Below are 57,671 nucleotides of genomic sequence, written 5' to 3' on the forward strand. Positions count from 1 at the left end.
ACCTGTAGAAAGAATTGAATTATTGTACCCTTTTAATATTTCAAAACTGCCGAGCCGAATATGCGACATTGTTGAAAGTGATCATTTAGGCGAAGACGTAGTAAATCAATTTACACTAACTTTTAATGATGGAAAAAATTTTGTTATCAGACATGTTTACCCACCTATGACGATGGGAATTAGAGTAGGGTAAATCTTAGGTAGTAATTTAACTATAAGCCTGGTAGTTGTTAATAGGCTCCTTACTTCTGCATATTTTAACTAACCACTTTCTATTATGAGACGTAAGGTATACGTGACATGTTTGATGAATTCAGATATATCTTGTCAAAAATTGAAGTTAAAGAACACGTTGAATGGGGAGCATCAATTGAATTAATTGATTACGATCACAAGGATTATATTGAAGACGTATTGTGTGAAAAGTTCGGTCTTGAATATGAATTCAGTTCTAATAAAGATATTACGGGAGGATATGTTCTATACTTCTGTAAAAGTGCAACTTTTGATCAAGTCAAAAATGCAGTTGCAAAGATAAATAACTACCATGAATTACAAAGCAGAGAATTCAAGGTAGCACCGTATAAGTAATTAAGGCGAGAAGGGAGGTTAGCCGCTGGCAATTTTCGTCCTTCAGTACTCACCTATTTTACAGCTGAGTTAATTAAACTAATAATGGAGACATGGGTATGGAAATTAATAAATCTAATCAATCTATTCTTATTTTTGTAATTCCTTTATTAACTGCGTATTTCGGATCAAAAGTTATATTTCACTTATTTGCTTTTGAGTATCTTGTGTTTACAGATACTTTTGACATTCTAAAGCTACTCATTGATATTAGTGTATTTGGAGTGTTGTTCTATGTTAGTTCACTGGGCGTTGGTTATGTCATCAGAGCTAAAACATAAGTTTTTTTAATCATTAGCTGGTGAATTGCTAGCTGAAAAATCATAGCCAATAAAACCTTAATAGCTTTAAGCTGTAGCAATTTATATGGAAATAATAATGAAAAAATTAATCGCAATTATAGCGTTGTTAGGCTTTGGTTCATTTGCACAAGCAAATGATAGTTTTGTAGTTAATGCCAAATTTTATGATAATAAAAACCTAATTGGCTCACCTGTTTTAGAAGTCAATTCAAATGAAGAGGCATCAGTTTCAGTTGATAATTCGTATAGTTTTGCTCTTACAGTAACGCCAATTGATGATTCTACTGTTAGTCTAGCAACTGACCTGAAGCTAGGTGGAAAGCACATGGCTCCCTCTTTAGTTGTTGAACTAGGCAAAGAAGCAAGTATCAACATTGATGGTAAAGAGCTTTCGGTTGTAGTAAGTAAATCAAGCAGTTAATAAGTTAATAAGTTAATAAGTTAATAAGTTAATAAGTTAAAAATTAGGAATGTAATTAATGAGAAACTCAAGAAATGAGATAGTAAAATACGGAGTATCCTTCGGTACGGCCTTAGCAATTGCTATTTCATGGAGTGCTAATGAGTCTGTGTTATGGGCTATTTTGCACGGTTTTTTATCTTGGTTTTATGTTATTTGGCATGTAATTACGCGATAAGTGTTTTCGCGGGTGCACAGATTGATTATGTAGGCTGCGGTCAATGTTAATAGTCGAGCAATTACCATTTAAAACAATTAAGCTAAAAATACAAAAGGAATAATTAATAATGAAAGGCGCTGGTGGAAGCTCTGGTGGTATTGGGCATTTTTTTATTGGTTTAATTATGATGTGCGGTGGCTTTTATATGCTGCTAAACGCAATTTCGGTAACCTCTAATTTTGGACTAAGTTCAAGCATTTATAGTGTTAATGCTTTAGGTGGCTTTGGCGTTACAGGCGGCATGGTTATGATCCCATTTATTTTTGGTGTGGGTCTGATTTTTTATAATTCTAAAAATATTTTAGGCTGGGTGCTATCTCTTGGCTCGTTAACCGCACTCATATTTGGCGTTATATCGAGTGTTCGATTTAGTATGCGAACTATGACGTCGTTTGATTTGATTGTTATTATAATTTTAGCGTTTGGCGGCTTAGGGCTGTTTTTACGATCGCTCAAATCTATTGATACTTAAATAATTACCACGCTTTGTTTTAAATACAATTTTAATTATAGGCATTTAACATGATGTTCTAATGCTTAAGCTAATACATTAATAATGTAATCCTTCCTATTTACTGCTTAACCAGTAACGTATTTTAAAGAGATTTATGTGAACAACTCAATACAGCTAAAACTAATTGCTACTCACTTATTAGCACAAAGAGAAGAAAACCCAGCGCGTTCAAACTTTCCTAAAGAGTTAGTACTAGACTCGACTGATGATGCGATAGAAGTCCAAAAACTGATGATTTATTTAAATGATCAAACTGTATATGGCTGGAAGTGTATGCTGCCTTTAGATGATGGCTCAATTATATTAGCGCCTCTTTTACATGCACCTATAAAACAAGCTGAAAATTGCCCACTGTATACAACAAATAACAAAGCGCTGATAGAACCAGAAATTGCATTTATTTTACAAAGCGATTTACCAAGTAATAATACTTATACAAATGAAGATGTAGATACTGCATTTGCCAGCGCCCATTTAGCACTTGAGCTTATTCAAAAAAGGTTTGATGAAGTCACTCCAAGTACTCACATTGAAAAGCTGGCCGATGGTCTATCTAACCAAGGTGTATATTTAGGCCCACAAATAGATAAGGCCAAAGCGTATAACGCAACTACTGTAAATATTAACGTTAAGCAAACTGAGCTGGAGCTAAACTTGGCGGGTGTGCATCCTGCAGAACTTGCGCAGCTTCCACTTTATTGGGCGGTTAATTACTTATCAGCAAAGGGAATTAATTTAAAAACTGGGCAAGTGTTTATAACAGGCTCTTATTGTGGTGTTGTTGAGCTTAATACAGATCAGTTAACCACGGTTAGTTACGAAGACTTAGGTGCTTTTAGCGCCACGTTTTTATCAAAGTAAATTTAGCGTTACTTAATAGATAAATCATATTTTAAAATAAGCGCATCTATGTAACGGGTGCGCAAAGTGTGTTGTTTTTCATGATCGGCGCCATGCCCTAACGCTTTGTTTAAAAGCTTCATGGCGGGGTGTAGTTGTGCTCTTTCTTCTTGGTTTAAACTCGCTTTACTGCGCAGTTCTGTAATGTCGTCAACTAATAGTCTGCCAATATCTACCGAGACTATTTCGTCTATTAAACCATTCTGAGTAAGTACACCGTACTTACTGCATAAAAACTGTTGCCAAATTTGCTGTAAGTGCTCGTCTATTTCACAGCCAAATAGCTCTTCGCTAAACGCAAATCCTTGCTGAGCGAGCTTAGTTAGGCTTGCAGTATATTGCTGTGCAAAATAATTAAAAGCGTGGCTTGATGATTCTATTTTTTGTTTTAAAAGACCCAGCCCCCAATTAACACAGCCGCGCGGGTAATAGTCGTCATACTCTTCGCATTCATACAAGCCTGAATATGAGCTGCAGCTAAGTTGGCTTTTAATACAGTAACTTGGTTTTGGGAAAACACTTCGCTCTTGCCAAGCTAAAAGTGTATCTGCATCTATATTTAATGCTTGGCACAGTTCATCGGTGTTATAAAAATGAGTTGCTAAGTAGTCAGATAAACGCATAAAGCCTCTGGTATCGTTAAAAATAAAATACTGTTTATATATACAGCTATTCATTTTGTATTACCAAACTTAATAATACAAGAGATTTTATAATTAAATGTAGGCTTACACCTCCAAAAGTACCCGCAATTATGTTACAAATAGCGCAAGTTTTATAAATAATGATTTTTTATGCGCACCCTAGAGAAAATTAAACAAGCAAGCCTTATTACAGCTATTAAAACGCCATACTTAGCAAACGGTGAAATAGATCTCGCAAAGTACGATGAACTCGTAGAAATACAAATTGCAGCGGGCGTTGATGGCATTGTAGTCGGTGGCACAACAGGCGAAGGCCAGTTAATGAACTGGGAAGAGCATTTAATGCTTATAGCGCACAGTGCAAACAAGTATGGCGACAAACTGGTTATTGTTGGTAATACCGGTAGTAACAACACCCGTGAAGCTATTAAAGCAACTAAGTATGGCTTTGCCAGCGGTATGGATGCAGCACTGCAAATTAACCCGTACTACGGGCGTACGTCAATTGCGGGTGTTAAAGAGCACTTTAAGCGTGTGTTAGATATTGGACCTGCCTTTATTTACAACGTAGCAGGGCGCACAGGTCAAGACCTAACACCTGATATTATTGAGCCACTGGCACAGCACGAGCATTTTATTGGTGTTAAAGAGTGTGGCGGCAATGAACGCATAGCCCATTATGAGCAGCAAGGTATTGCATGTTGGTCGGGTAACGATGACGAAAGCCATGATGCGCGCCACACACATAAAGCGCACGGTGTTATTTCGGTTACATCTAACCTTATTCCTGGTTTGTTCCGTCAGTTAATGGATACTAAAAATGATGAGTTAAATACCTCATTACAACCATTAATGAACTGGTTGTTCTGCGAGCCAAATCCGATTGCTATTAATACCGCCATGATGATGACAGGTGCAGTAAACCCCGTATTTAGATTACCGTACTTACCGCTTAGTGATGAGCAGCAAGCTCAAGGCGAAGTGTTAATTAATGAGTTAAATAATAACGATGTTGTTGGCGGTACAGCTAAGTGTTTAAAGCAGAATGATATAGCTCTACTTTCATAATAATATGAGCAGGCACTGAACAACTCGTTAGTTCAGTGCCTTTTGTTAATGATTATTTACTTCTATTGCTAAAATCGGTAAAATTCCCTCCCTTATATCTTATAAAATATGCAGAGCTGTGAAATTTGTTGTTGAAGAACTCGCTATATGGATAAAGCCCGAACAGCGACAAATAAAAGAGAGTAATTGGTTTGATTCCTCTGTATTAAATCTTAGTTGGGTACCTGCTATGCAGCGACGCCGAATGACTTCCTTTATCAAAATGGCACTCTTTAGTGCTCATCAAGTAAGTACTCAAGGTAACTACGTTAATTTACCGAGTGTTTTTTCTTCTCGCCACGGGGATTTTCACAAAACGTCCAACTTACTTGTTGATGTAGTTAATGATCAGCCACTGTCGCCCACTGGTTTTGGGTTAAGTGTGCATAATGCCGCATCGGGACTTTTTGGGATAATACAGGGTAATACAAGTGCTACAAATGCTATTGCTGCAGGAGCCGAAAGCTTTATTTATGCACTAATAGATGGCTTTGTAAGACTTGCTGATAACGATCAGCAACACATGTTAATAGTTCATACGGATGAGACTCTCCCCGATATTTACGCTCAGTATGCCGATGAACAGCAAATAGCACACTCAATTGGCTTAATAATTAGAGCGCCGCAAAAAGGCGAACCGCATTTTAGTTTAAACAAAGTATTTAACTCGGGCGTGGGGGAAAGCGACTTACCAATGAGTATTCAATGCGCTAAAGCTTTGCATGAGCGCAGCAATACATTACTTGTTCATAATACGCTTGAGCACGATTGGCAGCTTACATACCATGCTTAAAAATGCACAAAGGTTATGTGGATTGGTTTGGCGGATTATTGCTACTGCATTTTGCTTCTCAGTTTTTGGGATTGGTGGTTTAGTATTAGCTTTTATTATTTTTCCTGCTCAGCGCGTATTTCAAAGTGACTCAGTTAAGCAAAAAATCAAGGCTCGAAAAACAGTACATTACAGCTTTAAGTTATTTGTTGGTTTAATGCATTTAACGGGCGTTATTCGATTTCATGTTGAAGATAAAGCAAAAATTGAAGGCTTAAAAGGGCAGCTACTATTGGCAAACCATCCTTCTTTGATTGATGTTGTTGTTTTAATTTCGGTAGTAAAAAATGCTGATTGCGTAGTAAAGGCGCATTTATTTAAAAATCCTTTTATGCGCGGCGTTATTAAAAGCACCGGCTACATAAGTAATGACGATCCACAGGAGCTATTACGAGAGTGTGAGCGCAGTTTGCAAAAGGGTAATAACTTAATTGTATTTCCTGAAGGTACACGGACAGAGCCTCACAAAACATTAAAGTTTAAGCGGGGCGCTGCAAATATTGCAATTAGATGTCATGCGCCCATTACTACTTTTTTAATTAAAATGAAACCAAACACTTTAACCAAAGGTACACCTTGGTATAAGGTCGCGCCATATCAAGCGCATTTTACAATGAGGCTCGCAAGCCAGCAGTTTAATTGTGCAGCGTACGACAACGATATGCCTGCGATGCAATCACGCCAATTGACTAAAGATTTACAACATTACTTTACACAAGAGCTAAAAAATATATGAGCGAATTAAAAGAACAAATAAAACAACTGATTATCTCAAGCCTTGATCTTGAAGACATGACCACTGCTGACATTCAAGATGATGACGCTTTATTTGTAGATGGCCTAGGGCTAGACAGCATAGATGCATTAGAGCTTGGCCTTGCGATAAAAAAACAATTTGATGTGAAAATAGATGCAAACTCAGAGCAAACTAAAGCGCACTTTGCCTCAGTTAATTCTTTAGCAAAATTTATTGAACAAGCACGTTCTTAATATATAAAAGTAGGAAGAAAGATGAAAACCGCTGCTGAAATTTATGATGTATTACACGGCATTTTAGAGAACGAATTTGAAATAGACCCAGAAGATATTAGCTTAGAGGCTAACCTGTACCAAGATCTTGATTTAGACAGCATTGATGCAGTTGACTTAGTTGTGAAATTAAGAGAAATCACAGGTAAAAAAATTGAGCCAGATGCCTTTAAGCTCGTGCGCACAGTGCAAGACATAGTTACCGAAATAGAAAAGTTAGTTAACTAATACTATGTTAAAAGCAGTTTTAACAACGTTAATTATGATTTGTTTGGCTTGCTACCCTCTTATTGTGTATGTAGGCCTTACGCGTTTTAATAGTCAGTTAATTACAGTATTACTGCTATTTATACTCGGGCTTAGACTTTGGTTAAGTAGAGCCTTATTTGATAAAATGCCGTGGTTAAAGCCCGCTACATTTTTAGCAGCCATTACTATTGTGATTTCCAAGGTAATGGATAGCGACTTAGGGCTGCGCTTGTACCCCGTAATCATTAATTTAGTTATGTTAATTGTGTTTGCGTATTCTTTGTATAAAGGGCCTTCTATTATTGAAACTTTTGCGCGTATCACTGAGCCGTCACTTGATGAAAACGGTGTAATTTATACAAAAAAAGTAACGCTAGTGTGGTGTGTGTTTTTTGTATTAAATGGTGGTATTGCTCTATACACCAGTATTTTTAGTAGCCTAGAAGCCTGGGCTTTTTATAATGGTTTTATTGCTTACTTAGCTATGGGCATATTGTTTGCCATAGAATGGCTAGTCAGACAAAAAGTAAAAAGGAACGCCGGTGTTTAATGCTTTTCAAAGTAATGCGATAAGAACGTGCTTTAATCATACTGATAGTGATATTTCGGAGCGTCAGTTTGTTAGTGATATAAACGAAGTTTTAGCTAAACTATCAACGTTAAACGCTAAATCATCAGTTGTTTTATACACCACAGACACTTACAAATTTGCCGTGTACTTATTTGCTTTGGCACTACACGGAAACACAGTGATTTTGCCGCCTAATGGGCAACCTGCAACGTTAAACTCCTTGCTTAAACAAACACCTTTTTTTATTGGTGAGTCTGAATTAGTAGCCGATTTAGAGGCTGATTTTTTAGATATAGGCACCCTAGCCAATCAATCTCACTTTGTATCTATTGAAACAATTAAATGGCCTCAAGAAGGCACAATTGTTTTTTACACGTCGGGCTCGTCGGGTAAAGCCAAGCCAATTGTAAAAACGTGGCAGGTAATAAATAAAGAATTAAGTACATTAATTAATAGCTACGCACTGATTGATAATCCTATTTTTATAGCGAGTGTTTCGCACCAGCATATATACGGCTTATTGTTTAGATTACTGTGGCCATTGCGCGCAGGAAAGGTTGTTAATACAGAACTACTGCACTACCCAGAACATGTAGCTAAAAAGCTCAAGTTATTTAAAAAAGTAGTCTTTGTTTCAAGCCCTGCGCAGTTAAAGCGGTTATGTATTGATAATGTTTTAGTGGATGATAAGTCTCATTTACAATGGATTTTTTCATCAGGTGGACCGCTATTAAACGAAGATGCTGTATCGTTGTTTACGCAATTAAATAAACCAGTCACACAAGTTTTTGGTAGTACCGAAACTGGTGGTATTGCATATCGACAAGTTACTTCACTTGAAAAGGTTAGCCTTTGGCAGCCATTCTCGGGTATTAAGGTACGGGCTTTGGACGATCAGCGTTTAATTTTAAACTCGCCGCTTGTTCGCGATAAAAATTATCCTTTAGATGATAGAGGCGAAGTGCTTAAAAATGGTCAATTTAGATTACTAGGCCGATTCGATCGAATTATAAAGTTAGAAGAAAAACGATTAAGTTTAGATGAGCTAGAACAACATTTGTGTACTAGTGAGTGGGTAAGTGAAGCTAAAGTAATCGCCTTGCCTGGTGAGCGATTAATTGTAGGCGCCATAGTTGTACTTACACCTAAAGGGCAGGTGTTTTTTAATAGTGACGGTAAGTTAGCCACAAATAACTTATTAAAGGCGCATGCATTAGCGCGCTTTGAGCGAATTTGTATTCCTAAAAAGTGGCGTTTTTTAGATCAATTACCATACAACTCACAGGCAAAGTTAAATTTAAAAGCATTGGAGAGTCTTTTTGCAAAAGTTGATTAAAACACAGCCTGATTTACTGTCTTGTGAAAAAGCAGAGCAAAAGTATAAATTAAGCTTACTAGTTCCTCATGATTTAGATTATTTCAAAGGACACTTTACAGATGGCTCAATACTCGCAGGTGTTGTGCAATTAGAGTGGGCTGTGGCTGCAATTTGTAAATATTATAATGTTGAGCAACCTGTTAAAAATGTTGAAGTATTAAAGTTCCAGGTAGTGATTACCCCAGGTATAACAATCGAATTATTGCTTGAGCAAAAAGCAGAGAATAAATACACCTTTTCATATAATTCAAATAAAGGGCAGCATGCATCTGGCCGTGTTGTTTTTGATAGCCTGATAAATGAATAACTTTTGTATTGTTATCCCTAATTATAATCATATTACGGTTATTGATGATGTACTGAGCCAATTATCGCCATTTAATCTTCCTATTATTATGGTTGATGACGCAAGCAATGCCGAAGCTAAAAATGTGTTTAGTAACCTCAATGCAAAATACGCGCAGTTGAGTGTAGTTACCCACGACGATAACCAAGGCAAAGGCGGCGCGGTACAAACAGGTTTAAAGCATGCACATAAGCTAGGTTTTTCGCACGCTATACAGGTTGATGCAGATGGGCAACATGACTTATCTGACATTAAAAAACTAATAGCACTTTCAAACACTCAGCCTAAAGCGCTTATAAGCTGCTGCCCAATATATGACGATTCAGTGCCTAAGCACCGTTATTTAGCACGTTACTTAACGCATGTATGGGTATGGATTGAGACGTTAAGTTTTACAATTGTAGATTCGATGTGTGGCTTTAGAGTGTATCCGCTTGAGCAAAGTACAAAGCTAATTGATGAGGTATCGCTTGGCAAACGTATGGATTTTGACCCCGAAATTTTAGTGCGTTTATATTGGCGCAACGTGTCTTTTGTATTTTTACCTAGCCAAGTAATTTACCCCGAAAATGGGCTTTCTCATTTTCAGCCATTACACGATAACGTGCGTATTTCGTGGTTGCACACTCGCTTATTTTTTGGAATGTTGATTCGCTCTCCGGTGTTAATTTGGCATAAATTAAAGAGGCGTTATGGCAGCTAAGCACTGGTCTAAAATGCAAGAGCGCGGTAATTTTTTAGGTATTCAAATATTGTTATTTGCTCATAAATTACTGGGTAGAAAAGGGCTGTGGATTGTTTTGTTTCCTGTCGTTTTTTATCTTTTTTTAACAGGAAAAGTAGCGCGTGTAGCTTCTAAAGCGTTTTTAAAGCAAGTTAATGTTTACCAAGGCAGGAAGCAACCTGTTACGTTTAAAATGCAATTAACGCACTTTTGTAGTTTTGCAGATAGCGCATTAGATAAAATTGATGCTTGGCTTGGGCGAATAACCCAACGTGATATTAAATACACTAATGAGCATTTATTTGCTGAGCTAGATGAGCAAAACCAAGGGGCTATTTTTATAGGTTCTCACTTGGGTAATTTAGAGGTGTGCAGAGCACTTAGCCAACACCGCAGTAGCAAAAAAATAAATGTACTGGTGTTTACCCATCATGCTGTTGAATTTAATAAAATGCTTAAAAAGATTAACCCAAATGTGTCGGTTAATTTAATACAAGTGACTGATATGGGACCTGACTTAGCTATTTTACTGAAAGAAAAAGTAGAACAAGGAGAAATAATCGTTATTGTTGGCGACAGAACAAGCACAACAACGGCTTCTCGGTCGGTACAGGTACCATTTTTAGGCAAAAAAGCCCCATTTTCACAGGGGCCTTTTATATTAGCCGCGCTGCTTGATTGCCCTGTTTACTTTTTGTTTTGTTTAAAAGATAAAAAAAGCAAAAAGTATCAAGTGATATTTGAGCATTACAGCCAATCATTAAAAATGCCTCGACGAGAGCGACAGCAGGCGCTAACACTTATTATTACTGACTATGCACAGCGTTTGAGTTATTACGCAGCTTTATATCCTTATCAGTGGTTTAATTTTTACGATTTTTGGAAAAGTGATCAGCAGGTAGTGCGCGATCAATCAATGGAGAGCAAGTGTGACTGAACAAAATATACAGCTTTTTGGCAATCAGCGATTATCAATTGAAGATATTGTTCGAGTTGCCTTTAATGAAACACAAGTGCAATTAAATAGCTGTGAAACTTTTAGCGGTAAAATTAATAGCGCTTTGCGTTTTTTAGACACACTTTTAAAAGAAGATGGCGTAATTTACGGCGTTACAACTGGTTACGGTGATTCTGTAACGGTGGCTGTACCCCTTGATTTAGTTGATGAACTACCTCTGCATTTAACTCGTTTTCATGGCTGTGGACTCGGGGATGTATTTAATAAAGTGCAAGGGCGTGCAATTTTAGCGACCCGTTTAACATCACTTTCACAGGGCTACTCTGGTATTAGCTGGGAAATGCTGCACCTACTTAAAGATTACTTAAATAACGATATAGTGCCTGTGATCCCACAAGAAGGGTCAGTAGGTGCCAGTGGCGATTTAACACCGTTATCTTACGTTGCAGGTGCGATGGTAGGCGAGCGTGATGTGTTTTACAAAGACCAAGTACGTAACAGTGCAGAAGTTATGAAAGAAGTTGGCTTAGAACCACTAACACTAAGGCCAAAAGAAGGTCTTGCCGTTATGAATGGCACAGCGGTAATGACTGCATTAGCGTGTTTAGCGTTTGATAGGGCTAATTACTTAGCTAAACTGGCAAGCCGTATTACTGCATTATCAAGCTTAGCGCTTAAAGGAAATAGCCATCATTTTGATGAGATATTATTTTCAGTTAAGCCACATCCTGGGCAGCAACAAATTGCACGTTGGATAAGAGAAGATTTAAACCATCACGATCACCCTCGTAATGCAGACAGACTTCAAGATAGGTATTCAATCCGTTGTGCACCCCATGTTATTGGTGTGCTGCAAGACAGTCTGCCGTTTTTTAGGCACATGATAGAAAACGAGCTTAACTCAGCAAACGATAACCCAATAATTGACGGCCAAGGTGAGCATGTATTGCACGGCGGGCATTTTTACGGAGGCCACATTGCAATGGCAATGGATAGCATGAAAACAGCCGTTGCAAATCTTGCTGATTTAGCCGACAGACAAATCGCGTCTTTGGTTGATACTAAGTACAACAATGGGCTACCTTCAAACTTGTCTGATAGTGCACCAGAGCGCCGTTATATTAATCATGGTTTTAAAGCGGTTCAAATTGGCTGTAGTGCTTACACTGCTGAAGCATTAAAGCTAACCATGCCGGCCAGTGTTTTTTCTCGCTCTACAGAGTGCCATAATCAAGATAAAGTGAGTATGGGGACTATTGCGTCTCGCGATTGTTTACGTATTTTACAACTAACAGAACAAGTGTTAGCAAGTACGTTATTAGCCAGTATTCAAGGTGTTAGATTACGTATTAAGCAAGGCGATCTTGAGTTTTCAACTTTAACGCAAGATATGCAAAACATGTATATCGATATAACTGATTACTTTGAAAACCTTACTGAAGATAGACCAATGGAAGCCGTGCTAAGGCAAACAATAGGGTATATTCAAACTAAACGTTGGGCGTTGTATGAATAGTAAAGGTGCATTATTAACGCATGTGGTAGAAATCGAAATTCCATTTCATGACTGTGACCCAATGAATGTTGTATGGCATGGTAACTACCCACGTTACTTAGAAGTAGCGCGCTGCGAGTTACTGCGTTTATTTGATTATGATTACCCACAAATGCATGAATCGGGCTACGCGTGGCCTATAGTTGATATGCAAATAAAGTATGTTGCTTCAGCGGTATTTACTCAAAAAATTAAAGTAGCGGCTTATTTAAAAGAATACGAGAATAGACTACGGATTGATTACGTAATCACTGACTCGCTAACTAACAAGCGCCTTACTAAAGCCTCAACCACACAAGTTGCAATTGAGGTTAGCTCTAAAGAAATGCAATTTGAATCGCCCGCTATTTTATTTAATAAATTAAAAGCGGTTTTGAATTAAATTTTGATTTTATAGGCGATTTAAATGAATTTATTAAAATGTTTTACATTGAGTGTAGCCATTAGCTTTTTACTGTTTTGCTCTGTAGTAAATTCAGCACCAATTAAAGGTGAGTTTAAGCAATATAAGCAATTTAATGGATTTGCTAAACCTTTTATTTCGTCGGGTGTTTTTTCGTTGATTGATGAAAAGCTCATTTGGCAAGTGAAAATGCCTGTTGAGAGCATGCTCATAATAGAAAACGGCAAAGTGCTTGCACAAAATGCTAATGGTGAGTTAATACCACAACCCGGTAGCGAGCAATTTGTAGGATTACTGAGTGACTTACTCAGCGTAAATATGAGTGCGCTGGAAACTCGTTTTGATATTGCTAAAATGCAAGGTAGCTGCACACAGTTAACACCAAAAGAAACGATGTTACAGCAATTATTTAGTGATTTTATTTTATGTGAAGCTGCTAAGCAAGTGAGCAGTATTGTACTAAATGAGCACTCAGGAAATAAAACAAAAATTGAGTTTACTTATCCCAAATAAAATTATGTTTTTAAATAATGCAGTGGTTAATTAAGGGAATAGTGCAATGACAAAACGAATTACCGTTATTGTTGGGTGGTTTAGCAGTTTAATTTTACTTTTTGCTGCTGCTTTTTGGTTGTCTAAACCAACGTTTAGCGCCGATATGTTTAGCTTATTGCCAAAGTCGCACTCCCAAATTGCACATGCGGAAGATGTCTTTTTTCAGCAAAATGCTAACCGTATTATGTTCTCATTTGCAGGAAATAATAAAAATAAAGCATTTGATGATTTCCAAAAATGGCTTGACGTTAATGCAATTAAAAGCACATTTAACTTTCCGTCCGTTAACGATTTAGCGCAAACATTCTCACCTTTCAAACATGCGTTATTAAGTGATACTTACAAGCAAATATTAAGCGAAAAAACAACGTTTGAACATTATTACCTTGAGCAATTAAATCAGTTAGGCAACCCATTTGTAAGTGCTACCTTAAGCAAAGATACAAGTTTGAGCTTAGCGGCATTTATAGAAGATAACTTAAGACAAAGCCAATTGTTTACGCTTGAACAAGGTCGTTTAACTCGACGTTTAAAAGGCATTGAATACCGTGTTATTTTGGCAAATTTAGCGCCTGAATATTTAGGGGTTAATAAATCAATTGATTTAGCAGATACAATAATTAAACAGATCAATATCCTTAATAAAACCTACCCTGATTTAAGCATTACTTACTCTGGTGTGCTATTTCATACGGCTGAAAATGCTAAACAAGCTAAATACGAGATGAGCCTGTTTGGTGGCATTAGCTTATTAGCCCTTATTGTTATGGTATTTTGGGTATTTAGGCGTTTAAACAGTATTTTATTGGCAAGCTTTACCGTACTAAGTGCACTTATTGGCGGCGCTATCGCTATGGTGTTGCTGTTTAATACTATTCATTTATTAACGCTTGTTTTTGCAGTTACCTTGATTGGTATTGCCATTGATTATGCATTTCATGGTATGACAGACTTAGCCAAAAAAGAGCATGAAAAAGGCTACAGCAGAGGGACACAATCTGCGCTTTTACTATCTCTTATTACTACTACGCTGGGTTATCTCTGCTTACTAGGTGCGCCACTAACGTTATTATCTCAAGTCGGTGTGTTTGTTATTGCGGGTTTGGTGAGTGCTTGGCTATTTACAGTTTTAGTTTTGCCATTGTGGCAATCTACACTCACGTTATCGCCTTCGAGTTTATTGATGAGTCAAAAGCTCATTCAGGTTTTTTTACACTGCAATAGTTTAAAAAAGCCAATACTAATTACGTTATTAGCCCTTATAAGTGCGTTATTTTTAATAAAACCTATTAGCTTTAATGATGATGTAAAGCTATTAAACGCGAGCTCCGAGCATTTAATGCTAAACGAAAAAAAGCATTTGTTATTACTTGGGCAATGGGATAGCCAAATTGTTTTTATGTTTGCAGATAGCGACGAAGCGCTTTTACAAAAACAAGAACAATTTTTAAACCGCTTAACGCAACTAAACCCTAATTTTAAACATAATAGCATTAGCCATTGGTTGCCTAGTTTACAAAAACAGAGGCACAACCAAGTCTTGTTTGAACAGGCTAAAAACGAAGGGACTTTGGATATTGCAGAGCGCGTTACGGGGCAAGCGTTAGCAAGTACAAAAGCACCGTTATTAACTTATAAAACACTCGCCACGAGTACATTTAAACCATTACTGCTTTCTCAAATGGTTGTTGAGCAAGAACAATCGATAACGTGGGTGTCTATTTCGGGTATTTCAGCTGATCAACTAATTAATGAGGTTGAAAAAAACAATGGAATTTACCTTTATAATAAACCTAAACAAATTAGTGCTTTATTAAGTGACTACCGAGAGTATCTACTATTAAGCCTAGTGCTTGCGGGTTTTATTAGTTGGCTGCTTTTTAGTTGGCGATTTACGATTAGGATAGCGCTTCTGCAAGTAACCATTTTATCTGTTGTGGTGTTGGGCATGCTTTGGATATGTAACGCGATTCAAGGTAGTTTGTCGTTATTTAATTTACTCGGTGCGTTACTTGTTATTGCTTTAGCAATTGATTACCTCGTTTTTTATCAAATAAATAAGTTAGAGCCCAAAAATGTACTGGCGATTAGTTTATCTGCAGCGTCATCAATGTGGGTATTTGGCATGCTGAGTGCATCTGATACACCCGCTATCTTTAGCTTTGGGCTGAGTGTAATGGTAGGGATTTTAGCTATTTACTTTTTATCACCACTGAGTGTTGTAAAGCCTCAAAAGGAACAATAATTTGAATAACCTTGAGCAGTACGATGTTGTTGTTATTGGCGCTGGGCCTGCGGGTGCATTGGCTAGTAGCCTTTTAGTACAAAAGGGATGGCGGGTGCTGGTACTTGAACAGCAGGCGTTTCCACGTTTTTCAATTGGTGAAAGCTTACTGCCGCAATGTATGGCGTTCTTAGAAGAGGCGGGCTTAATCGATATACTGCATGACAATGCAGCGACTTTAGGTTTTCAGTTTAAAGATGGCGCTGCTTTTCATCGGGCAGGGCAAAATACGACTATAAACTTTACAGAAAAATTTACTAAAGGCCCAGGCACTACGTATCAAGTGAAAAGAGCTGACTTTGACAAATTATTAGCAGACAAAGCACAAGGACAAGGCGTAGAGATCAGATATAAGCACACCGTGGTTTACTACTGTGATGAGCCAAATGGTGCATCATTAGTGGTACACAACGAGCAGCAACAAGCTTACCGCGTTAATGCCCGATTTGTATTGGACGCAAGTGGCTTTGGGCGTGTATTACCAAAATTGTTAGATTTAGAACTTCCCTCTAGCTTTCCTGTTCGCAGCGCTTATTTTAGTCATTTTAAAGACAATATTAGTGATTCAAGCTTCGATCGTAATAAAATTTTAATTACCGTGCACCCTCAATATTCTGATGTGTGGTATTGGCTTATTCCCTTTAGTGATGGTACTGCGAGTATTGGGGTGGTGGCGCAGTCAGAGCGTTTTAATAACGACGAATCTAGCGATTTACTAAATCAATTTATAGAGCAAGATCCTTATTTAAAAACACTGTTAGCACAACGAGAGTTATTAACTCCAGCAAAAAATATTAAAGGCTACTCGGCAAATGTGAGTAAGTTATATGGTAAGCACTTTGCTTTATTAGGTAATGCGGGGGAATTTTTAGATCCGGTATTTTCATCAGGTGTAACAATTGCACTTAAATCTGCAAATTTAGTTGCTCCACTTGTTGATTGCTATTTAAAAAACGAAGTCGTCGATTTTGACACTCACTACGCACAGCCATTACAAGCTGGAGTTGATTGTTTTAGAACATTTGTAACAGGATGGTACGATACGCGTTTTCAGGATGTAATATTTTACTCTGAGCAAAATACTCAGGTACGAGAAATGATTAGTGCTATTTTAGCGGGCTACGCATGGGATACAAATAACCCATTTGTTGCACAAAGTGAACGCCGTTTAAATGTCTTGGCTCAGTTATGTCAAAATTAATTAAGTATGCGGTGTGTAGTGTATTCATATTTGCTGTATTGAGCGCCTGTACGAGTTTTACAGCATCTAAAAATAGAGTGTATCTATCACCTAATATTCAATTAAATATTAATAGCGTGCCAGCACAAATGTTTGATAAGTCTTGGCAGCATGTTTTGTATATTACAAATCAGCAAAAAACACATACTGTATTTGCCCAATTAGCTATAAATGACAAAGGTGCAATTAAGTTATTGTTAATGACAGTACAAGGCTTTCCAATTATGGAGCTTGAAAAACCTTTAAATGGCCCGGTAAAAACACGAAATATGCTGGCGGTAGAAGGGATAGACCCTCATTATATCTTGGCTGATATTGCATTAGTACATTGGCCAGTAGCATTTTTACAAAAGCAGTTAGAGGGTGCTTTAATAGAGCAGGTTGGCTCTAATCGGGAAGTATTTAACGATGAGGGTACATTTATCACCATTGACTATAGTGGTGAGTCGACAACGTTGAACAATATTTTACATCAGTATCAAATAACATTTAAAAAGGTAGAACAGTGACATATTGGCTGAATGATTTAGGCATTGTGAGCGCGATGGGCATAGGCCAAGATGCAACCACAACAAGCTTAAATAAATATAACCCTGCAACTCCTTTATTAACTTTAAATAAAAGTTTAAGTGCTGAGCAAACTCCGCTTTATGTTGGGCAAGTTCAGTCTATTGCTTTATCAAATAATAAACGTATCAATACATTTATTGATCTAGCTTTAGAGCAGATTAAGCCAACCTTAGATAAACTTTCGCATATTGATAAGTCGCGTATCGCAATTGTAATGGGTACTAGTACATCAGGTATTCATGATGGTGAAAGAGCGCGTAAAAGCTATGAAAGTACAAAACTCTGGCCTGATGACTTTAGTTACAGTGATCAAGAGTTAGCTACACCCGCTCATTACATTGCACATAAAATAGGGGCTCTAGGGCCTTGTTACAGTATTTCTACTGCGTGCACGTCGAGTAGCAAAGCGTTAATTAGCGCCCGAGCTTTGCTAAATGCTGATTTAGCCGATGTGGTAATTTGTGGTGGTGCGGATAGTTTGTGCCAATTAACAATTAATGGCTTTGATTCGCTCGCTTCATTAAGCTTGGGTTTATGCCAGCCTTTTTCTAGCACCAGAGACGGCATTAATATTGGTGAAGGGGCCGCTTTATTTGTAATGACTAAAAATATGCCAATAACAAATAACGGCGTTATGTTACTAGGCAGTGGCGAAAGTTCAGATGCGCATCATATGTCAGCCCCCGATCCTAATGGGGTGGGCGCCCAAGCCTCAATGGAAAAAGCACTAAAAAGTGCAAAGTTATCCTGTGGTGATATTGATTATATTAACGCTCACGGTACGGCTACTGTAAAAAATGACGAAATGGAAGCACTTGCAATTAATCGCGTGTTTGGCAACAATACCCCGCTTAGCTCTAGTAAGCATTTAACAGGGCATACCCTTGGTGCTGCAGGCGCTATTGAAGCCGGTATATGTTGGTTATTATTAAAAGACAGCGGCCAACATATGCTGCCATATAACGTGATTAAAGAAGGCAGTGATTTGGCTGATATAAAAATAATAAAACAAGCGTTTAAGCCCGCTCTTAAATACTGTTTATCTAATTCATTTGCGTTTGGCGGTAATAATGCCAGCTTAATATTGGGAGTTAACGTTGACTAATTACCTTATAGAGCAAGTAGTCCCGCATGATGCGCCAATGATTTTAATAGATAGCCTTTTGACATACAGCGAAGATGAAGCTCAGTGCGGTGTTACTATAACTGAGCAAAGCCCTTTTTTTAGTCCTGCGATTAATGGCGTACCTAGCTATATTGGTGTTGAGTATATGGCGCAGTCTATTGCCGCTTATGCTGGTGCGTTGGCGAATGATGAAAATAAACCTGTAAAAATTGGTTTTTTGATTGGCACGCGAAAATATCAAACTTATCAACCGGGTTTTAAAAACGGCAGTAAGTTGACTATTGAAGTGAAAAAGCTATATCAAGAAGAGTCAGGTTTAAGTGTATTTGAATGCCAAATACTCGCGTGTAAAACTCTACTTTGCCAAGCAAAAATTAATGTATTTCAGCCTGAAAACCCGTTGGAATTTATAAGAGAAAATCAATGACAAAAAGAATTTTAGTTACGGGTTCAAGCCGTGGCATTGGTAAAGCTATTGCGTTAAAACTTGCTGAGCAAGGGTTTGATATTACAGTACATTGCAGAGCAGGTGTTGAGCAAGCTCAAGCAACATGCGATGAAATTAATGCATTAGGTAGAGCCACCAGTTTATTACAATTTGATGTATGTGACAGAGAGCAGGCCAAAACACAAATAATAGAAGATATAGCTCAGCATGGCGCTTATTACGGCGTGGTGTGTAATGCAGGTATTACTAACGATATGGCATTTCCTGCTATGCAAGGGGAAGACTGGGATTGTGTAATACGTACAGGCCTTGATGGGTTTTATAATGTAGTACACCCAACTGTAATGCCTATGGTACAAAGCCGTAAAGGTGGGCGCATAATTACAATGTCGTCTGTATCGGGTATTGCAGGTAACCGAGGGCAAGTAAATTATAGTGCAGCAAAAGCCGGTATTATTGGGGCCACTAAAGCACTTGCATTAGAATTGGCAAAACGCAAAATTACAGTTAATTGTGTGGCACCTGGTTTAATAGAAACCGCGATGACTGATGAATTACCTATTGATGAAATGATGAAAATGATACCCCTAAAGCGCATGGGGAGCGTTAAAGAAGTCGCAGGCACAGTCGCTTTTTTAATGTCTGATGATGCAGCTTACATAACACGCCAAGTGATTTCGGTTAATGGTGGCATGGTTTGATTAAACGCGTTGTTGTAACAGGCATGTCTGTGGTCACTGCATTGGGCGATGATTGGTCTGAATTCAAACAAGCCTTAATTAAAGGCGAAAATGCTGTTGTTACTATGCCAGAGTGGGATATAGCCGACGATCTCAATACTCGTTTAGCCGCGCCAGTTAAACACTTTGAGCGACCAAGTCATTATAAACGTAAACAAATCCGTTCAATGGGGCGAGTGTCACTTATGTCAACTCGTGCTACTGAGTGCGCACTTGAACAAGCCAAACTACTCGAGCACGACAATCTAACAGATGGCTCTACGGGCATAGCATATGGCTCATCTACTGGCTCTACTGCGCCATTACTCGCCTTTGCAAATATGATGGAAACGGGGTCGATGTCAGGTGTAACAGCAACGAGTTACATTAAAATGATGGCGCATACTGCCCCTGTAAATGTGGGTGTGTTTTTTGGTTTAAAAGGGCGTGTTATAACAACAAGCTCTGCTTGTACATCGGGATCTCAAGGAATAGGCTACGCCTATGAAGCGATTAAGTTTGGCCGACAAAAAATAATGGTGGCTGGTGGAGCTGAAGAGTTATGTATTACTGAAGCCGCCGTATTTGATACGCTTTATGCAACATCTACAAAAAATGAAACACCAAAAAAAACACCAAGACCTTTTGATAAAAATCGCGATGGCTTAGTGATAGGCGAAGGCGCGGGTACACTTATTTTAGAAGAATACGAACATGCAAAAGCGCGCGGAGCAACAATATTAGCTGAGGTGGTTGGTTTTGGTTGTAATTCTGATGGGCAGCACGTTACTCAACCAACATCAAAAACAATGCAACTAGCGATAGAAATGGCACTGCAAGATGCCAATCTAGAATCAGAAAAAATTGGTTACGTTAATGCGCATGGTACATCAACAGATAAAGGTGATATTGCCGAGTCTCACGCAACGTTTAAAGCATTGGGCAGCAAACCTATTAGCTCGTTAAAAAGTTATTTGGGGCATACATTAGGTGCTTGTGGTGCAATAGAAGCATGGGCAAGTATTAATATGATGGCTGATAACTGGTTTGCACCAACAATTAATTTAGATAACGTTGATGACGAATGTGCTCAGCTTGATTACATAAGGCATCAAGGGCGTGAGATTAATACCGATTACGTGATGAGTAATAACTTTGCGTTTGGTGGTATTAACACCTCTTTAATATTTAAACGCTATAAAGTAGATTAAACACGTTAAAAGATAAGTTATGACTAACTGTTAGCTCGTTTTTACTGTATAATTTGCGACCCTTGATAATGTGGCCGTAGGTTATACAGCATGAATTTTAAATCTTTTAGTTTCGCTCCTGAAATCATCCAGGCGTTGGACGAACTTAACTATCACACCCTTACGCCCATTCAGCGCGCAGCAATTCCTGCTGTTCGTAAAGGTAAAGACGTTTTAGCCAGTGCACAAACTGGTACCGGTAAAACTGCCGCGTTTGCTTTACCTATCATCCAAAAATTGGTTGAGTCTGAACTCAGCACAACTAATGCACCTCATGCATTAGTACTTGCTCCAACGCGTGAACTTGCAGAACAAATAGCTAATAACTTTAGAGATTTTGCAAAGCATACATCACTTAAAGTCGTTAGTTTATTTGGTGGTGTGAGCACTGCTGGCCAAGCAAACGCTTTAAAAGAAGGTGTTGATATTGTTGTTGCAACACCTGGTCGTTTATTTGACCATATTCGCCTAGGTAACTTAAGCCTTGCAAGTGTTAAGCACCTTGTTCTTGATGAAGCTGACCGTATGCTTGATATGGGCTTTATCGAAGATATGCAAAACGTCATTAAAAGCTGTGCAGAAGAGCGCCAGATTTTACTTTTCTCAGCGACTTTCCCTGCAGCAATTAAACAATTTGCATCTAAAGTATTGAAACAAGCTGAAATAGTACGTGTTGATCAAACTAACAGTACAGCAAGCACCGTTGAGCATGTTGTTTACCCAGTTGAAGAACGTCGTAAGCAAGAGTTACTTTCTGAGCTGATTGGTAAGAAAAACTGGCAACAAGTGCTTGTATTCGTAAACATGAAAGAAACCGCTGATGAGCTTGTTAAAGAGCTTAATCTTGATGGTATTCCGGCAGGCGTTTGCCACGGTGATAAATCTCAAGGTAACCGTCGTCGTGCTTTACGTGAATTTAAAGAAGGCAAAGTGCGCGTATTAGTTGCTACAGAAGTGGCAGCTCGTGGTATTGATATTGATGGTTTACCTCGTGTAATTAATATTGATTTACCATGGCTTGCAGAAGATTACGTTCACCGTATTGGCCGTACAGGTCGTGCTGGTCGCCAAGGTCAAGCAATCTCATTTGTTAGTCGCGAAGAAGAAAACACCTTGTTTGAAATTGAAACGTTAATCGGTCAAAAAATCAAACGTGTATATCTAGAAGGTTACGAAGTAAGTAACCGTGAAGTACTCATTGATAAAATTGGTAAAAAACCAGCGCATTTACGCCGTACACGCTCTAACAAGTTATCAGGACAAGCAACAGGTGAAGCGAGAGCAGTAAATCGCTCACGTATTTCAAGCGTTCGCAAAAGCTTAAAAGGCGAAAAACTGTCACTTAAAAAGTCATAGTTAACGCCGTTTAGTTAAAAAAACCTGAGTTTACTCAGGTTTTTTTGTGTCTGGTGATAACACCTCATCAATAATATTTGCGTATAAATAAGCCGCTTGCTCGTCCTCTTTATTTGCTATTATGGATAAACCAACCGGTAAACCACTTACTTTTCCGACCGGTAGGGTTATGTGCGTTGTGCCTGCAATTGCAGATAACGAACTACTACTGCCATTAAAATTATCACCATTAACTAAGTCTGTTTTCCAGGCGGGCGATACTGTAGGCGCTATAACAATATCAAGCTTGTTGTTTTTATATACATTAACAATGGCTGTCGTTGCTAAAGTACGATAGCGTTCTTTAGTCTCCTGGTATTTTTGTTTGTTAGTTAAATCAATAGCCTGCGATTGAACTAGGATATCTTGCTCAAAGTGGGGCATTTCTGTATTTTTATTTTGAATATTAAAATTAATAAGTGCTTTTAGGCTTTTAACAGCCACTTGTGTTGGAGTGTTTGCGAGGTAGTGATTAATTTCGGCTTTGAAGTCGTAAAGTAAAATATAGTATTCATCAGCAAATAGCGTATCTAAGTTATCAGTAATATCTACATTAATAACAGTATGCCCAGCCTGTTTTAATGCTTGTAACTGCTTGGCATAAAGGCGCTGCGTTTCAACTGTAAATTTGTCGCTAGGCAGTGCACCAATAATAAGTGATGATTTTGATTTTAGATTACCTGTTTTTAATTCAAACCCTGTAGTTGTCGCATCAAGGGAGTCTTCACCTTGCAAAACAGATAAAACCAACAGCGAATCTTTAAGTGAATGCGCCATCGGCCCTACTGAATCTTGGCTACTTGAAAGAGGCACAACGCCTGAGCGTGATACTTGGCCCATACTCGGTTTTATTGCATAAACTCCATTTACTGAGGCAGGGCACGTAATTGAACCGTCTGTTTCAGTCCCTAATGCTATAGGCGCAAAGTTAAGTGCTACCGCAACAGCAGAGCCTGCACTAGAACCACATGGGTTACGTGTTACATCGTGCGCATTATGTGTTTGTCCGCCTACGGCACTCCAGCCTGAAGATGAATAGGATGAACGAAAATTTGCCCACTCACTTAAATTAGCTTTACCTAAAATTATAGCGCCCGCATTACGTAGTTGTTTAACAACAAAAGCATCATTATCAGTAACGTTATTTTTAAGTGCTAAAGAGCCAGCCGTTGTGGGAAGTGTGCCTTTAGTTTCTATATTATCTTTAAGAAGTACAGGTATTCCATGTAATGGTCCAGCCCAAGTTCCTTTAGTGGCAAGTTCATCTAGCGTTTTAGCTTGAGCAAGTGCTGTAGGCTCTAGACTAATAACTGCATTATATTGTGGATTAAGTTTATTAATTCGGTCTATATAATTTTGGGTGAGTTGCTGTGCATTAATAGAATTATTTTTATATGCACTGTGAATTTCACCGATGGTTTTTAGTTCTTGTGCTTTAGCGTTAAAAATTGCTAATACACTAAGCAGCGAAAAGGTAAATGTTTTCATCATTGTTGAGGTGCTTAAGTTGTTATTATTTTCTATACATTTAGCACAAAAAAGCCTCACAAAGTGAGGCTTTTCGATAAACAGCTTAAAAAAGAGGTTTAAGCGTTTTCTAGCATAGACAGCGCAACCGCTTCAGCCGCTTTAATGCCATCAATACCCGCTGATAAAATACCGCCAGCGTAGCCTGCGCCTTCGCCTGCTGGGTAAAGCCCTTTAGTGTTAATACTTTGGAATGTTTTATCACGCTTAATACTGATAGGCGACGAAGTACGTGTTTCAACGCCGGTTAATAAACCGTCGTTAGTAGAAAAACCACGAATTTGTTTATTAAACGCAGGTATCGCTTCGCGAAGAGCATCAATAGCAAATTGTGGTAGTACTTTACTCAAGTCAGTTAACTTAATACCGGGTGTGTAAGAAGGTTGTACTTCACCTAAGTTTTCTGATGATTTACCTTTTAAAAAGTCTCCAATTAACTGTGCTGGTGCATCGTAGTTGCTACCACCAAGCTCATACGCTTGTTCTTCAAGTTTGCGCTGTAAGTCTATACCTGCAAGAGGATTACCCGGGAAATCTTGCTCGGGAGAAATACCTACCACAATAGCGCTGTTAGCGTTGCGCTCACTTCGTGAATATTGGCTCATACCGTTGGTAACAACGCGGCCCTCTTCAGACGTTGCCGCTACAACAGTACCGCCTGGGCACATACAAAAGCTGTAAACGGTACGACCATTGTCACAGTGGTGAACAAGTTTATAATCGGCAGAGCCTAAAATAGGGTTACCGGCATTTGTACCAAAACGGCATTCATCGATCATTGATTGTTTATGCTCGATCCTAAAACCGACTGAGAAAGGTTTTGCTTCAACATAAATGCCTTTTTTGTGGATCATGTCAAACGTGTCACGAGCACTATGACCTACAGCTAATACAACATGGCGAGTATTTAACTGCTCGTCATTTGAAAGCGTTAAGCCTGTTACTTGCCCATCATCTAAATGAATGTCGTCAACACGTGTACTAAAGCGAATTTCACCACCGAGTTCGATTATACGAGCACGCATTTTTTCAATCATGGTGACAAGTTTAAATGTACCAATATGTGGCTTACTTACGTATAAAATTTCATCTGGTGCGCCAGCTTCTACAAACTCAGTTATTACTTTACGACCATAATGTTTTGGATCTTTTACTTGGCTGTATAATTTACCATCTGAGAAAGTACCTGCTCCACCTTCACCAAACTGTACGTTTGATTCTGTATTAAGTGTACGTTTACGCCAAAATCCAAACGTGTCTTTTGTACGTTCACGTACTTCTTTACCGCGCTCTAATATAATGGGATTAAAACCCATTTGAGCAAGTAATAAGCCTGCAAATAAACCACAAGGGCCAAAACCAATAACGACAGGGCGCTCTGTTATATTTTCGCTGGCTTGGGCTACAAATTTATAGTTTGTGTCTGGCGCTACTTTTACATGTTGGTCTTTTTCAAATGCTGAGAGTAGCTTGGCTTCGTTATCAACTTCTATATCGAGTGTATAAATAAGTAAAATAGCTGATTTTTTACGTGCGTCATAACCACGTTTGAACACATTAAAACTGTGCAATTGTTCTGGTTGGATTTTTAGTTTATTTACAATTGCTTGACCAATTGCATCTTCGTCATGATCAAGTGGCAGCTTTATTTCGGTTAAACGTATCATTTATATCTCTTTTAGGTGTCATAGCGGGGTATTATTACCGCTCACAATAAGGGAATGCAGGGCACAATGGGTGTGCAAACATAAGGCGCATATTTTACGTTAAAATAGGGTGATATGGCACTTATTTATTGTATTTTTGGGGTGGATGGGTATGATCAACAACTGTTGTTTAAAATCTTAGGTATTAAAATAGTATGGCGTTTGTAGTCACCGAAAATTGTATAAAATGCAAGTACACCGATTGCGTGTCAGTGTGCCCAGCAGATGCATTTTTTGAAGGCCCTAATTTTTTAGCTATTAGCCCGATTGATTGTATCGATTGCGGTTTATGTGTCCCTGAATGTTCAGCTGATGCAATATACCAAGAAGATGAGCTACCAGAATCTCAAAAAGAGTTCACAGAATTAAATGCTGAACTCGCATTGGTCTGGCCGCGCATTACAGAGGTTAAACCTGCACCAGAGGACGCTGATGTATGGAATGGCATAGACAATAAGCTTAAACTACTCGAAACTTGATGGGTAACATTAGTTACTCCTTTATCATTAAATAGTTAATTTTTCATTTCAAAGTATTAACAAATGTACCTGGATAAATTACAATCCCCAGCTTAAGTTACTCCCTATGAGTAATTACAGTCTAAATGGATGTTTATGCAGTACTTTATAACTATAATAAAAAAGTTTACCTTCCTATTTTTAAGTTTCGTTTTATTACTCTCAAGCCTTGATGTAGCGGCTAGTAAACAGCAAGTACCCTTATCTCGTATTGATTCAAATATCACTATTGATGGTGTTATGGATGAAGCGCACTGGAAAAACGCGACACGTATACCTCTTCACTACCAAGATGAGCCTAACGAAAAAGGCACACCTCCTGTAAAAACTGATGCTTTTATTTACGAAGATGGCACAAACTTATATGTTGTCTTTATTGCAGAGGATCCAAACCCTGAGCAAATTCGTGCATCACTTCGTGACCGCGATACGCTGTGGGAAGACGACGTAGTTATTCTTGTTATTGATACATTTAATGATGAACGCAGTGGTTATGAATTTCATGTGAATCCCCTTGGTGCACAAGGCGATATAAGAATGACCGACACCGATGGGTGGAGTTCAGATATCTCATGGAATGCTATTTGGGATAGCGCAGGGCAAATTAACGAGAAAGGTTACGTTGTTGAAATGCGAATTCCTTTTAAGGCACTGCGCTTTCCTGAAAATGAAAAAGAGCTAACGTGGGGTTTTTCAGTCATGAGAAACTATCAACGTGATGTTTTATATCAGCTATCAAATATGGGGTTTGATAGAAATATAAAATGTAGCCTTTGTCAGTTTGATAAGTTAGTGGGTTTTAGCGATATTGAATCGAGTAAAAATATTCAATTAACACCTACATTGACCGCACTTCGTAACGATAATAAATCTGAATTACCGGGCAACTGGGATAATGGCGATATTGATACCGAAGTGGGCTTAGATTTGCGTTGGGGTTTAACCAAGGACGCTGTTTTAAATGCGACGATCAATCCAGATTTTTCGCAAGTAGAAACAGACTCTTTAGAGCTTGATGTAAATACAACATTTTCTATTTATTACGCCGAAAAACGACCTTTCTTTTTAGATGGTGCTTCTTACTTTAAAAGCAGCTTATTTGAGCTTTTATACACGCGTACAATTGCAGAGCCTACCTTAGGTGCAAAGCTGACGGGTAAAACGGGTGATCATAGTTATGCTTTGATGCTCGCTGACGACGACAATAGTAATATTTTACTGCCTACGAATCAGGGCTCAGGCTTTGCAAGCCTAAACAAAAAAACGAATGCGGCCGCTGGGCGTTATCAATATGACTTAGGTCAGCAAGGCACTATTGGCATTTCAAGCACGCACAGAGAAAGTGATGACTATCACAACACTGTATTATCAGTGGACGGTAGCTACTGGTTTAATCAATCGGACACTCTTTTGTATCAAGTATCATCTGCTGATACACGTAACTCTGAATTTTTAATTCAAAATTATAACCTATCTGAAACTCAGTCAGATGAAGCATATGCCCTAGAACTTACGCGCGATAAACGTGATTACAAATTGTTTGCATCGTATGAAAATATTGGGCAGGACTATCGCACTGATTTAGGTTATCAAGCTAAAGTAGATTATGAAAAAGTAGGCTTTGGTGGTGGACAAACATGGTACAGAGATGAGTCTGATTTACTTACCTCATGGTCATACGAAGCTGACTGGGATAAAACGTGGGCGCAAAACGGTGACTTACTTGAAGAAGAATACGAAGGCTTTTTAAGCTTCAAAGGCCAAAAGCAATCTATTTTTGAAATTGGTTTAGTGCACCGTTATGAAAACTATAACGATAATTTTTATAATCAAAATATTGGTTTTATTTACACCGGTTTTAAACCCACTAAAGATTTAAAGCTTTCGTTATATATTGAATACGCTAGCCGCATTGATTATGCAAATGAGCAACTAGGCGATGCGTTTGACACTCAAACCCAAATGGTGTGGGACATTAACGACCATTGGCAACTCGATGTAAAACATAACTACAGCCAATTAGATAATCCGCAAGGGGATCGTGTATTTACTGCTAACCTAGTCGATTTTAGACTTCATTATAAATTTAGTATGCGTTCAATTCTTAAATTAATTTTACAATTTGAAGACATTGATAGAGACGAAAACGCCTATTTTTATCAAGTTAGCCAAATTAACAAAGACTATGGTAGTCAGCTTGTTTACTCATATAAAATTAATGCACAAACGTTGTTTTATTTGGGTTACTCAGATAGAGGCTACCAAGACGATTCTCTTAAAAATATTGAGCGAGATCAACGTACATTTTTTACAAAAGTTAGCTATGCATGGCAGCTTTAAATATTAAAATAATAATTGTATCTGCGATAATTGTTACATTCCTAGGTTTTTTAACAAGGCATGATGTTGAAGAATAATTTTAGGAAATGTTGTATTAAAGCATCGGGAATGTCAGAAAGGATTATCAAAGACAGATACTAAAGGCTGCAATGGTGTGGCCTAGATTGACGCTGAAGAAAAATTATAGAGCTTATTGACGGTATGTATTAAATTTTAAACAATTGAAACCTTTTTGTTTATTTTTATTAATCCCACCTATACTATATTAAATTGAGTGAGTTAATCCGTTATTGTTACAGTTTTTTGTTATTCTAATGGCTTAGGATTATATCAATGCTTGCTTAGTACTAAATGCAGGCGATATAATTCGTTTTTTGGTGATGGGTTTAATGGGAGAAGCAAAATAGATGGATTTTTTTTATGAGTAAACTTAAACCGCTCGGTTTTATTTTTCTAATTATAATTCTATTTTGTTTTTGTATAAACATAGAGTTAACGAATCAGATCAACCGTATAAATTTATTTAATACCAGTATTGATATACGAAGTTTCGAAATAACTAATACCACTCTTGAAATGGCTCCTTGGTATAACCCCATTTTGAATGGCCATTATATTATTGAGCAGCCTACTGCCGATTATTTACTTATTAAAACCACTGAGACCCAGTTTGTAGCAGCTGATTCAAATAAGCTAATTGTAATGACGCTTGCATCACCTATTAACTTTTTACTCTTATGTATTTTAGTATTCGGTTCTGGTTTGTATTTACGTAGGGAGCGCAGAAAGCGCCACTATAAAAATCAGATAGCAGAGCTTAACCTTCAAGCCAATAGCTTATTAACTGCATTTAACTTGCAAGTAAAACCAGCTGAGAACCCTTTGGGTGTAAGCAGCTTAGGTCAATCTATAAATAGTTTAAATACGCATGTTGCTAATTATGTAAAACAAACACAAACCAGTATATGCCAAGACAAACTGACGCTGTTAATTGACCGCCATGCTTATATTGAACATATCGACAGACAAATTAATCATGCTAACCAAGAAGATCTCAAATGTGCACTCCTGTTTATCGACCTTGATGGCTTTAAACAAGTAAACGACTCATTTGGTCATAGTTTTGGTGATGAAATATTAGTTCAAGTTGCTACTCGCCTTGCCAATGTTCTACGCCACCATAAATTAAGTAATATTAATAGTGCTAACCAATTAGAACAAAACTTATCGAGGTTGGGAGGAGATGAATTTTCCATTTTTATAGAGTTACTTGATGATAGCGACAGAGTTGTTGAAATTGCTAAACACGTGCTTAGTGAGCTTGAAAAAGACTTTGTGCTAGGTAACAAAATAGTAAAAATTAGTGCCAGCATTGGTATTGCGGCTTATCCAGAAAGTGCATCAACGCCGCAGGCTCTTTTGCAATTAGCTGACGTGGCTATGTATAGGGCTAAAAGCGATGGTAAGGGGATATTTAAAGTTTACTCACCAGAAATGGGTAACAAAATGCGCCGTTACCATTACTTACTTGAAGAGCTGCGTTTAGCGGTCGCGTGTAAAGATTTTTACTTATCTTTTCAACCGATTGTGCATGTTGAAGATTGTATGATTGATTATTTTGAGGCGCTTACCCGATGGGATCATCCAGTTGAGGGTATGATCCCCCCTTCAGAATTTATTCCAATAGCAGAGGAATCTAATTTAATATTAGAGCTTGGCGATTGGATTATGCTTGAATCGTGTAGACAGATGGCCGCATGGCACAATGCAGGTATGCGCAAAGTGAAAATATCAGTTAATGTTTCGGGCATTCAATTAAAGCATCGTGATATTTATGATTGGGTAATGAAGAAGCTTAAAAAAACCGGCTTACCAGCTACGTCTCTGATGCTTGAAATTACCGAATCTACATTTATTAAAGCCAGCCCTAAAATAATTAAAGACTTAAGTAGATTAAGAGAAGAGGGCATTACCATTGCAATTGATGATTTTGGTACAGGTTTTAGCTCGTTAAGTACATTAGCTGATTTACCAATAGATGTTATTAAAATTGATCGCTCGTTTATATCTCAAGCTAATAAGAGCCAAAAATATAACGACATATTAAATACAATTAGTGATCTAGGGAAAAAGTTAGGTCTTAAAATTGTGGCTGAAGGCGTTGAAGAAATAGGGCAGTTTGAACTTGTTAAAAAAATGGGTGTGAGTTCTGTTCAGGGTTATTTAGTAAGCCGACCTGAGTCATCAGCTAATGTAGGTAATAAAGTATTACGCAATAACACCAGTAACCTTTCAGCATCGGGTACAAGTGCTTGGGATATTGTTAGTTAGTTAGTTAGTTAGTTTATAAATAAAAATGCCACTCTAAATAGAGTGGCATTTTTGTTTAATCAGTAATAATTGTATTAAAGATCAAATGTGCGAGAAACAGCAAGTACGATACGCTCATCAGCATAATCGTAATCTAAGCTTGTGTTTTCAGCAGCCACTTCAATACCAAAACCTTCGTAGCTTGTTTGGTATGCCAAGCGATAGTGGTGGTATGATTTATCACCCTTAGCGCCATCCCACTGAAACTTATCGCCATCAAGTGAATTTGAAATATCAAAACTTGCACGTAGTGCGTGGTTTGGAGCTAGTTCATAAGTGTGAGCAACCATTGAAATTACATGACCGGCGCCTGTTCCAAAGTAATCCCAGCTGTACCAAAAGTTAAGCTCAGTTTGTCCGTACTCACTTGCGTAACCAAATTTTGTGTAAGCTTCAGCGTAGTTTCCATCGCTGTTATTACCTTGGTACGTGTAATAAGCAATACCGTAGTCAACGCTAAATTGCTCATTAAGTTGCACATACTTACCTACATAGGCATCAAGTTCAAAATCAGTGTCGTCACCAAAATCTACATTTGAAGCCCACACACCTGCGTAAACACCGCTGTCAAAGGCATAGTCCAAGCTACCTTGAATCGCTGGGTCGCTATCTGTTTGTGTTACACCATTAAAAGTGTAGTCAGACGCTGCAGTGATTGTTGTTGACCAATCAGCTGCTGCAGTTGTTGATAAAAGCGCAAATGGTAGTGCTACTGCAAGTTGTTTTAGTTTGTTATTCATTATTTATCCCTAGTGTACTGTGTCAATTTTTGTGTAATCAATTTCGTTTGCTTTTGGTGAGCTATCTATATTCGTTACTGTTTTAAATTTACTGTAACCAATAAAAGCAGCACAGATAAAGAACAAGCCAATAACTAATGCACCTACCCACTGAATTTGTAAAAATTCCAATTTAAACAATAGTGTAAGTAGTGATAAAGCAACAATGTTTCCGACTATGTATTTCATTTTTCCAAAACGCTTTACGGTAAAGTTTAGGTTATCTGTATATAAACGCACTAACGAATCGAGTGAGTTAATTACAAATACAATACCTACAAATACCATAGCAAAGTTTTTAATACCTTGAGTTGGAATGCCCGCTTCGTGGTAGTGATAAAGTACACTAAACCAAATTGCGATAGGAATAGAAGGGAAAATCAACATTGCAGCCAATACTTGGTATGTTTTAAGTCCACCAACAAAGCGTGATGTAAATTGACCAATCATTATGCTCCATGCGAACCACCAAAATAAGTAAAATTCATGGTAATCATTAAGTGGTAAAACAAATTCATTAATATTAGCAAAGTAAGTACCAATAGAGCCTAAGTTATCTGTAAATGCTGACATTTGACTATCACCGAACACAAATGCGCCAGCCCACATAAAGGCGATTAATACTAAAAATAACCACGTAGTAGAAATACTTAAAATACGTACATATTTAATATCAGTACTTGAGTACACAGCAAAACAGATAGCTGCAAACACAATTAAATAAAACTCAGAAACTATACTTGTTCCATCACCTAATTCGGGTAAATACCATGGTAGGTTTGTAAGCAATAAATAAGCGGTAAATGCACATGTACCAATAATTACAACGTTATTGATAAATTTAACCCAAGGAATTTCGAAAAATTTCACTTTAGGTTCTATTACACAGAAATAAAAGCACGTAAGAAAGTAAAACCCCCAGATCAAAAATCCCCAGTAGCCAAACTCAATAGCCAGTGGATTTGCAAACGCGTATTCTGGGCTTGCTTTTATGTCTGCATAACCTGCAAACTCAGTTAAAGGAAACATGATAAGGCCCACATCAAGGCCAGAAGTAAATAGTATTGCTATAAACGTAAAGGTTCGAACTGGTGTTACACCTACTACGCGAACATTACCCCATTTAATTAAAATAGTGATAATGGCAAGTAAGGTAAAAATGATCCCTGCATTAAGCCAAATAGTCATTGTTACCCTCCAGTAATGAATAAAAATAATTCATAAGCACTCCGTATTTTATTGTTTTATTCTCGCATTAACACAACGTAACCTATTTACATCGTGTGCCACTGCAAGGCACGCATTGGTTTAGCCCGACGAGACTAAACCTGAGCATGTGGCTAAAGTTAGATCTCCGTACTACGTTGTGTTTCTTGCCAGTTTTTTGTTATGGCAACATTCACATCCGATTTCTGTAATGGGTCTTTACCTAAAATTATGTCAGCTGCTTTTTCGGCAACCATAATAGTAGGCGCATTCAAGTTTCCGTTAGGAACCGTTGGGAATATAGATGAGTCAACAACACGTAATCCTTCAATACCATGTACTTGCGTATTTGAGTTAACAACGGCCATATCATCTTCACCCATTTTGCATGAGCAAGAAGGGTGGTAGGCACTTTCTACGGCTTGGCGTACAAAGGCATCTATTTCTTCATCTGTTTGAATATGTTTACCTGGTTGAATTTCTTCATCGCGGTATTCATCAAAGGCACTTTGCTCGATTATGTCGCGTGTTAAGCGAACGCATGCTCTAAAGCCTTCAATATCGTCTTGATGCTCAAGGTAATTAAATAAAATTGTTGGTGGTTGCTCAGGATTTGCAGAAGCAATAGTCACACTACCACGGCTTTTTGGTTTGTTATGACCAACATGTACTTGAAAACCATGACCTGCAAATGCGCTTCGACCGTCGTAACGCATAGCCGCTGGTAAAAAGTGATACTGAATATCTGGCCATTCAACACCTGGTTTTGAGCGAATAAACGCACACGATTCAAAATGATTCGTTGCACCTAAACCCGAACGCGTTAATAACCAGCGCGCGCCAATCAAACCTTTTGAAACAATGCCTAGCTTGCCGTTAAGCGTGATAGGTTGCTTACACTTGTATTGAAAGTAAAACTCAAGATGATCTTGTAAGTTTTGACCAACACCAGGTAGATGATGTTGTACTTCAACGCCTGCTTTTTCAAGCGCTTGTGTGTCACCAATACCAGAGAGTTGTAAAATATGTGGAGAGCCGATTGGGCCTGCACTTAATACAACGTCTTTTGCAGCATATGCAGTTTTAACGTCGCCATTTACTTTGTATTCGATGCCAGTAGCTTTCTTGCCATCTAAAATCACGCGTTGTGCTAGTGCACCTGTAATAATCGTTAAATTACTACGCGATTTAACAGGGTCTAAATACTCACGCGAAGCAGAGCTGCGCACGCCGTCTTTTACGGTCATGTGCATTGGGCCAAAACCCTCTTGCTGCGACGCGTTATAATCATCTGTAGAAGCGTAACCGGCTTGTACACCTGCTTTGATAAAGGTGCGGTAAAGCGGGTTTTTCATTTCGTTGCCGTTATTAACGCCAAGCGGGCCTTTGCCACCACGGTAAGTATTTTCACCAAGGTAAAAGCTTTCTGCCTTTTGAAAATACGGTAAACACGATTGGTAATCCCAGCCGTTTGCACCGTGTTGCTGCCATTCGTCAAAATCTTTTGCGTGACCGCGTACATACACCATGCCATTAATAGATGACGAGCCGCCTAATACTTTACCGCGAGGACAATGCATCTCACGGTTATCTAAATGAGGCTCAGGCTGCGTATGAAACTGCCATGCGTATTTGTCACTATTCATAGGAATAGATAACGCGGTTGGCATTTTTATAAAAATACTTTTATCGCTACCGCCAGTTTCAAGTAGTAACACGCGGTTACTTGAATCTTCAGATAAACGGTTGGCTAAAACACAACCCGCCGAACCCGCGCCAACAATAATATAGTCGTAATGATTACTCATAGTAGGGCGCCTTAAAATGGGCTTTCTATGTCGGCCATACCAACATAAATAGACTTAGTTTGCGTGTATTGATCAAGCGTTTGTATACCATTTTCACGGCCAATACCCGATTGCTTATAACCGCCAACTGGCATTTCAGCCGGTGAGTTACCGTATGCATTAATCCAACAAATACCGGCTTGTAACTTATGAATTACGCGATGAGCACGTTTAATATCACTCGTAAATACGCCAGCAGCTAAGCCTAGGTGTGTACCGTTAGCGCGTGCAATCACATCGTCTTCATCGTCAAAAACAAGCACGCTCATTACTGGGCCAAATATCTCTTCTTTAACAATAGTCATATCGTCATTACAATCAATAAATACAGTCGGTGCGACAAAATAGCCATTAGGTGCAGATTCTGGTGAAAGCGTTGTACCACCAGTTAAAAGCGTTGCACCTTCTTCTATGCCTTTATTAACGTAGCTCATTACTAGTTCTTGATGCTTTTTAGAAATAAGTGCGCCAAAGTTTGTATTTAAATCTTGTGGGTCGCCAGCAATAATGTTTTTCTCAGTGCGCGCTTTAAGCTCATCAATAAATTGCTGATATACATTTTTATGAACGTAAATACGTGTACAGTTAGTACAAATTTCGCCTTGCGTATAAAAATTACCTAACATGGCCGCGCTAACTGCTTGCTCAATGTTGGCGTCATCAAATACTAATAGTGGAGATTTACCACCAAGTTCCATCGTGACATCTTTTAAAGTACCGGCAGCACTTGCGACTACTTTTTTACCTGTGCCTACTTCACCCGTGAACGATACTTTGTCAATCTCGCTATGCTGCGTTAGCCACTGGCCTACATCGCCCGCGCCTTGAACAACATTAAACACACCTGCAGGTACGCCAGCTTCAACAAATACTTCTGCAAGTTTAAGCGCGCCCAGTGGCGTTTCTTCTGATGGTTTGAATATAAATGCATTCCCAGCAGCAAGAGCAGGGCCTGACTTCCAACATGCAATTTGTAGTGGGTAGTTCCATGCACCAATACCCGCACAAATACCTAATGGCTCTTTACGTGTGTAGTAAAAGTCATCACCAACCATTTGTTGTTGGCCTACTTGTGCTGGCGCAAGGCCTGCAAAGTATTCAATTACATCAGCGCCGGTTTCAATATCAACACAATTTGCTTCTTGCATTGGTTTACCGGTGTCGAGTACTTCTACAAGTGCCAGCTCATCGTTGCGCTCGCGTAAAATAGCCACTGCTTTTAATAAAATGCGACTACGTTCAATGGGTGTCATTGCTGACCACTGAGAAAAACCTTGCTTTGCACTGGCAATGGCTGCGTTTTGAATAAATTCGTCGGCAATTTCTACTGCGTAAATAACCTCGCCCGTTGCTGGGTTTGTTACATCAAATGTTTTGCCGTTCTGGTTTGCAAGAAAATGGCCGTTAATAAAATTTTGATAGACAGGTGTAGTCACGCTAGGCTCCATATTGCTTGATAAGTGAAAGTACGTAGCTTTTTGCTAACTTTTCACTGTGTTTAAACTGATTATTGTCTGATTTACTCAGTACTGCTCTTAACCATAGGCCATCGATCATTGCGGCGCTAAGTTCTGCAGCTTGCTTTGCTTGCTCAATAGGCATTAATTGCTTAAAAGAAAATGCTAAATTACTTTGCAAGCGTTTACTGTTTACGTTTTGTAGTCTGTGTAATTCTTCATCATGCATCGATTGCGCCCAAAAACTTAACCACGTTCGGGTTGTATCATTACGCTGTTGTACAAGCGCAAAGTTGGCTTCGATAATAATCATTAAACGTTCAATGGTATTCGTTTGGTTATTTACTTTACTTATCAAGCCTTGTTTTAAGCTTGTTAGTAAGTATCTAACAGTGGCTTCAATTAACCCCTGCTTACCACCAAAATAATGACTAATAATGCCTGACGATAAACCGGCATTTTTACTAATGCTGTTTATAGTTGTGCCTTGTAGTCCATTAGTTGCAACTGACTCTATAGTCGCGTCAATTAGCTGCTGACGTCTGACAGGTTCCATTCCGACTTTAGGCATAATTTTTATTAATTGAACGTTCAATAAACATAAGCTTAAGGTAATAGCTCTAACAATTCAAGGCTGAAGTAAATATCTAGATGCCAAAATGTAGATTAATCATTAATAAAAGCGCAACTAATGCGATAAAGAAGATAAGGTTTTACTTTGTTTTATTTTATTTAAAACAAAGGCTTGTGAATTTTATTTTGAAATTAAATAATAGTAATGATTTATTTACAGCAATAAATGAATAAAATGATCAATAATCATTAGTGCAGTAATAGTTAGAGCACTAATAGTATTAATTTAATACAAAAGCGCACTAAACCTGCAATTGCTTAGTGCTCTAATAAATTTATATAGAGAGTAAACTTTGTGGTTTTATCGTTTTAAAGGGCTTGGTTTTGAAAGGTCAGGCATTATTAATAACGCCTTTAAAAAGTAGGGGGTAACGTCTTAGTCTATTGCCAATATAGTCATCAGCTAAAATTTGCTGGCAAATAAAGTCTATATCTTTGCTTGCTTCAAAAACCCAATCAAAGCGCTCTATAGCCAGTAAAAAACCACGCTTTAAATGAGTTTGAGCACGGTACTGTTCTAAATTTTCTTGAATAATTGAGACTTTGCTTGGATCAGCTCTAAGCTCTTCTACTACTTGGTTTATAAAAGTAGTATTGAGCTTACTGGTAGGGCGGTGTCTGCGTTTTCGTGGGTGCATTAGCTCTCGTTTGCAATGTTATATAATTTTTTCAAAAAGTCGTCTTTATGCTTTTCATGTTCGTAGTCAAGGTGGTAAGTATTATGAAAACCAAAGCGCAGCTCTACGCCGCTACCTTGTAAGTATACTGTGTAACCATCTACGTCTGAATAAGCAGTAACGCCTTGATAATGCTTACCTTCATCAGTCATTTCACCTTTTTGAATTATACGTTCATACACGGCTAAAATCTGTTTATTGTCGAGTTCGTTTTTCATGTTTTATACCTTTTATTTGATAACTCATACGATACAGATATGAGGGTCGATCATCTTAAAAACAATAGCTAAAAAAGTGTGATATTGCTTTGTAATTTAGCTTTTTTAAATTATGCTCAAAACTCATTTATTGTTGAGCTTACACCATGATAGACAAGGCGTTACTACTAAAAACTCGTGAGTTATCGGATCAATTAATTGCATTGCAAACGCCTATTAGGATACTTGATGCTATTAATTGGGATAAACAAACTAAAGAAGAGTTTTTTAGACAGAAATGTCAAAAAAACCCACTTATCGATCGTGCATACTATCAACAGCGCGACCTTGGTTTTGTACCTAGCGAGTTACGCCAAGCGTTTTCTACTTTGCACCGTAACATTATTAACCAACTGGGGCAGTTAAATCCGATTGCTCAATATATGGGAAAAATGTGCACTGAGTATAAAACGGTATTAAGTATGCTTGAATATCGAGGTACGCCAGAATTTCATGACTTATCGGTGGAGTTATTTGGTCACCCTAAAGACTTATTCCATGCCGGTGAGCCCTCACTCTCTGAGCTAGCTAATATGCTAGATAAACCGCTGCAAAATTTACTAATAGCCGACATACTGCCTGACGACCCTAAAAATATTGATGCTGTTGATGCTGTACGTATTTTGTCTGAGCAAGTAAACGCTAGTATGGCAGGTATAAACGTAGAGGTAATGCTTAGCGATGGTATTGTCAGTGATGCAGCCGCCGGTGCTAATAATATTAAGCTTAATCAAGATGTTAAATTTTCTCAGCGTGAACTTGATATATTGGAAGTTCATGAAGGGTGGATACACGTAGGTACCACTCAAAATGGTTTAGCACAGCCGTATTTAACGTGTTTAAGTAAAGGTACGCCTAGCTCCACTATTACCCAAGAAGGCTTAGCGGTATTAACCGAAATTATTACTTTAAAATCGACTCCGAGACGTTTATCTAAATTAGTAAATCGTATTCAAGCGGTTACAAAGGTAATAGATGGCGCTGAATTTGTAGATATTTACCGTGACTATGTCGCGCAAGGTTTATCAAAAGATGACAGCTACACACTCGCGCAGCGTGTGTTTAGAGGGAGCACGCCAACAGGTTTGCCTTTTACAAAAGATATTGCCTACATTAAAGGCTTTGTACTGGTTTATAACTTAATACGCGTGGCGATACAGCTTGGCCGAATTGATAGATTGCCTTTATTACTCGTGGGTAAAATATCGATAGATGATTTTAGATTAATATCGCAGCTTCATGATTTAGGTGTAATAGAGAGCCCACAATTTGTACCACCACACTTTAAAGACTTACGCGGTTTGGCAACGTGGTTGAGCTTTGGCCGTTTTATTGGTGACTTATCGTTTGAAAAGTTAGAAAACGATTATAAACCGTTATTTTTGTAATTAATCAACATAACTTAGCGACATAAAAAAAGCCCATAACGGGCTTTTAAAATAAAGTACTTTAGGCTTTGCTATCGAGCGTTGGTGCTTTCAAATATTTTGTCAGCTGAGGCTGCAACAAAACCTGTATAAAGCTCGCCGTCTGCTTTAGGGTAACGAATAGCAAACTCATAAAAACAGCTAGGAATGCTCATATCACCGTCACTAAAGGTAACAGAGTATTCATCAGCAAGTGTTGACGATTGCTCTAGTAACACCTCTGGTGAGCCTTTAACCTCGCCGCCTGACGTGTTAAGCGAAAAGCCCGCGTCTTTTAGGGCTTGGTTAACATCATGAATGTTATCAAACTTAGCAAGCATATTAATGTTTACGGTAAAGTGATTGGCACGGTAACCCCACGCCGACATCCACGCTGCATATTCGCTTTCAGCTAGCAGTTGTTTATAAGTATCGGTGCTTACTTGCCAATGCGTGCCTGAATACAAAAAGTTATCAGCAGTTACTGCGCTTTCATCAATTTGGCTTACCATGTCAGTTACGATGGCTTGTAACTCTGGCGAGCATTTTTCTACTAACAGTTCAGAGATAAACACTTTTGGCTGATTAGGGTCGCTATGCTCGTAGTGCTTTGCGTAAAGTTTTTTAGCTTCAAAGTGGTACTCACCACACTCTTTGTAACCAATAGCTAGAAAGTGAGCTGCGAGTTTTTCAAGACCCACTTTTTCAATATTAAATGTACGCAGCGCAATATGATCGTTAATGATGTCATCTTTTTGCGTTGACCCTAAAAGGTCATGAATTTTGTCTGCCGATGGAGTGACGTTTAAGTAATTTTTCCAAAGGTTATTAAATAATGTATTTACATCAGTATGCATGTTAAGTCCTTAAATCTAAAATTTGGTTTTATTACTTATTCAATTATTAAGCCCGGCGCTAGGGTTTGCGGTAAGCTCACTTTGTCTGACTCAACAGATGCTACAGGGTATGCGCAATAATCGGCGGCATAATAGGCACTGGCTCTGTGATTACCACTGGCGCCAATACCGCCAAATGGAGCTGCACTTGAGGCACCCGTAATAGGGCGGTTCCAGTTAACAATACCGGCACGGATGCGCTTTAAAAAGTGAGTGTAGTCATCTTCGTTATCAGCCAATAAACCTGCAGATAAACCAAAGCTTGTGTTATTGGCTTCAATGATTGCGCTGTCAAAGTCATCAAAGCGATACACTTTAATTAGCGGTCCAAAATGTTCTTCATCTGGCATGTCGGTAATGTTTGTTACATCAATAATGCCTGGACTTACAAAGCCTGTGCCTGATTTTAATTGCTTAAGTTCAACAAGGATTTGCGCGCCTTTTGAGACTAATTCACTTTGCGCGGCAACCATACCCTGTGCTGCTTTTTCGCTTATCATCGCACCCATAAAAGGCTGCTCTGTAGCAAAGCTGTCGTCTACAACTATATTTTTAGTTGCGCTTATTAGCTTTTCTAAAATAGCATCGCCGTTGGCTGATTTTTCAATAAATAAGCGGCGTGCACACGTACAGCGCTGACCTGAGGTAATAAAGCCTGATTGAATAATATCGTGCACAGCAGCGCTTACATCACTCACATCTTTTACAATCAGTGGATTATTACCGCCCATTTCAAGCGCTAAAATCTTACCGGGGTGTCCAGCAAACTGTTTATGTAGTAAGTGACCTGTGTTTGAGCTACCGGTAAAAAACAAGCCATCTATATCTTTATGAGAGGCAAGTGCTTTACCTGTTTCAATTTCACCTTGCACAAGGTTAATAACACCCGCTGGTAAGCCCGCTTTTAGCCAAAGTGAGAGGGTAAATTCTGCCACGTGCGGAGTAAGCTCTGATGGCTTAAATACTACAGTGTTGCCAGCTAGAATTGCAGGAACAATATGTCCGTTTGGTAAATGCCCAGGAAAGTTATACGGGCCAAAAATAGCCACAACGCCATGCGGTTTGTGTCTAATAAACGCTTTAGCACCGGGCATTGGGTTTTCGGTTGTACCGGTACGCTCATGGTAGGCTTTTACAGATATAGCTACTTTACCTGTCATTGCGCCTACTTCGGTGCGGGTTTCCCATAATGGCTTTCCTGTTTCGCGTGCAATTATGGTCGCAAATTCTTCGCTGTGTTCTTTTAATTGTGCTGCGAAGCTTTCAAGAATGACTATACGCTCTTCAAGTGGTTTGTCTGCCCATTGTAATTGCGCAGCTCTGGCTGCTTTTATAGCCGAATCTACTTGATCAGCGTTTGCGCCATTACCTTGCCATACGACATCGCCATTACTTGGATTGATTGACTCAAATACTGGGCCAAGGCCTGTATGCCATTGGTTATTAATTAGGTGTGTATTCATAAATTATTTACAGGCGGAAAAATCGCGCTGCGTCTCCTTGGCTTAAATTAAGTGCCTTAGCCACATCTTGGCTAATGACGAGAGTATGTTTCGCATGATTGTAATGTGCGTCTTTGGTAAATGTTGCTCTAAAGCCACTTACGCCTTGATTACATACAGCCAGCGTATCTGAGCTATTTTGTGATATGTGATCAAGCTCACCAATAGTAATAGGGCAAACTTGAGAGTCGCGAATGCTGCGAATATTACCAAGCTTTGCTTCAACCGTTGGGCCTGCGTCAAATAAGTCAACGTAGCCTCTGTGCTCAAAACCTTCTTTTTCTAATAATTTTAGCGCAGGTTTTGTTTTTTCATGCACATGGCCAATAACAGCTTGGGCTTTTTTGCTAAGCAAGTTCACATAAATAGGGTATTTAGGCATTAACTCGCTAATAAATACCTTATCGCCTAAGCCCACTAAGTGATCCGCTTCTGGAAATTCGATACTAAAAAAGTGTTCTTGCAGCCATTGCCAAAAAGGAGAATGGCCGTCTTCGTCGCTAACACCGCGCATTTCTGCGATAACAGTATCGGCGAAACGCTCGCTATGCTGAGCCATAAACAAAAAGCGTGAACGCGATAAAAATCGACCCGTTAGGCCTTTACGACTATTTTCGCGCAAAAATAATGTGCATATTTCAGAGCAGCCTGTGTAGTCGTTACACATGCTTAAAATATCAACGGTGTTATATACATTTAAAGTAGGTGAGTGGTGTACTGTTTTACCTAAATGATAATGATATAAAGGCACCGATAAACCTACCGCAGCTTCTATAGCGGTTGTACCAATAACGTCACCTGTTTCACTGTCTTCTAAAACAAATAAATAGCTTTCATCAAGTGGCTGGTTAATGTTTTTGGCAAAGCTTTTTTCAGCACGTTCAATTTTTTCTTTAAGCTGTGCATCGTCCACAGGCAAAGAGGTAAACCCATGGCCTGACTCAATTGCTATTTGTTTAAGCGCTTCAAAATCATTGGCAGTAATAGGACGTAATACTTGCATTTATTGCTTGCTCCAATAGCACGCCAGTAGGCGTGCTAATTTAAACTATATTAACCGTTTACTACATCGCTAACCGCTTTTTCAAAGCGCGCTAAGCCTTCTTTAATATCTTCAAACGGAATAACTAAAGACGGTGTAAAGCGAATTACATTCATGCCAGCTACAAGGTTCATTAAACCATTATTAGCACTCGCTACTAAAAAGTCGCGTGCACGGCCTTCAAATTTGTCATTTAATACTGCGCCAATTAATAAGCCTTTACCACGCACTTCACTAAACACGTTGTATTTTTCGTTAATTGCGTTTAATCCGTCACGGAATAATTGCTCGCGCTCTTTAACACCGTTTAGTACATCTGGTGTATTTACTGTATCAAATGCAGCTTCTGCAACAGCACATGCAAGTGGGTTACCACCGTAAGTAGAGCCATGCGTACCAATTTTTAAGTGCTCAGCAATGTGTGTGCGAGTGATCATAGCGCCAATAGGAAAACCACCGCCTAATGCTTTTGCCGTTGTTAAAATGTCAGGTACAACCTCTAAGCCTTCGTAAGCGTATAAATCGCCTGTGCGGCCAACACCTGTTTGCACTTCATCAAAAATAAGTAGCGCATTGTGTTTAGTACAAAGTTCACGTACTTTTTTAGCAAAACCATCTGTTGGTGAAATAATACCGCCTTCACCTTGCAATGGTTCCATCATAACTGCGCATGTTTTATCGCTGATCAGCGCTTCAAATGCAGCAATGTCATTAAAGTCACAATGTACTATGTCAGCAGGTTTTGGACCAAAGCCATCTGAGTAAGCGGCTTGTCCGCCAACGGTTACGGTGAAAAAAGTACGGCCGTGGAAACCTTTATTAAATGCAATTATTTGCGTTTTTTCAGCGCCGTAAACATCAAGTGCAAAACGACGGGCTAGCTTAAGCGCCGCTTCGTTTGCTTCTGCGCCTGAGTTTGCAAAGTAAACTTTATCAGCAAATGTGGCTTCAACCATTTTTTGAGCTAAACGAAGTGCTGGCTCATTAGTCATAACATTCGATAAATGCCAAATTTTTTCGCCTTGCTCTTTTAATGCTTTAACTAATGCAGGATGACAGTGACCCAAACAGTTAACGGCAATACCACCAGCAAAATCGATAAACTCGTTATTATTTTGATCCCACACGCGTGAGCCTTCACCGCGAACTGGGATAACAGCAGAAGGATTGTAGTTTGGTACCATTACGTCGTTAAATAAGTCTCTTGTTACTTGCATTTTGTACACCTAAATTGAAGGGCTTAGATAAAAGATTAGTTGCTAAATCAAAGAAGAATATAGCCTTTATTCTTCAGCAAACACGTTATTATTTCTTGTAGGGCGTCATTATCGAAGGTTAGCTGTTAAAATTGCAGTGCTATTTTGTGAAAAATGATTAAAATAAAAGTCAAAATGACGAAATAAATAACCATTATGATAACTCCACAAGATGAAAAGCTACTATCTGTATTAAAAACAAACGCAAGAGCCAGTATTTCAGACCTTGCTCGCATGCTTGATTTATCTCGTTCAACGGTACAAAGCCGTATGCTTAAATTAGAAGAAACGGGTGTAATTAAAGGGTATAGCGTAGATTATGGAGATGACTACCTCAGTAAAATGGTATCAGCTCATGTGTCTATTAAAGTTAAGCAAAAATTAACAACTAAAACAAATATTGAGCTTAAGCAAATTGATGCAATTTCGCAGCTCTATGCCATAAGTGGTGAGTTTGACTTAATTGCTGTGGTACAGGCTCAAAATTTAGAGCAATTAAGCCATTTACTTGACGATATAGGAAATCTTGATGGAGTAGAGCGCACAACATCATCGGTTATTTTAGAGACTAAATTTAAGCGCTAATCGCCATTTAAGCCCTGAGTTGTTTAATACTGTTTATATATTAGAAATGACTATAAACATTACTAAATAACGTGTAGTAAATAGTTTATAAATTCTTGATTTATTTATCTTGCATGCTAAAATTAAAAATAGTTGGTAATTGCGTTTTTAGTAATTACATAACAAGGATTTATTTGCTACTTACATGGATGTAGAGAGTCTCCCTCCCTCGTACTTATGTAAAAAATCGAACTATTTTATAAACAATGCAATACTACTTATTGTGTTAAGGGTAATTATGAAAACGGTTTTTACAGTGATATTATCAATCATACTTATAGGCTATTATTTAACTGCCAAAGCTAGTCATTTTTCGTCAAAGAAGAATACAGAAGTTAATACGTATAGTGATATCTATTTTAAACTCGAAACATCCTCAGTAAATATCAATGAAATAATTGCTGGCGCTACAGATTTTACTTTAACTATGTGCGCAGATAAAGCCTATCAGGAAGCTTTAGGTAATACTGTTGCTAGCTGCAATTCTCAATTTGAAGAATCTAAAAATGTTTGCTCAAAGCATATTATGAAGAATGCTAAGCAGCACTATACAGACAAAGCTACAGTAACACTGCTAACAGAACGGTTTATTAAGTGTGTAAGCGCTGCATAGCTAGGAAATTAGAGCTGTTACCTAATAATTACAGCAAATAATGCAGTTTTAATCTGTTTGGCTACACTTATTTTAATTTGTACATTATTTAGCAATGAATTATGCCTGCATATTTTTTTACCCTCTTATTGGGTTTAACTGAGCCTCTTCAGTTTGGAACAAACTTACCCACCACTGCACCTGATAATGCAGTCAACCAAGTTGAGTGTATTTTATTTGAAATGGGAGCCCCTTTTCAGCTACAAACCTTGCCATGGTTACGTGCACGTCGAGAAGTAAAGTTAGACCGCTTAGATGGTTATTTCACTACTCATTTAATGCCTGAAATGAAGGCCTATGGGCGCATATCATCCCCCATCTTTTTAGAAAGCTGGTACTGGTTTACTCATCCAGAGAGCATTAATAAACCAAAAAATAAAATGCGTTATGGTGCAGTAAGGGGGAGTTATCAGGCTAATTGGTTTAAAACTCAGAATATTATTGCTGAGGTAGAAGTAAATTCATTAGAAGAAATAGTAAATGTTATGCACCATAAGCGGATTGATAGAATTCTACTTGATTTAGACGATTTTGAATTAGCAGCCTCAAAGCTAGGCATTAATGAAGATGAGTATCAAAGAGAATTTTTTAGGTATGTACCTTTGGGATTATTTGCTTCGCATTCACTTATTAAACGCTTCCCTAAATTTATGCAGCAGTTTGATGAAAATATAAATACTTGCGCGCAGGCTCCATTTTCACTATCAAAAAGTGAAGAAAAGCAAATACTTGATAGATTGTCCAGTAGTGCTAAAACCTTACTAAACTTACCTAGTTTAGTAGAACAAGTTCAAATAAGTAATGAGTCTCCCTTAAGTGAATCTGAAATTAAAAGACTAGACCAGCTATGGATAAAAGAAAGTAAACAAGTAAAGCACCCTGATGGATTAGCTATGCTTAATTTACCGTTATCTAAAGTATTTAAAAAATGGCAATCTCAATTCAAAGGTGTTGTTACTGAGCTAATATTGACTGATAACCAAGGAAAAAACATCGCTATTAGTAAGCTAACCAGTGACTACTGGCAAGGAGATGAAAATAAGTTTACTAAAACATTTAAACAGTCAAAAGATTTTAACTTTGATAGCGTCACATATGATGCATCAACACATCATTTTCAAGTTCAGCTAAGTTTTCCTGTTTTAGATGATAATAATAGCCATATTGGAGTGTTGATTTTAGGTGTTGATGTAGAAAAAGCACTTCATTCGTCAAACGCAAAGAGTAATTAACTCATTACCTTTCAAATAAGTTAGCTAAGCTTTAATGCTTTAGCTTAGCTAACTAGATGCTATGGAAGTGTTTTTTCTGAAATAGGTTTTTTTCTTATAACTTCTTTTTTGGCTTTATCAAGCTTTATAAAATAAGCATTACCGCCTATGCCTTTAAACTCTTCATCTGTAAATACAATTGTGTTGTCATCAAAAAAGGTGACTGCTTCTTTTTGAGTAACAATCCCTAAGTCTATTTTTGATACATCACCAGAGAAAAATTTATCACCTTCAAAGTTTTCAAATAACCAAAGACTGGTTGAATCAAGTAAGACTAATTTTTTACGATCAGGGCTAAGCGCTGCAGAGGTTATCCAGCATAGTTTTTCAAGCGTGGTACATGTTTTAAAAGAGTCGATTAACTCAGCCTTAAAATTAGCCGCATGATCGCCTACTTTATACACTTTAGTGATACCATCAAAAGGTTCAGTACGGTTTTTAGTAAATAAATATAAATGACGACCTAGTGCTACAAATGCCTCTAAATCAAAATTACGGTTATTAGGTTTTATTGGACTGCCATCCATTTCAGGGTAGGTAAACTTAATTATTTCGGCTTGGGTTGTATCTGTTTTTATATCTATCGGGTTTTCGATTTTATAAATAGTGAGCCATCTACGGTCGTTTTTGTTATTGCCAAAATCACCTAAAAAAAAGTGCCCAAATTTATTTTGGGTCATATCTTCCCAGTCAATGTTTTTAGCGTTTTCAACTAGTATTTCTTTGGCGATAGATCCATCTTGATTAAGGCGGTAAAGCTTGGGTTCATTGCCTCCGTCGTTTATCGCCCATAAACGTTTTTGTTTATCAAATTCAATACCTGAGATTTCTTTTAATTTAGGATCAACTGAGATTTCTTTTTTACTATAAAGGGTATAGATTGAAGAACCAACAAGTGTGGCTATTATTAAAAAGGCGATTGCTATAGTTATTAAAATGCTTTTTTTCAACATGAAAATTATGATATTTCAGAGTATTAAGATGCTGTGTATTATCACTGATGAAAGTACATAACAAAAGGGTTTTATAAATTTAGGCAATACTTTTGGATTATTTCACGTTAAATTCAGTTAAATAAATAATATGTGATGTACGCTTAGTTGGTTCAAATATTGCTCTGTACTAATGAGCTTTTTAAAAAAGATTGTTTATATACTAACCGCACTTTTTAGGTGCAGAAAAAATGAATTGTTGCACTGTAATAATGCGTAAATAAAGTTTTGGTTAACTTAAAACGTGTTTAATGATTTTGAATGGAATCCACATCGCCTTTTTGTTTAGTTGTATGGCCTGTGGCAAAGATTAAGTACCCTTTTTGGTTTAGTTGGAGCCTGCTATGTTGAATAAACGTTTTTTTAAAACAAAAGATGAAGCTGAAGTAACCTTTGAATTCTCTCATCCTGAGGCTGAAGAAGTTTGCTTACTAGGTGAATTTAATGATTGGCAACCTGTGCCAATGAAGCTTAATAAAAAACAAGGTGTGTTTAAATTTAAGCAACGCTTACCTATCGATCAACAATTTCACTTTCGTTATTTAATAAATGGAGACATTTGGGATAACGACCACCAGGCTGATGGTTATATTGGCAATACATTTGGCACAGAAAACAGCATAGTAAATACTCAACGCATTAATTAAGGCGATTCAATGGATGCTCTTTCGCAGTTGTTTTATCTGCATGGTATTGGCTTTGAATTCACTAAGTATACAGGTGAACAAGTGTTTTTTAGTGAAGACACGCGTAAACGTGCTTTGCAATGTTGTGGTGTTGATACAAATAACGAAGCTGAAATAACTCAACTAACTTATGATTTAGATGCATCGCTTTGGCTGGATTTAGTACCCAGTGTGAGCTTAGTTGAGCAAAAAACATGTGTTTTAAAGCTTCGTATAGATGAACGTCAGCAGTATTTAGCCGCTAATATTAATGTTCCTTCTCTTGGGATGAATATAGTTCTTGAGAACCTTTATAATTTGGCGGTTACAGGTGAATATTATTTACATGGCGTTCGCTATATTGAGCTTGCACTGCCTTTAGAAACGATGCCAATAGGTTACCATGAAGCACAGGTTCAAGTAGGTGAACAGCATGCAATTACGCAACTTTGGTATGTACCTGAGCAAGTTTACCAAGTTGAAGACAAAAAGCGCACTGGGTTATCTATTCAGCTTTACACATTAAAAAATAAAGCTCATTTAGGTATTGGCGACTTTGACGATTTACTAACGCTTACAAAATTATGCAGCTCGCAAAATATGGATTACATATTACTTAATCCACTGCATTTGTTATTTGCTGATATGCCAGAGCGAGCCAGCCCTTATAGCCCTAATAGCCGGGCTTTATTAAACCCTCTTTATATTTCTATAGTATTAAGCGAAGACGCACAAAATAACGCAGTTTTACATGATCTCATGCAACGAGACGATGTAATCACACTTATAAAAAGTAATGATCAATTTATAGATTATGAAAATGTAAGCCGTATAAAGTATGCGTTATTTGAAGCGCTTTATAATCAGTTTGAATTAACGGCAAGTGATGAGCGTCGCCGTGCATTTACAGATTTTTGTGATACTCATTCAACTACGTTAAAGACCCTCGAATCAGATAACTTAACATTTGATTATTACTTGCAGTGGCAAGCGCATATGCAATTGGCATTGTGTCAAAAAAGTTGTGCAGAGCTAGGTATGGCAATTGGCTTAATTAACGACTTAGCCGTTGGCTGTGCGGGTGATGGGGGTGAATTTAAAAATCAAAAGCCACTGTTTAGCCAAGGTGCAAGTGTAGGTGCTCCACCTGATCCATGGGCCGAAGCTGGCCAAAATTGGGGGCTTCCAGCACTAAATCCTCGAAGTCTTAGTAATAATCACTACCAATATTATCGCTCGCTCATTCGCGCAAATATGCAAAATGTAGGTGGACTTAGAATTGACCACGTAATGGCTATTAGGCGCTTATGGTGGTGCTTTGAAAATAATGGCGAACAAGGTGGCTGTTATGTTTACTACCCGTTTGAGCACTTACTCGCCATTTTAAAAATTGAATCACATATTAATCAGAGTATTGTTATTGGAGAAGATTTAGGCGTTGTGCCGCCAGAGGTAAGGCAGGCTCTAGCTTCAAGCGGTATATTTTCTAACAGCTTATTTTATTTTGAAAAACAACACAGTGGAGAGTTTTTAGCGACAGATGAGCTAGCAGCACAGTGTTTGTTAATGATAGCCAATCATGATGTACCGCCTTTTACAGGTTGGTGGCAGCATGCTGATTTAAATATTAAGCAACAATACAAGCTTATAACTTGCAGTGAATACGAGCAATTAAAGCAACAACGAATAGAAGAGCAGCATAGGATACTACGATTTATTAATCGCCATACCAATACAACCGAGCTTTTATTAGATAGTAATTCAGTCGAAGTATATAACGCACTAGCATTGTGTTTGGCAGGTTCTCAATCGCGTCTATTTGCAATTCAAATAGACGATTTAGATGAGCAGAAATACCCGGTTAATATCCCCGGGACAGATAAAGAATATCCTAATTGGCGACGTGTATTAACGCATACCAGTGAAGAAATATTTACTAAAAATGGCTCACTTTTAGCTGCTATCGATTCAATAAGGAAAAGTTAAATGAGCAGTACAATTAATAAAAAATCGTCAGCACAGGACAGCTCAGTAGATGAAAATAGCTATGATGCACAAGTACATGCATTAAATACAGGACGATTTAAAGACCCATTTAGCTTTTTAGGGGCACATAAAACAGATGCCGAAGTTGAAATCCGTCTTTACTTACCTTGTGCAATAAACGTAAGTGTTACATTAAATAATAAAAGCATTGAGGCGCAGCGCTACCAACAAAGTGACTTATTTATAGCTAAAGTTGATGCTCTACCCACCGCGCCTTATCAATGCATTGCTAAGTACACAAATAGCAGCATTACCTTTTATGATGAATATAGTTTTGAAAGCACACTTGATGCAGAGGCAATGTATTTATTTAACGAAGGCAGCCTTGAACATGCTTACTCTCATTTTGGTGCACATTTTAGTACTCAACAAAACGTAGAGGGTGTGCGCTTTTGTGTATGGGCACCCAATGCAGCAAGTGTTTCTATTATTGGTGAGTTTAATTTTTGGCAAGCTAATCGCCACTTTATGCGTTTTCATCCTGCAAGTGGTGTATGGGAGTTATTTGTACCGGGTCTTAAAGCCGACATGTGCTACAAATTTGCAATTACCGCGCAAAGTGGAGAAGTACTCGAAAAAGCCGACCCCTATGCCTTTAAAATGCAACAAGCACCTGATACTGCAAGTGTTCTGCAGTATAAACCGGAACCTATAAAGCTTGGCGAAAAGGCACTTCAAAACAGGCAAAAACGCAATCATATTGATGCGCCAATTAGTATTTATGAAGTGCATTTAGGCTCATGGCAACGCGCTGAAAACAACCGTTATTTAAGTTACACAGAGCTTGCTGACAAACTCGTTAGCTACGCCCTTGAAATGAATTTTACTCACTTACAACTTATGCCAATAAGTGAATACCCGTTTGATGGTTCGTGGGGGTATCAGCCTGTTGGTTTATTTGCTCCTACTAGCCGTTTTGGCGACTACAACAGCTTTAAATACTTTGTAGAGCAGTGCCATAAAGCGAATTTGGGTATTTTACTTGATTGGGTACCAGGTCATTTTCCTAGTGATCCGCATGGTTTGCACCGATTTGATGGCACTCATTTATATGAGCATGCCGATAAGCGCCAAGGTTTTCATCCTGATTGGAATACCTACATTTATAACTACGACCGCCCTGAAGTTAAAAGCTTTTTGATTTCAAATGCTATGTATTGGTTACATCAATTTGGATTAGATGGTCTGCGTGTAGATGCCGTAGCCTCTATGTTGTATTTAGATTACAGCCGAAAAGAAGGCGAGTGGGTTGCCAATTGTTATGGCGGGCGCGAAAACTTAGGTGCAATTGAGTGTCTAAAGCAAGTCAATATGCGCAGTTATAAAAACAACCCCGGCATTATGATGGTGGCTGAGGAGTCAACAGCGTGGCCGGGTGTCACCCAAAGTGTTGAGCACAACGGTTTAGGCTTTGGCTATAAGTGGAATATGGGTTGGATGAACGATAGTTTGCATTACATGCAGCACGACCCTCTTTATCGTCAGCATCATCATCACGAAATGACTTTTTCGATGGTATACGCTTTTAGCGAAAACTATATATTGCCATTAAGCCACGATGAAGTAGTACACGGTAAAGGCTCGTTAATTGAAAAAATGCCAGGCGATGATTGGCAGAAATTTGCAAATTTACGCGCTTACTACGCATTTATGTGGGCACACCCGGGTAAAAAACTCTTGTTTATGGGCGGTGAAATTGCTCAGAGAAAAGAGTGGGGGCACGATCATTCTATCGATTGGCATTTACTTGAGCACCAAAGTCATAACGGTATAAAGCAGACCGTAAAAGCGCTAAATACCGTTTATAAAAACCAACCCGCGTTGTATGAGTTAGATTCGAGTGCGGCTGGCTTTACCTGGATAGATAACAATAATAATCAGCAGAGTATTTTAAGTTTTGTCCGCTATGCTAAAAACGCAAAAGACTTTGTGGTTGTTATTGCTAATTTTACCCCCGCGTCATATGAAAACTATGCTATTGGCGTACCGAGTAAAGGGCGTTACAAGGTTATCTTAAATACAGACAATACTCAGTTTTTTGGCTCTGGCGTTGAGGTAACTAAAGATTCATCGCAGATAGTTCACGCTACAAATGAATCAAATCATGGCTTTAAACACAGTATTTCAATTGCCATTGGTGGCTTAACAACTATTTACTTACAAAAGGTTGATGATGAGTAACCGATTTGATGTAGCCCCCGGTAATGTAGAACCGCTAGGCTCTAGTGTTATCAATAATGGAGTTAACTTCGCGCTTTATGCGCCAGGTGCAAGCCAAGCTTATGTGTGTTTGTTTGATAAAAGTGGCCATTCAGAAATCCTAAAAATGGCGATGAATATTAACGAAGGTGGCATTTGGAGTATTCATATTTCGCCATTAAACGCCGGCGCACTTTATGGTTTTAGAGTCGAGGGTGAATATAACCCTAAAAATGGCCAACTGTTTAACGAAAATAAGCTACTTATAGATCCATATGCAAAGGACTTGTTTGGTGAGTTCACATGGAGTGAACGCCATTATGGGCAAATGCCAATTGGTACTAAAAGCACCGTAAATAATGCGATTGATATACCTAAATCAAAAGTAGCTGCTCCTACGTTGTACGCGCATAAAAAGCCAAACCACCTTTGGTCAAACACGGTTATTTACGAGTGCCATGTTAAGGGAACAACGTGTCGTCATCCTAAAATACCTAAATCTCTACAAGGGAAGTTTTTAGGGTTAAGCCACCCAAGCTTTATTGAGCACTTACAAAGCTTTGGCGTTACAGCAGTTGAGCTTTTACCTGTTCATTCTTTTATTAGTGAGCAATTTTTAACAGGAAAAGGGCTGCAAAACTATTGGGGTTATAACACGCTTAACTTTTTTACCCCCCATAAAGACTATTTGGTAAACGACGATATAAACGAGTTTAAGCAAATGGTGCGCGAGCTTCATGCTGCCGACATAGAAGTTATTTTAGACGTTGTTTATAACCATACAGCAGAGGCAGGGGCCGATGGCCCAATATTATCGCTAAGAGGCTTTGATAACTTAGCGTATTACCGCACAGTAGAGGGTCAGCCTAATGTATATATAAACGATACCGGCTGTGGAAATACTATAAATATTGATCACCCTAAAACACTACAACTTGTTCTTGATAGCCTTCGTTATTGGGTTGAGGTAATGGGGGTTGATGGTTTTAGGTTTGATTTAGCGACGATTTTAGGGCGCTCAAAAGCAGGCTTTAGCTCTGCACATACTTTTTTACAAGTGGTAGCTCAAGACCCTGTGCTTAATAAGGTTAAGTTAATAAGTGAGCCTTGGGATATAGGTCCTGGTGGCTATCAGTTGGGTGCATTTCCGCCGCCATGGCGAGAATGGAACGATCAATACCGCGATGTAATTAGACGTTTTTGGCAAAGTGAAATGGGCATTATTGCCAACGTTGCAAAACGTTTGCATGGATCGTTTGATATTTTTGAGCACAGCCAGCGTGGACCACTTAATAGCATTAACTTTATAACGAGTCATGATGGTTTCACGCTTGCCGATTTAGTGAGTTATGAGGAAAAGCATAACGAAGCTAATGGTGAGCAAAGCAGAGATGGACACAGCGCAAATCATTCGTTCAACTGTGGAGTAGAAGGCTTTACCAGTGACTCAAAAATAAACGCACTGCGTTTGCAACAACAAAAGAACTTTTTACTTACTTTAATACTCTCAAAAGGTGTTCCCATGATTGCCGCTGGCAGCGAAATGGCGCACTCTCAAGGGGGTAATAACAATGCTTATTGCCAAAATAATCGCACTAGCTGGCTTGCCTGGAAAGATTCTCAACTTAATCATTCGCTAACACGATTTATTGATGATGCTTTAAAAATTAGACGCGCGCACAGTGCGTTCAAACACAGTGTATTTTTAGATGATATAGACGAGCGTTTTACCGTTAAGTGGTTTACCGAACAAGGTAAAACCATGACCGACGCTCATTGGCATGAAGATACCAGACAGTTTTTAATGTATAGCTTACTTGATAAGCAAAACAATCATGCATTACTGATGGTATTTAATGCCAGTAAAAAAACAGTTTTTTGCCAAATGCCGCCTTCGCCTATTAATGCGCCGTGGCAAATGGTTTTATCAAGTGTAAATAATGCATCTGTGAGTAGTAATGAAGATGCGATGGTTGAAATTTCAGCACAAAGTAGTTGGGTTTTTAGTGCTAATTTAGAGGATGTAAGTCATGGCTAAACAAAGTGAACAAGTGTGTGTAGTAAAGGGCTGGCAAGAAGGTCCTGTTATAGATGAAAGTACGCTTAAAGATGACTTAACACGGCATTTTTATTATACCCTAGGTCGCGATAAGGTCGGCGAATCAAGACTGTATTTATACCATGCTTTAGCGCTGACTATTCGCGACAGGCTTGTTGCCCGCTGCAGAGAAACGAATCAACAAATTAAGCAAGAGAAACGCCGCAAAACGGCTTACCTTTCTCTTGAATTTTTAATGGGACGTGCGCTGGGTAATGCAATACTAAACCTAGATTTAGACGACCAAGTTGCTGCTGCATTACAAGAATACTGCACAACAGTAGAAACGCTTGAAGATGCCGAGCACGACGCAGGCCTAGGTAATGGTGGTTTAGGCCGCCTAGCTGCTTGTTTTTTAGATAGCTGTGCAAGTCTTGCGTTACCGGTAATTGGTTATGGTCTTCGTTACGAATACGGCATGTTTAACCAATCCATTAAAGATGGCAACCAAATTGAGCAACCAGATAACTGGCTGCGCGAAGGGCACCCATGGGAGCTAAGCGCGCCAGAGCATGCAAAACGTGTGAAATTTGGCGGTTATGTGCAAAGTTACACAGATAAATTTGGCCGAGAGCATCGCCAATGGATGAGTTCACAAGATGTATTAGCTGTACCTTACGATGTCCCTGTCCCAGGTTATAAAAACAATATTGTAAATACGCTACGCTTATGGAAATCAGAAGCGACAGATGAATTTAATTTGACCGAATTTAATGCAGGCAGTTACTCAGAAGCCGTCGCACAAAAAAACCTAGCTGAACAAATTACCATGGTGCTGTATCCAAACGACAGCAGCGAAAATGGTAAAGAGCTTAGATTGCGCCAACAATACTTTTTATCATCTGCGAGTATTCAAGACGTAGTTGATCAGTGGGTTTCCCAACATGGCGAGAGCTTTAGCGACTTTGCTGACTTTCATGTTTTTCAGTTAAACGACACGCACCCAAGTATTGCTGTTGCAGAGCTGATGCGTATTTTAATTGATGATTACGAACTTGATTGGAACGATGCGTGGCAAATCACCACCAAAACGATGGCCTACACAAATCATACGCTACTTCCTGAAGCGCTTGAAAAGTGGTCTGTTTCGTTGTTTTCAAAATTATTACCACGCATTTTAGAAATAGTTTACGAGATAAACGCACGCTTTTTAGCACAAGTTGCACAGCAATGGCCGGGTGATGTTAATAAACAGCGTGCATTGTCGTTGATTGAAGAGGGCGATGAGCCGCAAATTCGTATGGCTTACTTAGCCATTGTAGGTAGTTACTCTGTAAATGGCGTGGCAGCACTGCATACCGAACTGTTAAAAGCGGGCCTATTTAAAGAGTTTTACGCGCTGTGGCCTGATAAGTTTAATAACAAAACAAATGGTGTTACACCAAGACGTTGGCTTGCACATTGTAATCCTGTTTTAAGTAAATTAATCAGCGAAAAAATTGGTCATGACTGGGTTAAGAACTTTTCAACAATTAGCGACCTACGTCGTTTTTACGATGACAAATCATTTCATGGGCAATGGCAAAATGCTAAACGCGAAAACAAACAGCGTTTAGTTGATTTAGTTAAAGCGCGCTGCGATGTTGATTTTGACGTATCGATGATGTTTGACGTACAAGTAAAGCGTATTCATGAATACAAACGTCAGCTATTAAACATACTTCATGTGATTCATTTATATGACCGTATTCGCCGTGGTGATACCCAAGGGCTTGTTCCTCGCTGTGTTTTATTAGGTGGTAAAGCGGCACCGGGTTATTACATGGCTAAAAAAATTATTAAGCTTATTAATAACGTGGCAGAGGTTATAAATAAAGATCCGTTAGCAGCCCCGTATTTACGCGTCGCCTTTTTACCTAATTACAACGTAACCGCTATGGAAGTTATTTGCCCTGCAACCGATTTGTCAGAGCAAGTATCTACTGCAGGCAAAGAAGCGTCGGGTACTGGCAACATGAAGTTTATGATGAATGGTGCATTGACGATAGGCACGCTCGATGGTGCAAACATTGAAATTAGAGATGCCGTTGGTGCAGACAACTTCTTTTTGTTTGGGGCACAAGCGCATCAAATTGATGATATTAAATCGCGTTACAATCCTGAGCACTTAATCGCACAAAATAGCGATTTAAATAATGTAATGCACTTACTCGAAAGCGGCCATTTTAACTTGTTTGAACCATGCTTATTTGACGATATAACAAATGCAATTAAGAGCCCGCACGATCCATGGCTTGTTGCGCACGATTTTGAAAGTTATGTAGCAGCTCAAAAAGAAGTTGATAAAGCTTACGCAGATCAAACCTACTGGACACAAATGAGTATTTTAAATACGGCAGCCAGTGGAATGTTTTCAAGTGATAGAACCATAAGCCAATACAGTGAAGACATTTGGCATTTAGAACCCCTCAATATTAGTGAAACAGACTTAACGACAACTAAAAGCCATGCCACTAACAGCCTAGACTAAATGGAGAGAGTATTATGCCTAATTATGCAAATCGCTACATAAGTAGCCTAACCAGAGAAACTTACGCGTTAATACTGGCAGGCGGACGCGGTTCTCGCCTGCATGAGCTAACCGATTGGCGAGCAAAGCCAGCAGTTTACTTTGGTGGTAAACATCGAATTATCGATTTTCCACTATCAAACTGCATTAACTCGGGTGTGAGACGCGTTGGTATTGCCACACAATATAAGTCGCATTCATTAATACGACATGTAAATCGAGCTTGGGGCCACTTTAAAAAAGAGCTGGGTGAGTCGGTTGAAATACTACCTGCATCTCAGCGCCAAGGTGATGATTGGTACTGTGGCACCGCCGATGCTGTTTTTCAAAACATAGATATTATTCGCCACGAACTCCCTAAATATGTGATGATTTTGTCTGGAGATCATGTGTACCGCATGGACTATGGCGCTTTATTGGCTGAACATGTGCAAAAAGGGGCTGATATGACGGTATGTTGTATTGAAGTGCCTGTTGAAGAAGCTGCAGACACATTTGGTGTAATGACCGTTGATGAAGAAAATAGAGTGTGCCGTTTTGATGAAAAACCAGCAATGCCGAGTTCTGTACCTGGCAAGCCAGGTACATGTTTAGCATCAATGGGAAACTACATTTTTAATACTGAATTTTTGTTTGAGCAACTTAAGAAAGATTCTGAAAATGAAGGTTCTGGCCGAGATTTTGGTCACGATATTATCCCCGCGATTATAGAAGAGCATAATGTATTTGCGTTCCCATTTAGAGATCCAAATCAAGAAGGGCAACCTTATTGGCGTGATGTAGGTAC

At 38.5% G+C, this 57,671-nt stretch carries 55 protein-coding genes (2 of these 55 cut by a window edge); 40 read left to right on the top strand and 15 right to left on the bottom strand.

All coding sequences use genetic code 11. The annotated features are described in order from the left end of the window. The 6 genes from I6E80_RS04515 to I6E80_RS04540 all read left to right on the top strand — a co-directional run. Nucleotides 1-193: the end of a hypothetical protein gene (locus tag I6E80_RS04515; protein WP_024599900.1), read on the top strand. 218 nt of this gene lie to the left of the window's left edge; only the last 193 of its 411 coding nucleotides appear in the window; its start codon lies off the left edge, out of view; its stop codon occupies nt 191-193. Nucleotides 194-300: 107 nt separating this feature from the next. Further along, on the top strand, nt 301-591 hold the full coding sequence (locus tag I6E80_RS04520) for a hypothetical protein (protein WP_024599901.1): 291 nt from the start codon (nt 301-303) through the stop codon (nt 589-591). Nucleotides 592-689: 98 nt separating this feature from the next. Next, nucleotides 690-911, top strand: coding sequence for a hypothetical protein (locus I6E80_RS04525; protein ID WP_197184916.1), 222 nt, complete (start codon nt 690-692; stop codon nt 909-911). A gap of 97 nt (nt 912-1,008) precedes the next feature. Beyond that, nucleotides 1,009-1,353, top strand: a complete 345-nt coding sequence (locus I6E80_RS04530) for a hypothetical protein (protein WP_197184917.1) — start codon at nt 1,009-1,011, stop codon at nt 1,351-1,353. A gap of 326 nt (nt 1,354-1,679) precedes the next feature. After that, a complete protein-coding gene (locus I6E80_RS04535; RefSeq protein ID WP_076924779.1) occupies nt 1,680-2,084 on the top strand; it encodes a hypothetical protein in 405 nt (134 codons plus the stop codon). 138 nt (nt 2,085-2,222) lie between these two features. Continuing rightward, a complete protein-coding gene (locus I6E80_RS04540; RefSeq protein WP_197184918.1) occupies nt 2,223-2,987 on the top strand; it encodes a 2-keto-4-pentenoate hydratase in 765 nt (254 codons plus the stop codon). Between the two features lie 8 nt (nt 2,988-2,995). On the opposite strand, the gene I6E80_RS04545 is transcribed toward I6E80_RS04540, so the two are convergent. After that, a complete protein-coding gene (locus I6E80_RS04545) occupies nt 2,996-3,649 on the bottom strand; it encodes a DUF6058 family natural product biosynthesis protein (protein ID WP_024606143.1) in 654 nt (217 codons plus the stop codon). Between the two features lie 171 nt (nt 3,650-3,820). Between I6E80_RS04545 and dapA the strand changes: the two genes are divergently transcribed. From dapA to I6E80_RS04650, 21 genes are all read left to right on the top strand, one after another. Next, a complete protein-coding gene (gene dapA / locus I6E80_RS04550) occupies nt 3,821-4,738 on the top strand; it encodes a 4-hydroxy-tetrahydrodipicolinate synthase (protein WP_024599906.1) in 918 nt (305 codons plus the stop codon). 118 nt (nt 4,739-4,856) lie between these two features. Continuing rightward, nucleotides 4,857-5,570 carry a beta-ketoacyl synthase chain length factor gene (locus I6E80_RS04555; protein ID WP_197184919.1) on the top strand — a complete coding sequence of 238 codons (714 nt, stop codon included), beginning with the start codon at nt 4,857-4,859 and terminating at the stop codon, nt 5,568-5,570. Continuing rightward, a complete protein-coding gene (locus I6E80_RS04560) occupies nt 5,563-6,345 on the top strand; it encodes a 1-acyl-sn-glycerol-3-phosphate acyltransferase (RefSeq protein ID WP_197184962.1) in 783 nt (260 codons plus the stop codon). Before I6E80_RS04555 ends, I6E80_RS04560 begins: the two co-directional genes overlap by 8 nt. After that, nucleotides 6,342-6,599, top strand: a complete 258-nt coding sequence (locus tag I6E80_RS04565) for a phosphopantetheine-binding protein (protein WP_002958649.1) — start codon at nt 6,342-6,344, stop codon at nt 6,597-6,599. The genes I6E80_RS04560 and I6E80_RS04565 overlap by 4 nt, the downstream gene beginning before the upstream one ends. Before the next feature lie 21 nt (nt 6,600-6,620). Then, complete coding sequence (locus tag I6E80_RS04570) at nt 6,621-6,866, top strand: acyl carrier protein (protein ID WP_002958648.1); 246 nt, start codon at nt 6,621-6,623, stop codon at nt 6,864-6,866. A 4-nt stretch (nt 6,867-6,870) separates the two neighbouring features. Continuing rightward, nucleotides 6,871-7,437, top strand: coding sequence for a hypothetical protein (locus I6E80_RS04575; protein ID WP_197184920.1), 567 nt, complete (start codon nt 6,871-6,873; stop codon nt 7,435-7,437). Continuing rightward, entirely contained in the window at nt 7,430-8,794 is a 1,365-nt protein-coding gene (locus I6E80_RS04580) for an AMP-binding protein (protein WP_197184921.1), read from the top strand. Before I6E80_RS04575 ends, I6E80_RS04580 begins: the two co-directional genes overlap by 8 nt. Next, nucleotides 8,778-9,143, top strand: coding sequence for a thioester dehydrase (locus I6E80_RS04585; RefSeq protein ID WP_197184922.1), 366 nt, complete (start codon nt 8,778-8,780; stop codon nt 9,141-9,143). Before I6E80_RS04580 ends, I6E80_RS04585 begins: the two co-directional genes overlap by 17 nt. After that, a complete protein-coding gene (locus I6E80_RS04590; RefSeq protein ID WP_197184923.1) occupies nt 9,136-9,885 on the top strand; it encodes a glycosyltransferase family 2 protein in 750 nt (249 codons plus the stop codon). Before I6E80_RS04585 ends, I6E80_RS04590 begins: the two co-directional genes overlap by 8 nt. Further along, nucleotides 9,875-10,843, top strand: a complete 969-nt coding sequence (locus tag I6E80_RS04595; RefSeq protein ID WP_024599912.1) for an acyltransferase — start codon at nt 9,875-9,877, stop codon at nt 10,841-10,843. The genes I6E80_RS04590 and I6E80_RS04595 overlap by 11 nt, the downstream gene beginning before the upstream one ends. Continuing rightward, nucleotides 10,836-12,380: a histidine ammonia-lyase gene (hutH, locus tag I6E80_RS04600; RefSeq protein WP_197184924.1), complete on the top strand. Its 1,545-nt coding sequence runs from the start codon at nt 10,836-10,838 to the stop codon at nt 12,378-12,380. The genes I6E80_RS04595 and hutH overlap by 8 nt, the downstream gene beginning before the upstream one ends. Further along, nucleotides 12,373-12,801 carry a thioesterase family protein gene (locus I6E80_RS04605; RefSeq protein ID WP_197113076.1) on the top strand — a complete coding sequence of 143 codons (429 nt, stop codon included), beginning with the start codon at nt 12,373-12,375 and terminating at the stop codon, nt 12,799-12,801. The genes hutH and I6E80_RS04605 overlap by 8 nt, the downstream gene beginning before the upstream one ends. A gap of 24 nt (nt 12,802-12,825) precedes the next feature. Continuing rightward, nucleotides 12,826-13,335, top strand: coding sequence for an outer membrane lipoprotein carrier protein LolA (locus I6E80_RS04610; RefSeq protein ID WP_197184925.1), 510 nt, complete (start codon nt 12,826-12,828; stop codon nt 13,333-13,335). 46 nt (nt 13,336-13,381) lie between these two features. Then, the gene (locus tag I6E80_RS04615) at nt 13,382-15,622 is read left to right on the top strand and encodes an MMPL family transporter (protein WP_197184926.1); all 2,241 of its coding nucleotides are present in this window, start codon (nt 13,382-13,384) and stop codon (nt 15,620-15,622) included. A 1-nt stretch (nt 15,623) separates the two neighbouring features. Further along, the gene (locus I6E80_RS04620) at nt 15,624-16,862 is read left to right on the top strand and encodes an NAD(P)/FAD-dependent oxidoreductase (RefSeq protein WP_197184927.1); all 1,239 of its coding nucleotides are present in this window, start codon (nt 15,624-15,626) and stop codon (nt 16,860-16,862) included. Beyond that, nucleotides 16,850-17,410 (top strand): DUF3261 domain-containing protein, encoded by a 561-nt coding sequence (locus I6E80_RS04625; protein ID WP_076924768.1) that lies wholly within the window; start codon nt 16,850-16,852, stop codon nt 17,408-17,410. The genes I6E80_RS04620 and I6E80_RS04625 overlap by 13 nt, the downstream gene beginning before the upstream one ends. Further along, nucleotides 17,407-18,576, top strand: a complete 1,170-nt coding sequence (locus I6E80_RS04630; RefSeq protein ID WP_076924767.1) for a beta-ketoacyl-ACP synthase — start codon at nt 17,407-17,409, stop codon at nt 18,574-18,576. Before I6E80_RS04625 ends, I6E80_RS04630 begins: the two co-directional genes overlap by 4 nt. After that, a complete protein-coding gene (locus I6E80_RS04635) occupies nt 18,569-19,024 on the top strand; it encodes a hotdog family protein (protein ID WP_197184928.1) in 456 nt (151 codons plus the stop codon). Before I6E80_RS04630 ends, I6E80_RS04635 begins: the two co-directional genes overlap by 8 nt. Then, nucleotides 19,021-19,746: a 3-oxoacyl-ACP reductase FabG gene (gene fabG / locus I6E80_RS04640; protein WP_076924766.1), complete on the top strand. Its 726-nt coding sequence runs from the start codon at nt 19,021-19,023 to the stop codon at nt 19,744-19,746. The genes I6E80_RS04635 and fabG overlap by 4 nt, the downstream gene beginning before the upstream one ends. Next, nucleotides 19,746-20,975 carry a beta-ketoacyl-ACP synthase gene (locus I6E80_RS04645; RefSeq protein WP_197184963.1) on the top strand — a complete coding sequence of 410 codons (1,230 nt, stop codon included), beginning with the start codon at nt 19,746-19,748 and terminating at the stop codon, nt 20,973-20,975. The genes fabG and I6E80_RS04645 overlap by 1 nt, the downstream gene beginning before the upstream one ends. A gap of 90 nt (nt 20,976-21,065) precedes the next feature. Then, entirely contained in the window at nt 21,066-22,370 is a 1,305-nt protein-coding gene (locus tag I6E80_RS04650) for a DEAD/DEAH box helicase (RefSeq protein WP_002958629.1), read from the top strand. A gap of 30 nt (nt 22,371-22,400) precedes the next feature. Here the strand turns inward: I6E80_RS04650 and I6E80_RS04655 are convergent, their stop codons facing one another. Together I6E80_RS04655 and I6E80_RS04660 are read right to left on the bottom strand one after the other, a co-directional pair. Beyond that, nucleotides 22,401-23,900 carry an amidase family protein gene (locus I6E80_RS04655; protein WP_197184929.1) on the bottom strand — a complete coding sequence of 500 codons (1,500 nt, stop codon included), beginning with the start codon at nt 23,898-23,900 and terminating at the stop codon, nt 22,401-22,403. Between the two features lie 95 nt (nt 23,901-23,995). After that, the gene (locus I6E80_RS04660; protein WP_197184930.1) at nt 23,996-25,603 is read right to left on the bottom strand and encodes an NAD(P)/FAD-dependent oxidoreductase; all 1,608 of its coding nucleotides are present in this window, start codon (nt 25,601-25,603) and stop codon (nt 23,996-23,998) included. Nucleotides 25,604-25,797: 194 nt separating this feature from the next. Here I6E80_RS04660 and fdxA point away from each other — a divergent pair, with 194 nt between their 5' ends. The 3 genes from fdxA (at nt 25,798) to I6E80_RS04675 (ending at nt 30,831) form a co-directional block, all read left to right on the top strand. After that, the gene (fdxA, locus tag I6E80_RS04665) at nt 25,798-26,121 is read left to right on the top strand and encodes a ferredoxin FdxA (protein ID WP_024599924.1); all 324 of its coding nucleotides are present in this window, start codon (nt 25,798-25,800) and stop codon (nt 26,119-26,121) included. A gap of 135 nt (nt 26,122-26,256) precedes the next feature. Then, nucleotides 26,257-28,500 (top strand): carbohydrate binding family 9 domain-containing protein, encoded by a 2,244-nt coding sequence (locus I6E80_RS04670; protein WP_197184931.1) that lies wholly within the window; start codon nt 26,257-26,259, stop codon nt 28,498-28,500. A gap of 420 nt (nt 28,501-28,920) precedes the next feature. Continuing rightward, entirely contained in the window at nt 28,921-30,831 is a 1,911-nt protein-coding gene (locus I6E80_RS04675; protein WP_076924763.1) for a bifunctional diguanylate cyclase/phosphodiesterase, read from the top strand. A gap of 74 nt (nt 30,832-30,905) precedes the next feature. Here I6E80_RS04675 and I6E80_RS04680 read toward each other — a convergent pair whose 3' ends face one another. The 7 genes from I6E80_RS04680 to I6E80_RS04710 all read right to left on the bottom strand — a co-directional run bounded on the left by I6E80_RS04680 (nt 30,906) and on the right by I6E80_RS04710 (nt 37,687). Beyond that, a complete protein-coding gene (locus I6E80_RS04680) occupies nt 30,906-31,610 on the bottom strand; it encodes a TorF family putative porin (protein ID WP_197184932.1) in 705 nt (234 codons plus the stop codon). Nucleotides 31,611-31,619: 9 nt separating this feature from the next. Continuing rightward, complete coding sequence (locus I6E80_RS04685; RefSeq protein ID WP_197184933.1) at nt 31,620-32,837, bottom strand: BCCT family transporter; 1,218 nt, start codon at nt 32,835-32,837, stop codon at nt 31,620-31,622. A gap of 158 nt (nt 32,838-32,995) precedes the next feature. After that, nucleotides 32,996-34,663: a choline dehydrogenase gene (betA, locus tag I6E80_RS04690; protein ID WP_024599929.1), complete on the bottom strand. Its 1,668-nt coding sequence runs from the start codon at nt 34,661-34,663 to the stop codon at nt 32,996-32,998. An 11-nt stretch (nt 34,664-34,674) separates the two neighbouring features. Continuing rightward, nucleotides 34,675-36,138: a betaine-aldehyde dehydrogenase gene (betB, locus tag I6E80_RS04695; protein ID WP_197184934.1), complete on the bottom strand. Its 1,464-nt coding sequence runs from the start codon at nt 36,136-36,138 to the stop codon at nt 34,675-34,677. Nucleotide 36,139: 1 nt separating this feature from the next. Further along, entirely contained in the window at nt 36,140-36,715 is a 576-nt protein-coding gene (gene betI, locus I6E80_RS04700; protein ID WP_197184964.1) for a transcriptional regulator BetI, read from the bottom strand. A gap of 409 nt (nt 36,716-37,124) precedes the next feature. Beyond that, nucleotides 37,125-37,430: a hypothetical protein gene (locus I6E80_RS04705; RefSeq protein ID WP_165725464.1), complete on the bottom strand. Its 306-nt coding sequence runs from the start codon at nt 37,428-37,430 to the stop codon at nt 37,125-37,127. Further along, nucleotides 37,430-37,687 (bottom strand): DUF3081 domain-containing protein, encoded by a 258-nt coding sequence (locus tag I6E80_RS04710; RefSeq protein WP_008169639.1) that lies wholly within the window; start codon nt 37,685-37,687, stop codon nt 37,430-37,432. The genes I6E80_RS04705 and I6E80_RS04710 overlap by 1 nt, the downstream gene beginning before the upstream one ends. 146 nt (nt 37,688-37,833) lie before the next feature. Here I6E80_RS04710 and I6E80_RS04715 point away from each other — a divergent pair, with 146 nt between their 5' ends. Then, nucleotides 37,834-39,114, top strand: a complete 1,281-nt coding sequence (locus tag I6E80_RS04715) for a flavohemoglobin expression-modulating QEGLA motif protein (protein WP_008169642.1) — start codon at nt 37,834-37,836, stop codon at nt 39,112-39,114. Between the two features lie 71 nt (nt 39,115-39,185). Here the strand turns inward: I6E80_RS04715 and I6E80_RS04720 are convergent, their stop codons facing one another. From I6E80_RS04720 to I6E80_RS04735, 4 genes are read right to left on the bottom strand one after another with little or no spacing between them, the layout of a single operon-like run. Further along, complete coding sequence (locus I6E80_RS04720; RefSeq protein WP_197184935.1) at nt 39,186-39,989, bottom strand: DUF1338 domain-containing protein; 804 nt, start codon at nt 39,987-39,989, stop codon at nt 39,186-39,188. Between the two features lie 35 nt (nt 39,990-40,024). Further along, entirely contained in the window at nt 40,025-41,491 is a 1,467-nt protein-coding gene (astD, locus tag I6E80_RS04725) for a succinylglutamate-semialdehyde dehydrogenase (RefSeq protein WP_197184936.1), read from the bottom strand. Nucleotides 41,492-41,498: 7 nt separating this feature from the next. Further along, nucleotides 41,499-42,533, bottom strand: a complete 1,035-nt coding sequence (gene astA / locus I6E80_RS04730; protein WP_024598142.1) for an arginine N-succinyltransferase — start codon at nt 42,531-42,533, stop codon at nt 41,499-41,501. A gap of 50 nt (nt 42,534-42,583) precedes the next feature. Continuing rightward, a complete protein-coding gene (locus I6E80_RS04735; RefSeq protein ID WP_024598141.1) occupies nt 42,584-43,789 on the bottom strand; it encodes an aspartate aminotransferase family protein in 1,206 nt (401 codons plus the stop codon). A gap of 195 nt (nt 43,790-43,984) precedes the next feature. On the opposite strand from I6E80_RS04735, the gene I6E80_RS04740 reads away from it, so the two are divergent. The 3 genes from I6E80_RS04740 (at nt 43,985) to I6E80_RS04750 (ending at nt 46,336) form a co-directional block, all read left to right on the top strand. Continuing rightward, nucleotides 43,985-44,413, top strand: coding sequence for an Lrp/AsnC family transcriptional regulator (locus tag I6E80_RS04740; RefSeq protein ID WP_024598140.1), 429 nt, complete (start codon nt 43,985-43,987; stop codon nt 44,411-44,413). A 277-nt stretch (nt 44,414-44,690) separates the two neighbouring features. Then, nucleotides 44,691-45,065: a hypothetical protein gene (locus tag I6E80_RS04745; protein ID WP_197184937.1), complete on the top strand. Its 375-nt coding sequence runs from the start codon at nt 44,691-44,693 to the stop codon at nt 45,063-45,065. Nucleotides 45,066-45,166: 101 nt separating this feature from the next. Next, nucleotides 45,167-46,336 (top strand): cache domain-containing protein, encoded by a 1,170-nt coding sequence (locus I6E80_RS04750; protein WP_197184938.1) that lies wholly within the window; start codon nt 45,167-45,169, stop codon nt 46,334-46,336. Nucleotides 46,337-46,395: 59 nt separating this feature from the next. On the opposite strand, the gene I6E80_RS04755 is transcribed toward I6E80_RS04750, so the two are convergent. Further along, nucleotides 46,396-47,328: a hypothetical protein gene (locus I6E80_RS04755; protein WP_197184939.1), complete on the bottom strand. Its 933-nt coding sequence runs from the start codon at nt 47,326-47,328 to the stop codon at nt 46,396-46,398. Nucleotides 47,329-47,711: 383 nt separating this feature from the next. Here I6E80_RS04755 and I6E80_RS04760 point away from each other — a divergent pair, with 383 nt between their 5' ends. The 6 genes in view from I6E80_RS04760 to glgC are tightly spaced (at most 14 nt apart) and all read left to right on the top strand, a layout consistent with a single transcriptional unit that may run on beyond the window. Further along, nucleotides 47,712-48,014 (top strand): isoamylase early set domain-containing protein, encoded by a 303-nt coding sequence (locus tag I6E80_RS04760; RefSeq protein ID WP_007580752.1) that lies wholly within the window; start codon nt 47,712-47,714, stop codon nt 48,012-48,014. A gap of 9 nt (nt 48,015-48,023) precedes the next feature. Continuing rightward, the gene (gene malQ, locus I6E80_RS04765) at nt 48,024-50,018 is read left to right on the top strand and encodes a 4-alpha-glucanotransferase (protein ID WP_197184940.1); all 1,995 of its coding nucleotides are present in this window, start codon (nt 48,024-48,026) and stop codon (nt 50,016-50,018) included. Then, nucleotides 50,019-52,259 (top strand): 1,4-alpha-glucan branching protein GlgB, encoded by a 2,241-nt coding sequence (gene glgB / locus I6E80_RS04770; RefSeq protein ID WP_197184941.1) that lies wholly within the window; start codon nt 50,019-50,021, stop codon nt 52,257-52,259. It begins immediately after the preceding gene. Then, a complete protein-coding gene (gene glgX, locus I6E80_RS04775) occupies nt 52,252-54,315 on the top strand; it encodes a glycogen debranching protein GlgX (protein WP_197184942.1) in 2,064 nt (687 codons plus the stop codon). The genes glgB and glgX overlap by 8 nt, the downstream gene beginning before the upstream one ends. Then, nucleotides 54,308-56,845: a glycogen/starch/alpha-glucan phosphorylase gene (locus I6E80_RS04780; protein ID WP_197184943.1), complete on the top strand. Its 2,538-nt coding sequence runs from the start codon at nt 54,308-54,310 to the stop codon at nt 56,843-56,845. Before glgX ends, I6E80_RS04780 begins: the two co-directional genes overlap by 8 nt. A gap of 14 nt (nt 56,846-56,859) precedes the next feature. Beyond that, nucleotides 56,860-57,671 carry the 5' portion of a glucose-1-phosphate adenylyltransferase gene (gene glgC / locus I6E80_RS04785; protein ID WP_024598134.1) on the top strand. The gene runs 490 nt beyond the window's last position, so 812 of the gene's 1,302 nt are visible here — the first part of the coding sequence; it begins with the start codon at nt 56,860-56,862; its stop codon lies off the right edge, out of view.

It is taken from the genome of Pseudoalteromonas sp. NSLLW218 (genome assembly GCF_015864775.1).
GTDB lineage: Bacteria > Pseudomonadota > Gammaproteobacteria > Enterobacterales > Alteromonadaceae > Pseudoalteromonas.

Bases quoted from the DNA above. Each gene is read 5' to 3' on its own strand.
- I6E80_RS04520 (WP_024599901.1), top strand. From the start codon at position 301: ATGTTTGATGAATTCAGATATATCTTGTCAAAAATTGAAGTTAAAGAA.
- I6E80_RS04525 (WP_197184916.1), top strand. From the start codon at position 690: ATGGAAATTAATAAATCTAATCAATCTATTCTTATTTTTGTAATTCCT.
- I6E80_RS04530 (WP_197184917.1), top strand. From the start codon at position 1,009: ATGAAAAAATTAATCGCAATTATAGCGTTGTTAGGCTTTGGTTCATTT.
- I6E80_RS04535 (WP_076924779.1), top strand. From the start codon at position 1,680: ATGAAAGGCGCTGGTGGAAGCTCTGGTGGTATTGGGCATTTTTTTATT.
- I6E80_RS04545 (WP_024606143.1), bottom strand. From the start codon at position 3,649: ATGCGTTTATCTGACTACTTAGCAACTCATTTTTATAACACCGATGAA.
- dapA (WP_024599906.1), top strand. From the start codon at position 3,821: ATGCGCACCCTAGAGAAAATTAAACAAGCAAGCCTTATTACAGCTATT.
- I6E80_RS04560 (WP_197184962.1), top strand. From the start codon at position 5,563: ATGCTTAAAAATGCACAAAGGTTATGTGGATTGGTTTGGCGGATTATT.
- I6E80_RS04565 (WP_002958649.1), top strand. From the start codon at position 6,342: ATGAGCGAATTAAAAGAACAAATAAAACAACTGATTATCTCAAGCCTT.
- I6E80_RS04570 (WP_002958648.1), top strand. From the start codon at position 6,621: ATGAAAACCGCTGCTGAAATTTATGATGTATTACACGGCATTTTAGAG.
- I6E80_RS04575 (WP_197184920.1), top strand. From the start codon at position 6,871: ATGTTAAAAGCAGTTTTAACAACGTTAATTATGATTTGTTTGGCTTGC.
- I6E80_RS04590 (WP_197184923.1), top strand. From the start codon at position 9,136: ATGAATAACTTTTGTATTGTTATCCCTAATTATAATCATATTACGGTT.
- I6E80_RS04595 (WP_024599912.1), top strand. From the start codon at position 9,875: ATGGCAGCTAAGCACTGGTCTAAAATGCAAGAGCGCGGTAATTTTTTA.
- I6E80_RS04605 (WP_197113076.1), top strand. From the start codon at position 12,373: ATGAATAGTAAAGGTGCATTATTAACGCATGTGGTAGAAATCGAAATT.
- I6E80_RS04610 (WP_197184925.1), top strand. From the start codon at position 12,826: ATGAATTTATTAAAATGTTTTACATTGAGTGTAGCCATTAGCTTTTTA.
- I6E80_RS04615 (WP_197184926.1), top strand. From the start codon at position 13,382: ATGACAAAACGAATTACCGTTATTGTTGGGTGGTTTAGCAGTTTAATT.
- I6E80_RS04625 (WP_076924768.1), top strand. From the start codon at position 16,850: ATGTCAAAATTAATTAAGTATGCGGTGTGTAGTGTATTCATATTTGCT.
- fabG (WP_076924766.1), top strand. From the start codon at position 19,021: ATGACAAAAAGAATTTTAGTTACGGGTTCAAGCCGTGGCATTGGTAAA.
- I6E80_RS04650 (WP_002958629.1), top strand. From the start codon at position 21,066: ATGAATTTTAAATCTTTTAGTTTCGCTCCTGAAATCATCCAGGCGTTG.
- I6E80_RS04655 (WP_197184929.1), bottom strand. From the start codon at position 23,900: ATGATGAAAACATTTACCTTTTCGCTGCTTAGTGTATTAGCAATTTTT.
- I6E80_RS04660 (WP_197184930.1), bottom strand. From the start codon at position 25,603: ATGATACGTTTAACCGAAATAAAGCTGCCACTTGATCATGACGAAGAT.
- fdxA (WP_024599924.1), top strand. From the start codon at position 25,798: ATGGCGTTTGTAGTCACCGAAAATTGTATAAAATGCAAGTACACCGAT.
- I6E80_RS04670 (WP_197184931.1), top strand. From the start codon at position 26,257: ATGCAGTACTTTATAACTATAATAAAAAAGTTTACCTTCCTATTTTTA.
- I6E80_RS04675 (WP_076924763.1), top strand. From the start codon at position 28,921: ATGAGTAAACTTAAACCGCTCGGTTTTATTTTTCTAATTATAATTCTA.
- I6E80_RS04680 (WP_197184932.1), bottom strand. From the start codon at position 31,610: ATGAATAACAAACTAAAACAACTTGCAGTAGCACTACCATTTGCGCTT.
- I6E80_RS04685 (WP_197184933.1), bottom strand. From the start codon at position 32,837: ATGACTATTTGGCTTAATGCAGGGATCATTTTTACCTTACTTGCCATT.
- betA (WP_024599929.1), bottom strand. From the start codon at position 34,663: ATGAGTAATCATTACGACTATATTATTGTTGGCGCGGGTTCGGCGGGT.
- betI (WP_197184964.1), bottom strand. From the start codon at position 36,715: ATGGAACCTGTCAGACGTCAGCAGCTAATTGACGCGACTATAGAGTCA.
- I6E80_RS04705 (WP_165725464.1), bottom strand. From the start codon at position 37,430: ATGCACCCACGAAAACGCAGACACCGCCCTACCAGTAAGCTCAATACT.
- I6E80_RS04710 (WP_008169639.1), bottom strand. From the start codon at position 37,687: ATGAAAAACGAACTCGACAATAAACAGATTTTAGCCGTGTATGAACGT.
- I6E80_RS04715 (WP_008169642.1), top strand. From the start codon at position 37,834: ATGATAGACAAGGCGTTACTACTAAAAACTCGTGAGTTATCGGATCAA.
- I6E80_RS04720 (WP_197184935.1), bottom strand. From the start codon at position 39,989: ATGCATACTGATGTAAATACATTATTTAATAACCTTTGGAAAAATTAC.
- astD (WP_197184936.1), bottom strand. From the start codon at position 41,491: ATGAATACACACCTAATTAATAACCAATGGCATACAGGCCTTGGCCCA.
- astA (WP_024598142.1), bottom strand. From the start codon at position 42,533: ATGCAAGTATTACGTCCTATTACTGCCAATGATTTTGAAGCGCTTAAA.
- I6E80_RS04735 (WP_024598141.1), bottom strand. From the start codon at position 43,789: ATGCAAGTAACAAGAGACTTATTTAACGACGTAATGGTACCAAACTAC.
- I6E80_RS04740 (WP_024598140.1), top strand. From the start codon at position 43,985: ATGATAACTCCACAAGATGAAAAGCTACTATCTGTATTAAAAACAAAC.
- I6E80_RS04745 (WP_197184937.1), top strand. From the start codon at position 44,691: ATGAAAACGGTTTTTACAGTGATATTATCAATCATACTTATAGGCTAT.
- I6E80_RS04750 (WP_197184938.1), top strand. From the start codon at position 45,167: ATGCCTGCATATTTTTTTACCCTCTTATTGGGTTTAACTGAGCCTCTT.
- I6E80_RS04755 (WP_197184939.1), bottom strand. From the start codon at position 47,328: ATGTTGAAAAAAAGCATTTTAATAACTATAGCAATCGCCTTTTTAATA.
- I6E80_RS04760 (WP_007580752.1), top strand. From the start codon at position 47,712: ATGTTGAATAAACGTTTTTTTAAAACAAAAGATGAAGCTGAAGTAACC.
- malQ (WP_197184940.1), top strand. From the start codon at position 48,024: ATGGATGCTCTTTCGCAGTTGTTTTATCTGCATGGTATTGGCTTTGAA.
- glgB (WP_197184941.1), top strand. From the start codon at position 50,019: ATGAGCAGTACAATTAATAAAAAATCGTCAGCACAGGACAGCTCAGTA.
- glgX (WP_197184942.1), top strand. From the start codon at position 52,252: ATGAGTAACCGATTTGATGTAGCCCCCGGTAATGTAGAACCGCTAGGC.
- I6E80_RS04780 (WP_197184943.1), top strand. From the start codon at position 54,308: ATGGCTAAACAAAGTGAACAAGTGTGTGTAGTAAAGGGCTGGCAAGAA.